Genomic DNA, 57,671 nt, shown 5'->3' on the forward strand with positions numbered 1-57,671 from the left:
TAATTAAAGGTATTTTTCGTATGAAAGGATTGAGTGAGACACTTATGGAGGAAATAATGGAAATGCCCGGATACTATTGTTCAATCAATGGAGACGGCAAGATAGAATCAACTCATAAGACTTTTGACGATTACCTAAACAGGGACAGATGAACTGCTTCCTCTGTAAACTGATAGAACAGGCTCTTGGGTGTGGAATTGTGGAAGTAGGTAAGGGGTATTGAATTGTAAAATGATGCTGGCTCAACCCCATTTTTAACATCAACCCCAATTTTTTCCTCGAACCCTTCTTGGTGAAAATTTACACCTAACTAACTGAAAATTCCTTCAAATTCACCAAATCCCCCATCAAAAAGTTCGAGTTCTCCACCCTTGGGGACACAAGAATAGGCAAACGCCATCAAATCACTGTATTTGATGGCGTTTTCAGGTTTGAAGAACTTCATGGGGAATATTCGATCAAGTCTCCGGCGCACGCATTTTATATATTACAATATCCTGATTCTTAGCATAAATAACACCGTCAAACAATTCTAATTCCGGCTTCAGTAGTAAAAATATCCTAGCGCCCGGCTTTCGAAAAATAACATCAGAAAACCGGGCGCTCTTTTTTGCTATGACACCTGCCCGGTTTCCTTAATTGTTCTGCTTGTTCTTTGATGCAGTCTTGTAATTGCCGCATATTCGCCATAATGCTTCAACTGCTCCAAAATATGCAGTAATTCTGTTCTAATGAGGCGATCGCCTTTGCCGTAATCCCAAATAGGTTCAATATATGTTTCTACCAGTTGGTTAATATCAAGCTCCCTTATTTGCACTCTTGGCTGTCCCATACCGTCATATAAAATATTTACCGGCTCGTGTTGCATCCGGTAAGCTAGTAATTCGGCCAGCGCCTGAAGGCTTATTACCGCTGTGCCGGGATCGTTAATTCCTGGGCTCAATGCCTTTATCGCCACTTCCATCAGCTTTTGAAAGCCATAGTAGTAATTCTTTTCAATAGCGCGGCTTTTATCAATTAAAATAAGAGAACACAATTTTGACCTGAGTTCTTCATCCAGTACCGTCAACCCCTCTATCGACGCAAACTCCGACCCTTTCAGTATAAACGTGCCCATGCAATATTGAAAAGATAACCGGATATTATGTTTTTGACAGGTCTCGATCAATTCCTTAGCCTGGAACGACTGCAATAGCCCGGAAACGGGGGCGGTTAGCGCAATTGTAAATCGTTCATGAGGCCGGGCAGGTGTATTGCCCGTACACTGAAGTTTCAGCTCATCGAGGGTTTGCACAGCAATACGGTTAATGATGGTGCTATACCTTACCGACTGTGTTATATAATGCAAAAAGTAGATAAAAAGAAATATATCGCCAACGGTAAAAAGGATCAACAGGTAAGTGCTCAATGCCGGAACGGAGACTCCCGAGTCTGTGCTGCGTATGGTACTTAATAAAAACAGCGCATACACAATGGTACCAATGTACACCCCGAGCACAAGCTGTTGAAACTTGTTGCCGATAAGTTTGTCCAACACCCTGTTACTCATCTGGCTGGCTGCCTGGTTCAGCACAATCATTACCATGGAGAAACTAAAAACAGACAGGGAGATCACGCCTGCTACTATTGAAGAAATGACACTGCGGGCCGTTGAAGCATCCTTAAGGCTAAACCAGGTTAACCGGCTTTTGAATGCCTTGCCCGCTTCAGAAAAATCCAGTAAGAGCATACCTATGGCCAGCAATATAAAACCAAGGGCAATCAATGCAGGTAAAAAAGCAATACTGTTAACTGTTTTTCGATACGTAATAATAAACCAGTTAAGTATTTTGATATTCACAGTTTACATTTCTATAATATAATGCAATAATTGTGCACTCCCCATTTTTAACTCATTAATCCATTCATTAAGACCGGGTTAATCGTTGTGGAGAAAAAACAAACGGCCCCGGTTCTCTGCCCGAACACAAACAAAAAAGCCTCCGGATACCGGAGGCCCATTTTATTGTACAGGAATTATCATTACTCAAGATATCCTTCTTTCTTCAGTAATGCCAACGCTTCCATTAAAGTACATGCGGCTATTTGGGTACGTAATGCAACCTTTGTTTGGGGTGGGGCTTCCCACCAATGGTAACCGAACAAAACAACCGGGCTTTTCACCGAGCCTTCCGTCCACAGGATCTGCGCACTGTTCCTTAAAAAGTAAACATATCTTTTCCTGTACGATTCAGGCAGGTCTTTATGCATGATCAACAAAGTAAGATAACGTACAAAGATCCCTTTGAACAGGTTAACATCGTGGTCCTGCTGCTCTGCCCAGTCGCTCAACACTTTGTTATTTGAGTTTATCAGCGTGCTGGTTGTCCAGTCGGCGGTTTTAATGGCATCATTCAAATACACCTTGTTACCGGTGATGTTGTAATACTCCAGTGCTGCACCCATGTACGTTCCTGCATTGTACGTCCAGTCGCCTTTGGTATCATCCAGCTTTTCAAATACGCGGCCGCTTTGTTGTACAACGCGGTGCTCTTTCATCCAGTTATAGATCCGCTCGAGCCATTCCAGATTATTGAGGCCGTTCACTACTTCGGTTGCGCCGTACTTCTGCCATCTGCGGGCTGCTATTATAGCCGCCGGGCCATTTGACGGAATACCTTTACTGCGGCCGGCCTCATTATTTTCATGATTCCAGGGAATGCCGCCCCCATCGAAATCATTCCAGCCGGCAACGATCCATTGCCATAACTGTTTTGCCGATGTTTCATAACGCGCATCACCGGTTGCATCAAATGCACGCATGTGGGCCATACCATGCCAGCCCATATCGTCATAATAATTATTATAGAAGCTGCCGCCGTTCTTGGCTTTTACGCCGTCGTGAAATTGACTGATGCGGTCTTTATAGACAGCGCTGCCCGTGCGTTTATAAGCATCGATCAACACATCGAGCCCATGGGCCTCGGGCCAGTAATCGAACTGGCTTATAGCGCCAAAATTGTCGTTATTGAAATGATGTTTGGTTGAGTTAAAATATACATTCACCAGGCTGGTGCTGCTGCTGTCGGCAGCAGCGGCCCAGTCAATATCGTATTTGACACTATTATCGACGTATTCGTCTTTTATCTTACCGCACGCAAGGGTGAGCCCGGCGCCGGCAATTAATACAATTTTCCGCATTGGCAATTTTTTTGTTGAATACCTGACTATTTACACAAGATCCGCTTTAACGGTCAGGTCATTGTCATTAGTAAATTATTTCATGGGTATAGTTGGCATCAGGGCTGAGCGATACTTCAATACTGCATTTCGCTACCGATCTGTTAGGGAACTTGAAAGAGTAATCCCATCGCCCCGCATCTGTATTGAAGTAGGTAAAGAAATAAGACCCTGTGGTTGTACCGGGAGGCTGATTATCTTTGTTAATACTTCCTAATTTTTGTTCGCTGCCGCCAATGGTGATCCAGAAGAAATAACGGTCGTCGGAAAAGCCGCCGTTTACAAAGTCGGGCACTATATTATTTACTCTCCAAACACCTTTACCCTGGTAGGTAAGCGTTTCGCGTTTTTGCGGCGTACACATCCAAAAGTCGAGTTTGGTGACCTCAGAAAAGGTAACTGCTGCGTTGGTAAAATCGACGAAGACCTTGTAAATACCATCTTTTGCTACCGTAGCGCCATCTGCGTTTTCAACGAGTGTAGTGCCATTGCTGCTTACAGAGAACGTACGCATTACGTTGGTTCTTGAATCAACAAAAGAATATTTTTTACCGGCCACCAGCCTGGTATAGATCTCAAATTCATTTCCGTCGGGCAGTGCCTTAACAGTGAGGGCCTGGGCCAGGTTGGCTCCGCCTTCGGTTCCTTCACCGGTGAGGAACAATGCATCGGGCGCATCGATACCGTTTGTTCTGGTGATATGAATAGTGCGTACTTTTTCTGAAACGGTCCTGGTCAACCCCCGTGAAGAGGCTACCGTCCATTTCAGTTTACCATCTTTACCGGAAGCGATGCCGGCCAGTCTGGCGATCTTGTTCAACAGCTTATGGGGAATGCTTGCACCGGTGCTGGTACCGTTGTTATCGGCCACCACGGTAAATATAGGATTTGAAAAATCGCCGTCCGGTTTAGCGAACAACACATCATAATACACCACGCCATTATCCTGGGCCACCGCTTTCTCCCACTCGAAATATAAAGTGGGTGAACCGGTAGGCTGCAAAAACACATTACGTTCGTCATCGGGTGAGTACAGGGTGGTAACTTCCGTTACTTTAACTTCTTTGAAATTGTCGTCATCCTTTTTGCATCCGGTAATGGCTGCAAATAACAGGATCAGGAAAGCTATCGATAATTTATTTGTTTTCATTTTGTGCTGATTGAAGATTAATAACCGGGGTTTTGAGAGAGGTTTGTGTTCAGTAATCGTTCTGCTCTTGGGATCGCCCACAGGTAATCGCGATTAAGGTTGAAGCTGCCTGCAGGGAGTTTTATGTAATCATAACTGCCACTGCTTTTATCGAATCTGGCGCCATGCCGCTCCACTGTCAATACGTTCTCTGCTATCTTCCACCGGCGGATATCGAAGATGCGCAATCCTTCCAGCGCCAGTTCCACACGGCGTTCGTTGCGAATCACATCGCGCAGTACAGCCTGGTCGCTGCCGGGCATGTCCATTGCTTCAGCAGTGTTATCGAAGCCGGCCCGTTGCCTTAACCTCTTTATAGTTTGATCCCACACGGTTGTGCTCATTTCTTTCAGTTCGTTCTTTGCTTCGGCATACATCAGCAATACATCGGCAAACCGGATCAATGGCAGGTTCAGGCTCGACTCCCAGCCACCGCCTGTATACGTTGCCGGATTGGGATCGCAGAGCTTACGGTAATAATAACCTGTTGGGGTTTGCGCGGTACCGGCTCCGGTATATTTATCTGATGTTCTATTGGGATCAACAGGACCATCGGGATGAATAACTACCTGATAGGTATTACCATTTCTGTCTTTCCAGGAAGAGCCATCGTACACAATAGTTGCTCCCATGCGCGGATCGCGGCCGGCATAATCAGGATCGGCAGCCGTCCATTTTTTACCATTCTTCATCAGGTACGTATTCACCAGTTCCTGGGTAGGCCCTGCCAGGGAAAGGCGGGCGCCGGCCGACATCGGTGCATAGTCGACCAGGTTCCCCCATGTTCTGTTTACCGGTACGTACTGAAGGCTTAAGATGATCTCTGAGTTGAACTCATTTTCAGCCCAGAACAACTGCTCGTAGTTGGGAAACAGGCTATAGGTACCATACGTAGTGCTGTTGATGAGCTTATCGCAATACTCCGCCACTTTACCCCAGTTGCTTTCATACAGGTAAGCGCGGGCGTTCAGGGCGATGGCGGCGCCGCTGGTAATTCTTCCGTTATCTGCCGCTTTATAGTCTTCGCGTTTGGGTAAAACCGCCGCCGCTTCATCCAGTTCCTGGTGAATCCATGCCATGATACCGGCCTGTGACTTACGCTCAACCTCTTTCGATTGGTTGAGCGTGATATCCTCCGTAAAATGAGGAACATCGCCATACCAGGTGGTAAGCTCAAGATAAAGCGATGCGCGAATAAAACGGATCTCGGCTTTTCTTTTTGCCTTCAGGTCATCGCTTATGGTAGTTACCCTGTCGATATTCGCCAGGAATGTATGGCAGGTTTTTATCCCTTCATAACAGGCTTTCCATTCATTGGCAAAGCGTGGGTTCGAGGCATCGGCCAGGCCGAGTGCTATCACCTTTTCGTTAGTAGTTCCATATCCATTATAAACGTTATCGCTCAAAATTTCATTCAACATGAAAAAATCGCTCGAGTACATCTGGCGGTAGGCCATGTTCAAAACCGAATTGGCTTTATCTTCCGTTGTCCAGTATGTTTCGTCGGTGAACTTGTTGGTAGGAGCTACATCCAGCTTCACACATCCGGTAAGCATCAACCCCATCAACAGTATGGTCGCAAGACCCTTTTCAACAAACTTCATTTTCATAATTCCTTGTTTGAATTGATGTGCTTTAAAATTCAACATGTACACCTCCTCCTATATATATGAGTCGCGGGTAATTGCGGGCGCTGTTGGCGCCGGCGCTGGTCATGTTGTTTCCAAACTCGGTTGATTCGGGATCAACGAAATCGATCTTACTGATCGTTAACAGGTTTTGACCGGTAACGAAAACATTGAGTTTGTTTACACCATATCTTGTTGTGAGGCCTTTAGGCAGTGTATAGCCAAGCCTGATATTCTTCAACCGGGCATAGGCGCCGTTAAAGAGGTTGAAGTCTGACCCCTTACCATAATTATTGATAGTAGAGGCAGTACCCGGTGCGGTCAGTCTTGGCCAGCGGGCGTCGGAATTGGCAGGCGTCCAGTAATCGAGCTGGTGCTCGAACATCACAAACGAGTAGCCGCCATGGAAAGGCTCTATGGTTTCCCCTCTCAGGGCCATATCGCGTTTTCCAACACCCTGCCAAAGCATGTTGAACTCAAGTCCTTTCCAGTTAAGGGTATAGTTGAAACCGAAGGTCAGGCGTGGGAACGCATGCCCCAATACGTAGCGGTCGTTATCATTGATAATACCGTCGCCATTGCGGTCTTTATATTTTACATCTCCGGGTTTGGCTGAAAAGCCAATGGGAAGTGCCGAATTTTTAACATCGCCATCGTTCTGGAACAGGCCGTCTGTTTTATAGCCGTAGTAGCTATACAAAGGCAGGCCTACCCTGATGATGCGCTCAATTTCGTCGGCCTTGCTGATCTGTTCATTGCCTTCGAATTTGGTAACCTCATTCCATGAATCGGCTACGTTGAGCCCGAACGAATGGCTGAAGTCGTCGTGACGCAATGAATAGTTAAGGGTCAGTTCCCAGCCCTGGTTCTTCATTTCGCCGAGGTTGGCTTTAGGTACCGCACCGCCCAATACCATTGGCGTTTGCGGTGTTAACAGAATACCTTTGGTTAACTTTTGGAAGAAGTCGAAACCTACCCGCAGGTTGCCCTGTAAAAAGGTGGCATCGGTTCCAATATTCCACGAAGTGGTGGTTTCCCATTGCAGCTCGGGGTTACCGAATGTATAACCCGTACCGGGTACACCCACATTGTTAAAGCCATACTGGTTGATATAAATATCGTACGTGGTAAGCGTTTGATAATCGTCGATGTTCTGATTGCCCAGTTTACCATAAGTACCGCGGATCTTCAGATCGCCGAACCTGTTCTTCCAGAAATCAAAGAATGGCTCTTCGGTAATGCGCCATCCCAGTGATACGGAAGGGAAGAAACCCCAGCGGTGGTCTTTGGCAAATTTGGAAGAACCGTCGTACCGGAAGCTTCCCTCTGCATAGTATTTATTGGCAAAAGCGTAACCCACTCTTCCAAAATAGGAATAGATACTTCTTTCGGTGGTGCCGCCAACCGAATTATAACTGGTTGGGTCAATAACGGTACCATCGACAGGAATGCCCAGCACCGGATCAACAAAACGCTTTTTTATTTCCTGGCGTTTCTGGCGGTACGATTCATTGGAGAAACCGGCCAAACCAGATACATTGTGCCTTCCTGCAAAGGTTTTGTTATACTCGAGCATGGCCTGAATATTCAGCAGCGTGGCATTGGCGTTGAAATCTTCAATGTGGTAATCCTTCGAGGCGTTTTGGTTAACGGGCGTTTCGCCGCCTGCCAGGCTGTACACCGGCCAGTAATACCTTCTGATCAACCTGTTCTCGGGCCGAACGTCGAGGCCTACCAGGCCTTTTGCTTTCAAACCATCGAACAGTTTAAGCTCGCCATTCAGACTTCCCTGGAAGTTATCGTTGATGTTCTTTATATAACCGCCATGCTCCAGTGCGGCTAAAGGATTGCCACCGGTTATCACGTCATTATTGTAATAGCGGCCGTTATTGTCTTTCAGGATATACGTATTATATACCGGCACACGCGATGCATCGGCGATAATAAATCCTTCGTCGCCCTGGTACGAATTCCCTTCCGTTCTGTTATACCAAAGTATGGTGCTCAGTTTTAACCGGCCGATGCTTGTGGTAACATTCGAGCGGAGGTTGTACCGTTTTATTCCATAATCGGGTCCTTTGAAATTGCTTTGCTGATCGTAGTAGCCCAGCGATACCATGTAACTGGTTTTCTCTGCCCCACCCTGTACGCTGAGGTTATAATTTTGCTGCAGTGCATTTTGTAAAATGCTTTTCAGGCCGTACTCGCTGTCGCCCTTGGCAAACTGGCGTATTTGTTCCGAGGAATAAATAGGGTCGGATCCTGAGTTGATATACGAATCGTTGCGAAGCAGTGCATTCTGGTAGCCTTTCAGGGGCTTTACCAATACCTGCGGATTTTGTGAACCCACCAAACCGGTGAAGCTCACAACGGGCTTCATACCCGGTTTTCCTTTTTTGGTAGAGATGAGGATAACGCCATTGGCCGAGCGCGAACCATAGATGGCTGCACTACCGGCGTCTTTCAATACAGAGATATCCTCGATATCGCTTGGGTTCAGATTATTCATGTCGCTCACATCATTGCTGATCACCCCGTCAATCACCAGTAACGGCGAATTATTGCCGAAGGTGCTGATCCCACGGAGGTTGATGTTCATGGAGTTGTTGTTGGGGTTCATGTTACGCTGCTGAATTACCAGGCTGGGCGATAAGCCCTGTAATGCCTGCATAACATTACCTACGGGCCGGTCTTCAATTTGTACCCCTTTAACCCTGTCAACGGCGCCAACGAGGTCGGCCTTTCTTTTTGTTCCATAACCAATGATCACTACCTCGTTCAGGTTGTCGGGCATTTTGATCAACGTTATGTTGAAGGTGTTTTGGCCCGACAGCGACACCGTTTTCGACTGGTAGCCGATACTGGTGAACGTAAGGCTGGTTGCATTGTCGGGAACCGACATTCGAAAACTTCCATCGGCGGCCGTAATGGTGCCTGCGTCATTGTTCGATCGTACGTTTACGCCCTGGAGCGGACTGCCAAGTTCATCGGTGACCTTGCCCGAAATATCTTTCTGTACGTTTACGATACCAGGTGTCGTGTTACGTTCAGGGCGGGCAATCGTTTTAATGACAATGCTGTTTTTTTCCAGTTGGTACGTATACTGCGTTTGCTTCAGGCAAAACGTCAATACATCCGTAACCGGTGTTCTGTTGAAATTTACCGTGAGTGGTTTAATGCTTTCCAGCACGTCACTTTCACATAACACCGCCAGACCGGTTTGTTTTCTGATCTCCAGAAAAATGCGTTCGACAGGTATGCTGCGGCCTTTGAGCGAGATGCTCTGGGCATAGCTATTGGCATTTACCTGCAGCATGGCAAACAACAGGATCAACAGCAGCTTCATAGTAATTAGAAGTTTTAGCAGTCCTTTAATTTTGGTTGGTACAGGCGCTTTACCTGAGTTTAAAATCATAGATTTACATAGTTTTTTAATTGAGTTAAGGAAACGCTTGATTGAAAAACACTACATAACAGGGTCGGAGTGTTCGCTGCACACCGGCCCTTTTTAGGCTGAAGGCTGAAGGCTTAAGGCTGAAGGCTGGTTCCCGTACTGGCTGTCGGCCATCTTTTGCGGGGCTGCGCGAAAGCGCGGCAGGCCCTTTTTAGGCTGAAGGCTGGTTCCCGTACCGGCTGTCGGCCATCTTTTGCGGGGCTGCGCGAAAGCGCGGCAGGCCTTTTAGGCTGAAGGCTGATTCCCGTACCGGCTGTCGGCACACAGGGATGTATTCGCGTTCGGCCTTAAGCATTCAGCTTTGAGCATTTTCGTTTATTTTTTTACATAGATCCTTCTTCCTTCGATAGTGAAATGTACCCGCCCCGTGGCTTCCAGCATTTTCAGTACATCGTTTACCTGTGCAAACCGCGACACGGTACCCCAAAACCGGGTATCGGTGACCGGCCCCTGATAAGTTACTTCCACATCGTACCAGCGGGCTATTTTATTCATTACTTCTTTGATCGGTTCCCTGTTGAACATAAAATTTCCTTCTTTCCAGGCCACCGCGTAGCTGGTTTCCGCTTCCTGTATATCCACAATTTTTTCGGCGTTTACGATTGCCTGTTGCCCGGGCTTCAACAGTGCCTGTGACTGACTGCGGGTAACCTGCAAACTGCCCGTCAATAATGTAGTGATCTCCTGCTCATCATCCTGGTAGGCGTTCACATTGAAACTGGTACCCAGCACGCGCAACCTGGCGCCGGTGGCGGTTTCAACAATAAATGGATTTTTGGGATCTGACTTCACTTCAAAATAGGCTTCACCCAAAACCTTTACTTTTCTTTCCCCGGCTTTAAAAGCAGTTGGGAAGAACAGGCGGGTCGATGCATTCAACCATACCCTCGAGCCATCGGGCAATGCTATCTGGTACTGGCCGCCCCTTGGGGTTTCCAGCATATTTAATTCGTTTACTTCGCCGGGCGTTTCGCCATCGCCCCTTGCCACCAGTAAACCGCTTTTTTTCTCAAAACCGGTGGTCTTGTCATTCATGGTAATAGCCCCATCGGCCACCTCTTCGAGCAGCACTTCCCTGCCCCCGCTTAATTTCAACACAGCCTGGTTCCTGCCGGGAACGATGGTTTCAGTTTTATGAACCACAGGTACTTTGTCGATATACTTAGGTCTTTTTTGAAATAGGAAAAATGACACCATCGACAGCACCGCCACGAAAACGGCAGCCACTTTCAGGTAAAAAGCAACAGGAGTGCGCTTTTGGGAAATGGAATGAACAGGATGATCTATCCGGTTCTCTATGCCCTCTTCAATCCGCCTGATCGCTTCACTGTCAACGCTATGGACAACGTTACCGGCGCCGAACGCCTGCTCATACCTGTCTAACGCTGCTGCGGCCTGCTCTTCGGGGAGGGCCTTCAGCCAGTCAAGAAATTGGGCTAATTCTGAAGGAGAATGTGTTTGTTGTGCTACCTTCTTAAGAAAATCGTCAAATGATTGTTGGTCCATATCGCGGTTAAGACACGCGCGGCGAAAAAAAGGACCCCCCGGTTAAAAGATTTTTTAAAAATATCCGGAAGAAAAGATCAAAACCGGGTGAGGAATGTTATGACCGGCAGCAAACACTTTAAGTATTTTATGATCTCCTGGTTTCGTATCGTAGCAAGGCCCGAGTAAAGCAGCTTCTTCACTACATTTTTTGAAGCGCCCACTCTTAATGAAATTTCATCGAGGCTCAGCCCTTCGCGGGTACTCATTTCAACGATGATCCTTCTTTTGGGCGACAGGCGGGCCAGGGCTTCGTCGCCCAACCGCATGCCTTCTTTAAATGTCAGCTGTTGTTCGGGTGTTTCGGTATCTATTGTGTTGAAGAGACGATTTTTAATGACGGTCCGTTCGTTCTTCTGTTTTCTTAACTCGTTGAGGAACCTGTTCTTCGCAGATTTATATAAATATGATCTAACTTGTTTAATATCTGTGGCCTTTGCGCGGTTATCCCAGATCCTGATAAAGATCTCCTGTACGATATCTTCACATAACGCATCGTCATTACATAAGCTTTTCACAAACGGGTACAGTGCAGGAGTATAGCGCTGATACAACTCTCGAAACGCGTTCCGGTCTCCCTCACTTATACGCATAAGCAAATCAATTTCGGAAGTTTCCTTCATACCTGGCAAGATTAAAATTGAACCTTACAAATCGTTATTTGATCACTAGCTGAATCCAAAAGTAGAATAATTTTTATTTTATTCCACTATAACGTTTCAAGTCATTGAGCCTGAATGCCTGAATTCAGCTATACTTTTTTCAGCAAAATATTATAGCCATGATAATGTATCACCTTTTTTAAAGAACGATATTTCCACGGTTTTATGTGCGTGCAAAATCATTTTTAAAATAACAGCGCTAAAGTAAATAAAAAATATATGCATGGCTATTGTGAAAAGCATAGACCTGCCTAAATCAGGTACAGGAAATAAAAAAGAGCCGGCACTTGTTGCAACGGCTCTTTTATGAAATAAATATTTTCAATCCTATTTCAACCTGATAACCCCTTCTGTAATGGCCGGGAATTTCATCAGTGCCGAATCAAAACCGGGTTTCAGGCCGTTTTCATCGGTCACCAGCAATCGCATCTTTTGCATGGCTTTTATATAACCGTTTGCATCGAATGTACTGAAAGTGGGCGCGGGTGTTACAAAGTTGGAATTATAGTAGATCCAGACATTATCTGAACCAAGCGCCATATTACCGAGGCTTGTTTTAACCAATACGTATTGCGGCAGAACAGGTTTGCGCGATCCGGGGAACATCCTGATGCCTTCAATGATCTCTTTGTTGTAACCCTCTACCAGGTTTATGCGGCCTGCGGTATTGAGATCGATCAGTTTTTTTACTTCTTTCCTGTTGAACTCGCTGTTTTCACCGCCCTTCTGCCAGGAAGCAGTAGTGAAATATGCATAATCTTCTTTCTGTACCCAAACTTTTGCATTGGGAAACAGGTCGATGCTGTTGATATGGTCGAGATGCTGATAGCTTAAGATGATGTCGGTTACTTCTTCGGTATGAACAGAAAGTTTTTGTAAAGTTGAATCGGGGCGCAGGTCGTCGATCACATCAAAATCCCTGGCTGCTTCAACGCTATACAAATGCCCGGCATCCATTAAAACAACTTTACCGTTGCCTTTGATCATCCAGATCATGAAATCGATGCTGACACTATCGGTGGTTTTTGTTCTTGCAAGTGAATCATGCGTAAAGGAAGCGTACTTCAAAGCCGACACTTCATAATGTGTGGTTTGGGAAAAAGCAATAAAGGAAATAAATAGTGCGGTCAGAATAAGACACATTTTTTTCATAGTACCGATTAATTGCATAATAGGGGCTGACTTATAGTCAAAGGTATTTTTGGCGTAAAAATATCAATAACCATTAATAACCAAAAAGAATCCCGGGGCTAGCCGGGACAAGATGTTGCAACTTTTATCAATATTATAAGAGCCGGGTATTATTGTTCAGTGAACCCTTAATTTTCATTAATGCACAAACCCAATGACCTCATTTTTAACAGTGGCTTGAACATACCGGGGCGTATTATACAAACGTCTTGCCAATAGTTATATTTGAAGCACCTATTATTAAAATTGTTCACTTTACACCAGATAGTCTGCCATTGGGTCATTAATCAATACAGTAACATTGACAGTTATAATATATTTTATTGATAGCTTATGGTTTGTGGTTCTTCGTGTAAAGGCAACGAGGCAACTAGGCAACGAGGCACAAAGGCATAAAGGGAAATACAGAATACAGGCTAAACTTGAAAATACCCGCGTTTGGCTTTCGGCCTGTATTCTGTTATTCCTCGTTGCCTTGTTGCCTTTGTGCCTCTATGCCTTTATACAAGCAAAGTTAAATTACGATGGTAAGTAGAATGGCCGATGTAGCCGTAGCCATTGGTGGTACGGGCCCATGCCTGAATAATAAAGCTATAGGCGCATTGGATGGGCGGACGCCAGTTGGCAGGCGTAGTAGGAACCGCAAAGTTCATCACACCGGCCCAGTTGTTTCCCGGCGGAACCGCCGATTCGTATGCCTGGCTGTAAATACCTACCGACTGGTTTTCGCCAAAGGTGGCGCTGAAACTCCATGCACGCAGGTTGCCTTCGGGGTCGTTGGCCGTAACATTGAAAGTAAGCCCATCGGTTCCCTCCCCTATTTTTTCAATGGCGCAGGCCGTTACTTCAGTAGCGCCATGTTTTATGCTGTTGATATTAACGACTGGTACATTGTTATCGATGTACAGCGACAGCACCTGTGCTGCTGAAGGCACCGGTGTAATGCCATCGGCTTTGAAGAATTCCACTTTAAACCGATGGATACCGGTATCCATACCATAGGTAGAGAACTGGATCAACAGATCGTCGATGGAATATTCCTCGGCAGGATTGGTAAGCGTATATTGTTTGTTGACATTGGCCGAAAAAGACATGGGTATATAGTTGGAACCGGTCCAACGGTAATTGGTCCACGCAGACACCAGTGGCAGGAAGGCAGCGCTGCCCGGGGTGGCATGCAGGATGCGGTATTTATTGGCGCCGATGCCAATAAGGGCATTCAGGTTCACGCTGTTGGCAATAAAGTTCAGCACCCCGCCGAAAGCTGCATTGTGCGCTTCCACAAAATAACCTGCGGTGGTGGTGGCCCTGCCTGTGGCAGCATTCAGTACAGCGGAAGAAGTAGGAATAAGGCCAACCGTACCAATAATAGCGCCCATCAATGATTGATTTGGCTTCGGTTTGCGGGCAAAGTACAACTTCGTAAGGTTAGCAAAGTTTTGATAGAAGTTGGCCGGAAAATCTGCGGTGAAGGCGGGGTTGGAAGAGCTTACCCGGAAACCGAAATACGTATAAGGCAAACCCAGCAGCGAGAAGAGGCTGGCATTTATTTCAGTCAGTGCAATTTTGAATTTCCAGATGCGGTGCGGCACGGCCGATTTGGGCGAAGGGCCAAACTCAACCCGGCTCTTCGATTCGGGTGGTTCAGAGATGCCGGTCCAGGTACCGGGGCCGAGGTATTTCTGAATACCCATTTTGTTAGGGAAACCGGGGTAAAGGCCATAGTTCACATCTTTATTGGCGGAGATGCCGCGGTTCTCATCCACATCAAAACTCAGCCAGTAATAATCACCGGTACCAAAATCGTTACCGGTATCACCGATAACATCAAGCACGAGGTACAGGAACTTTGCGTCGTTTTTAGCATACACCCAACCTTTGGGAAATTGAAATTCGCCGGCGCCCTGCCAGGCGTCGTCCATAACGGAGGTAGTGGGTTCAATGGGCGATTCGGTCCATTTGCTGATAAGCGCTGTAGCAGCGGTAACGGTGTGCGACAGGGAGATACTTTCTTCTGTAAGCATAATTGGAAGATTTGTTGGTTATTGACAATAGTTAATGAACATGAACTGAGCTGTCATGCAACCGGGTTAAATAAATGGTTGGGAAACCGGGAAGAGGGGTAAACGAATTAGCGGCTACAAATAGTTAGCAATAACCAGGCGGAGATTACAGAAAGTGGTTAAAACAAAGGTGTATGATCTGTTTTGAACATGCACCCGCATTAATACCCGAAAACGAGGCGTAATACTACGGAAAATAATGTAATAACAAGGAGGTTAGAAAGTTTTTGATTTTGGTCATGTTTTGGGAGGGAGTGGTGGAGCTGCATGCTCCTTCAATTTTCCCGTTTCATCTATATGCTGTACAATAATATCGTCAGCAACCAATACCCCGGCAATTAGTTTGCTGCGGTGGCACTGGGCGGGATTTCGTTCGCTGCACATGATCGCCACGTTTATATCTTTTTCGTAAGCCGTTTTTAGCCGGTCGATCCCTTTTATGAAATAATCTTTGGTCTTTACCAATTCATAGTCAATCTTTCCTTCGCTATCATAACAGGTAGCATCCTTTGGCCGGCCGCCCAATTCCCCAGACCGTACAACAAAACAAGTCTGAACTTTAACAAAGCCCCATGCCGCTTTTAACAGGAGCTTTGCGTCATTACCAATGGCCAACGCTATCCGGCGTTTTTGGGTGAAATACTTCTATTGCCCTCATCATCCGACTAGCTGCTGCGTCTTTTTGCCATGCCTAAGCCCTCATTGAAAGATATCGCCGTTCAGTTGGGCAAAAACAGGAAAGCCGGCAACGTAAAAGCAAAAAAACTGCTGAACCGGCAACCACGTAATCATGAAGAGGCTATCTTAGCGGCAGCAGAAAGTTCTTTAGATCAGCAAAAGAACAGGTATTAAATTTCTATACATCAATTTTCAGCTATGAAGATCTACGGTTCACTGGTTATACTATTAGCAATAATAACGTTCGGCTTTACCACAGAAAGAGGTTTGCATCTGGCAGATGCCACGAATGAAATCGGAAATCCAAAGAATGAATATCCCACTCGCCACCTGCCACTTACCACTAGCCCGATACTCACCGGCGCCGAACAAACGGAGAAATACCTTCCCCTGCTGAAAAATAAAAGAGTAGGCATTTTGGCCAACCCTACTTCTGTGATCGGCAAAAAACATCTTGTCGACAGCCTGATGAACCGGGGCATCAAATTCGTAAAAGCCTTCGGTCCCGAACATGGTTTCAGGGGCCGGGCCAGCGCCGGCACCCATGTATCTGACGAGGTAGATTCCGCTACCGGCATTCCCATCATTTCCTTATACGGCAGCAAAAGAAAACCAACGGCCACCGACCTCGCCGATGTGGATATCATGATCTACGATATACAGGATGTAGGCTGCCGCTTTTATACCTATATCAATATCCTGCGCGATGTAATGGAAGCCTGCGCAGAGAACAATAAAGAATTGCTGATCCTCGACCGGCCCAATCCCAATGGTTACCTGGTCGACGGCCCCATTCTCGATATGAAATACAAATCGGGCATTGGCCAGTTCCCGGTTCCCATTGCACACGGCATGACCATCGGCGAATTTGCCAAAATGATCAATGGCGAAGGCTGGCTGCCCGAAAAACGGAAATGTACAATCACCATCATTCCCGTAAAGAATTACCGCCATGATATGGAGTATGTGCTGCCGGTAAAACCTTCGCCCAATTTAAATACGCAACAAAGCATTATGCTGTACCCTTCTACCTGTTTATTTGAGGGGGTGGCACTGAACCATGGCCGCGGAACGCAGTTCCCTTTCACCGTTCTGGGCGCACCGGCATTAAAAGGCAAATACACGTTTTCCTTTACCCCGGTTAGCATTCCCGGCATGGCCGAATCGCCGCTGTTCATGAACGAGGTTTGTTATGGGTTAGACCTGCGCAACTACGACATCGCGAACCTGCGCAAAAGCAAAAGGATCAATATCGAATGGATGATAGAATTGTATAAGGCGCACCCCGAAAAAGAGCGTTTTTTCGACCGCTCTATCAGCAGACAGATCGGGAATATCGATTTTCTGTCGGGAACCCCCGAATTCAAAAAACAGATCATGGCAGGCAAAAGCCCCAAACAGATCAGGGATTCCTGGGAGCCGGGATTGTCGAAATACAAACAGATGAGGAAAAAGTACTTATTGTACCCATAAAATTAATAACACGCACTGGTGAGTATATAAGGCAGACATAGTAGTAAGAATCAGTTGACGGGTTGACGAGTTGACTCGTCAACTGGTTAACAATGGATAATAACGCAGAATTCCCAGATTCGTAATTACATTCCCGTAATATCTCCCCCATCTTATTTTTTTCCCTCCCTTCATTTTTTTCCTTAACTTAATAGAGTAAAGAACGATTGCATTCAGGTAACAGCACTTCCATGTTACCGGGTAACCTTATTATAATTTTCTGCTAACTCCGTTCCCTGCCACTATTAATACTATGCCATATGCAGCTTGCGGGGAAACATCTTATACATGCAGCGCCAGCCAAAGTCTGGGCTATATTAATGAATAAGGAAACCCTCGCGCATATAGTGCCCGGCATTTCCGGGCTTGAACAAACAGGCGATCACTCCTTTAAAAGCACGCTCGATATTAAACTGGGCCCGGTGAGCGGTTCGTTTACCGGCAACCTGCAGCTCCATGATCTGCAGGAACCCAATGCGTTTACCTTAAAAGCACAACAGAACAGTAAAATGGGCAATGCCAACGCCGCTATTGCCATCAGCCTTACGCCGGTGGGTGATAACGATACCGAGGTTATGTTCAACGGCGATGTAAAACTAAGCGGCATGCTGGCATCACTGGGAAACCGGGTAATGGGTGGCGTATCGAATACGCTCACCAAACAATTTTTTTCGAACCTGGAAAAAGAACTGGAAAAAACAACTGCTCCTTAATAATCATATTGTTCAAAATACTAAACCACATTACATGAACACCAGCATACATGTTACGGTCAATGGTGTACAATACAGTCACATGGTTGAACCCCGGCTTTTATTGGTGAACTACCTGCGCGATGTGCTTCGGTTAACAGGCACGCATGTGGGCTGCGATACCAGCAGTTGCGGCGCCTGCACCATACACCTGAATGGCAAGGCTACCAAGTGCTGCACCATTCTGGCCGTTCAGGCCGATGGCTGTGAAATAACCACCATTGAAGGCCTGTCGCACAACGGTGAGCTGCATCCGCTGCAGGAAGCCTTTAACGAATGCCACGGCTTGCAATGCGGGTTTTGCACACCCGGTATGATCATGACCGCCGCCGATCTGCTGCAACACAATTCGCAGCCATCCGAAACCGATATCAGGCATGCACTGGAAGGCAATTTCTGCAGGTGTACGGGGTATCATAATATAGTGAAGTCGGTTCAGTATGCGGCGGAGAAGATCAGTGAAAGTGCGGTGGCGCCCGCGGAGGTGAAAGCCTAAAGGCAAAAGGCAAAAGCAAATACAGCTCCTGACTTTCGGTTTTCGCTTTAGGCCTTCAGCTTTCGGCTTTAAGCTGTATTTCCTTTATGCCTTGTTGCCTCGTTGCCTTTATGCCTTGCCTTCAGCTTTCAGCTTGCCCCATAATATAACTAATCATTCAAATAATCACTAATCACTCTTAATTCAACATATGAGCACCAACGGACTGATCGGCCGCGCCGTTAAACGGGTTGAGGACAAACGGTTCACTACCGGCCACGGTAATTATACCGACGATATAATTCTGCCGCAACAAACCTATGCGGTGTTTGTACGAAGCCAGTACGCCCATGCAAAAATAATAAGTGTCGATACCAGCGCCGCGAAAGAAATGCCCGGTGTTATTGCCATCTTCACCGGGGCCGACCTCGCCGAAGTAAACGGCGTCCCCTGCGGCTGGCAGGTGAACTTCAAAAATGGCGACACCATGAAGGAACCCAAACATCCCCTGCTGGTAGCCGACAAAGCACGGCATGCAGGCGATGCCATCGCCATCGTTATCGCCGAAACAAAAGAACAGGCTACCGATGCCGCCGAAGCCGTTATGGTAGAAATGGAAGAACTGCCCTGCGTTATCGATGCCGCCAAAGCGGTTCAACCCGGCGCACCGCTGGTGCATGACGATGTGCCCGATAATAAAAGTTTCGACTGGGTGCTGGGCAATCCCATCGACGAAGTGAATGAGGCCATGAGCCGGGCTGCGCATGTTACCACACTCGATTTTGTAAACCAGCGCCTGGTGCCCAATGCCATAGAACCGCGCAGCTATAACAGCTCGTACGACCCTGCCAGTGAGAAATATACTTTATATACCAGCTCGCAGAACCCGCACCTGATAAGGCTGCTGATGTGCGCCTTTGTACTGGGCATTCCCGAACATAAAGTACGCGTGGTTAGTCCCGACGTTGGCGGCGGGTTCGGCAGCAAGATCTTTCACTATACCGAAGAAGCATTACTTACCTGGTGCAGCAAAAAAATTGGCCGCCCCGTTAAATGGACCTCAGAAAGAAGCGAAAGCTTTTTGCTCGATGCCCATGGCCGCGACCACGTAACCAAAGCCGAAATGGGTTTCGACGCCGAAGGAAAGATCCTTGCCCTGCGGGTAAAGACATACGCCAATCTCGGCGCCTACCTCTCTACCTTCAGCAGTTGCGTGCCTACTTATTTACATGGCACCCTGCTACAGGGTTTGTACACCACGCCCAAAATAAATGTAGATGTAACCGCCGTATTCACCCATACAACGCCGGTCGACGCGTATCGCGGCGCCGGCCGGCCCGAAGCCACCTACCTCCTGGAACGGCTGCTCGACCTGGCCGCGCATGAAATGAATGTTGACCCGGCCGAACTGCGTTTCAAAAACTTCATTCCGCCATTCGATGGCGTTCAGCAACCCGGTTATCAAACCCAGGTAGCGCTGCAATACGACAGCGGCAACTATGAAGGGGTGCTGAAGAAAGGGCTTGACATGCTGGGCTATGCCGATGTGCGCCGCCAGCAACAGGAAGCCGCCGGCAATGGTAAACTGCTAGGCGTCGGGTTCTCTACGTATATAGAAGCATGTGGTATTGCCCCATCGGCGATCGTTGGCGCGCTGGGGTGCCGGGCGGGTTTGTTTGAATCGGGCCAGGTACGGGTACAGCCAACCGGTAAAGTAAGTGTATATACCGGCGCTCATTCGCACGGTCAGGGTCATGAAACCACCTTCGCGCAGGTAGTGGCCGATAAATTAGGCATCAACCTCGAAGATGTGGAAGTTGTGCATGGCGATAGCGAGGCCGTTGCCTTTGGCATGGGCACCTATGGTTCGCGCAGTCTGGCCGTTGGCGGCAGCGCCATTATAAAAAGCATCGATAAGATAATTGAAAAGGGAAAGAAAATAGCCGCTCATAAACTCGAAGCCAGCGCCGATGATATTGAATTCGCATCGGGCAGGTTCACTGTTAAGGGAACCGACAAATCGGTAGGTTTTGGTGAAATAGCGCTCACCGCCTATGTTCCGCATGTGTATCCCAAAGACCTGGAGCCGGGTCTCGATTTCAGCAGCTTTTATGACCCCACCAATTTCACCTATCCCTTCGGCTGCCATATAGCGGTAGTGGAAGTGGATAAGGAAACCGGCAAGGTAGAATTGAAACGTTTTGTTGCGGTTGATGATGTGGGCAATGTGATCAACCCCATGATCGTGGAAGGACAGATCCATGGCGGACTGGTGCAGGGAATTGGCCAGGCGCTGTTCGAGGGCGCCGAATACGATGAGAACGGACAGCTCACCAATGCTTCGTATATGGATTATTGCCTGCCCCGGGCCGATGACCTGCCCATGTTTGAAACAGGCAGCCAGGTAACACCTTGTCCGCACAACCCACTGGGCGTAAAAGGCGCCGGCGAGGCGGGCACTATTGGCGCGGCCCCGGCCATTGTGAATGCCGTTATAGACGCGCTCTGGAGCGGCGGCCACAAGGTGAAGGATCTCAGGATGCCGCTCACTTCGGAAAGGGTGTGGCATGCTTTGCAGGAAGTTATTTAGTTATTCAGTTCTTAGTTCATAGTTCTTAGTTCTTTATTCGGGACTCGAAAGTATTTGCAAGCCTCGCTTTGAGCTTTCTGTTTTTGGCTTTGGCTTGCAGCTTGCAGCGTGAAGCCTGCATTTCCCATTATCACATTATCAAATTGGTTTTATGATCCCAGCAGCATTTGAATACGAAAAAGTAACAACAGTTGATGAGGCCATTGCCGCCCTGTCAAACGACGATACCAAAATACTGGCCGGTGGCCATAGCCTGATACCCGCCATGAAATTACGGTTAAGCCGCCCGGCCAAACTGGTCGATATCGGCGGCATCGCCGCTTTGAAAGACCTGAAGGAAGAAGATGGCGAGATCGTGATCGGCGCGGCGGCCACCCATGCCGATATCATGTATCATAACCTCATCAGAACGCACCTGCCCTTTTTTACCGAAGGCGCTTCCATGATCGGCGATGTACAGGTGCGCAATCATGGTACTATCGGCGGCAGCCTGGCCCATGCCGACCCGGCAGCCGACTGGCCGGCGCTGGTGCTGGCAGCCGATGCAACCATTGAAGTGCGGGGCAGCGACGGAAGCCGGCGGATAAAGGCTACCGATTTTTTCACCGGGTTGTTCACCACCCGGCTCGGGCCAAATGAGATCATTACCGCGGTGCGCATTCCTAAGCCGGCCGATGGCGCTAAAAGCACCTATCAAAAATTTCCGCAACCGGCTTCACGGTTTGCGCTTGTTGGTTGCGCGGTGATTCGTTTTGCCGATGGCAGCACCAATATCGCATTTACCGGTGTGGCTGAAAATGCGTTTCGCGACAGCGGGGCCGAACAGGCACTGGCCGGAAAACCGGTGAATGAAGAGCACATTACTGCTGCGGTAAACGCCGCCCTGCAAAATGTAGATGTATTGGGCGATCATTATGCATCGATACCGTATCGTACACATTTGGCGAAGGTATTTCTTAGAAAGGCTTTGTGGGCAGTAAAGTAATACTTTAAAGGCAGTTTATTGTTTATAGTTTTTAGTTTATGGTTCTTTCATTCGGGACAACTAACAACTGTAAGACCGCCTGAAATTTAAACAGCAACAATAAACAATAAACCATAAACTATAAACTTGTTCCAGCTTCACGATATTCAACAAATGCTCCACAACCAGGGTTACATTACAGACAAATCCGTTGCCATGTCTGTATTTCTTTCTCTTCAGTTGAACAAACCCCTGCTTATTGAAGGGCCGGCCGGTGTGGGCAAAACGGAGATCGCGAAAGTGATGGCCAATGCCCTGAAAACCGATCTTATCAGGCTGCAATGTTACGAGGGGCTCGATGCCGCCCATGCCCTGTACGAATGGAACTACCAGCGCCAGCTGCTTCACTTAAAAATGACCGAGCACGACACGCATACCATCGATGAAAAGGAACGCACCATCTTCAGCGAACCTTTTCTGATGAAACGCCCGCTGTTACAGGCCATCACGCATTCGCAAAAACCGGTGCTGCTGATTGACGAGATAGACCGGAGCGATGAAGAGTTCGAGAGCTTTCTGCTGGAAGTGCTGAGCGACTGGCAGATCACCATTCCCGAAACAGGCACCATCAGGGCCACCTATATTCCCCAGGTAATTCTCACCGGCAATCGCACCCGCGAATTGAGCGAAGCCCTGCGGCGGCGTTGTTTGTACCTGTATATCGATTACCCCGATTTCGATAAAGAATGGCTGATCGTAAAAAATAAAGTGCCGGGGATCGATGCGATCCTCAGCGAACAGATCACCCGGTTTATGCAGGAACTGCGCAAAATGAAACTGGAGAAAACACCCGGACTGGCCGAAACCATCGACTGGGCCATGGCGTTATCGGCCCTGCATATCGATCACCTCGATAAAACCATCATTGAACAAACACTGGGCGTGGTATTGAAGGATTGGCAGGATACGAGGCAGGTGCAGCTATCTATAGATGAGCTTCTGGCAAAAACAGGAGTGCATACTAAAATAGGCTAATACCCGAGAAACAGTTTGTAAGTTATTCAGTTCATAAGTTATTCAGTTTGTCTTTAACTGAATAACTGAACAACTTATGAACTGAATAACTCAATAACTCATATGACCAACAGACTAACTTCTCTTCCACAAAACATTGTCCAGTTCTGTCGCTACCTCAGGCAACATGGATTTACCGTAGGCATAGAAGAAGAAACGATGATCCTGCAATCGCTGCAGCAATTTGATTATACCAGTGCCGAATCGTTCTTCTTGTTGTTGAAAATGATCATTTGCCGAAGCAAATCGAACCTCGATGATTTTGATGAACATTTTCGCCAGTACTGGAAACGGCTCGATAAACAACTGGATGCAAAAACGAAAGCAACTGCAAAGAAAAAACAACCTGCGCCACAGGCGCAATTTGCGTCACTCAGCGCCTGGCTGAAAGGCAACCAGAAAAAAGAAACCGAGGAAACGGCTTCATACAGCATAAGGGAATCCCTGTCGCAAAAAGACTTTTCTGCCGTTCCCGACAATGAAGTAGCGGAATTGATGAAATGTATTCGCAGCCTGGCGCGCAGACTGGCGGCTAAAGCCAACCGCCGGTACGAAGGAACGAACAGGATAAACCTGCCCGATCTGCGGCAAACGCTGCGTAAAAACCTGCGCCGCGGCGGTGAACTGATAGATATTATGCATCGCCGCCCCAAACGCAACCGCGTGAAACTGCTGATGCTTTGCGATGTAAGCAAATCCATGGAACTGTATTCCGCCTTCCTGCTGCAGTTCATGTACGCTTTTCAACAGGTATACCAGCGCATGGAAACGTTTACCTTCAGCACGGCGCTGCAACGGTTAACGCCCATGCTACAGCAAAAACATTTCGGCGAAGCGCTTGAATGGCTGAGTGCCGGTAATGAAGGCTGGAACAGCGGCACCCGCATCGGAGAATCGCTTCATGCATTTGTAAATGATTATAGCCACAAACTGATCGACTCCAAAACGATCGTGATCATTTGTAGCGATGGCTGGGATACCGGTAATATCGACCTGCTGAAACAAAGCATGCGCCAGATACACACCAAAGCCAAAAAGGTGATCTGGTTAAACCCGCTGGCCGGTTATACCGCCTGGCGGCCCGAAGTGGCCGGCATGAAAGCGGCAATGCCTTTTGTTGATGTGTTTGCGGGTGTATATAACATTGATAGTCTGAGAAAACTATCCAAGTGGATATAACATTGGGCTGAAAGCAGAAAGCTAAAAGCCCAAAGCAAATACAATTAAAATGCTTTTTGGCCTTTAGCTTTAGGCTTTTAGCTCTTTTTATAATGCAAACAAACTACCCCACACGCAAGCTTCTTACTTTCCACCAGCTCCAGTTTCGTCACCTCTGGCACATTCTTAAACAACGGGGTGCCTTTCCCGATCAATATCGGGTTTACAAAGATCCAGAACTCGTCTATCAGGCCCAACTGCGTCAACGAATGGGTTACGCCGGGACTGCCGAAAATAATGATCTCTTTTCCCGCCTGCTGTTTCAACGCTTTTATCCGGTGTTCGACATCGTCGCTGATGATAACCGTATTGGGGAGTTGTTTTCCTTTCATGCTTTTTGAAAGAATCACCTTATCTACCTGCATATACCACGTGGAATGTTCGATATCGTGTTTGGAGGGATTGGGCTTATCGGCAGCGGTTGGCCAGTAGGCATCCATCATTTCCCAGGTTACACGGCCATACAATGCGGTATCGCTTTCGCTGGTGCGATTACCGGCGTAGTCAAAGATCTCCTCATCTACTTTTATCCAGTCCATTTCACCTTTGGGACCGCACACAAAACCATCCAGTGAAACGTGCATAAATGACACCAGTGAACGCATATACTTTAGTTTATTTGTTTTGATCATTTTATTGACGACACAAACCTACTGATGATAAACCAATACATAAGGGGTTTGTTGCGACAATCTGAAGGGGCGATTCCGTCAATACCCCATCTTTAAACGTAAATCCCTAATTTGCCGGAAATTGAGCGAACGTGTATTCATCAGCAGAAGAAAACTATCTGAAGGCGATATTCAAATTGCAGGAGGCCAGCGACGAAATGGTTGCCACCTCGGCCCTTGCACAGGTTTTAGGCATCCACATGGCATCGGTTACCGATATGCTAAAAAAGATGAGCAACAAAAAACTGATCACCTACCAGAAATCAAAAGGTTTTAAGCTCACCGATAAAGGCAGGCTGTCGGCCATCGGCATCATTCGCAAACACCGCCTGTGGGAAGTGTTCCTGGTAGACAAACTGGGTTTTAAATGGCACCAGGTGCATGAAATTGCCGAGCAGCTGGAGCATATTCATAGCCAGGAACTGATCGACAAACTCGATGCCTACCTCGATTTTCCCAAAACCGATCCGCACGGCGATCCTATTCCCGATGCCAAAGGCGTATTTGTCGTCAGCAAATCTGTATTGCTGGCCTCGTTGCCGCCCGGCAGCCAGGGCAGGTTCACCGGCGTTACCGATCACTCTTCGGCCTTTCTCAACTATCTCGACAGGATCGGTCTCTCCCTCGGCGACCCTGTTAAAGTAAAAGAAGTGGAAGCCTACGACAAAAACTATACCCTGCAGTTGAAAGCGAAAAGAACGGTGGTCGTAAGTTTAAAAGTTGCCAATAGTTTATTGATCAGCGAATAGGTGAATGCCGTAAAAAATAATTAATATTGGCCCAGTTAAGAATTACCATGGCCGTTAACAATCCATTACTGGAACTGAGCAAATCGGTGGTGAATGTACCTTTCGAGATACACACCATGGAGTGGATTGCGCAGAACCGGTTCCAGCAAAACTCCGTTCCGCACCGGCATAATTATTTCGTGATCATCTGGGTAGAAAAAGCCGCGGGCACCCACCTGATAGACCTCGAGAAATACGAACTGGAAGACAATACGGTTTATTGCATCACTCCCGGGCAGGTTCACCAACTGACCACCACGGGTGACGTTGAGGGTTATGTGATCTCGTTCATGGCCGAGTTTCTCGGCGTGGCAGAAGAGAATTACGACCTGCTGTTCAATACCGGGCTGTTTTATACCTTTTCAAATTCGCCGGTAATAAAAGTGAGTGAAGAAATGAGTGCCGAAATGGGCGATGCCGTGGCAAAAATGCTGAAGGAGTTCAATAACCACTTTATTTTGCGCGCCGAGATCCTGCGCGGTTTTCTGAAGATCTTTCTTATTTACCTTACCCGCCAGTTCGAGCAGCCAAAAGAAACCGAAGCCCAGTCAAAAAGCATCGAGCTCGTAAAACAATTCTTTGCCCTGGTAGAAAAGAAATATACCACGAAGAAAATGGTGAACGATTATGCCGAAGAGCTGGCCGTAACGCCCAATCATCTCAATGAAGTAGTGAAGAAAATAACCGGTACTCCCGCCAGCCATCATATACAACAACGCATCATTCTCGAAGCAAAACGCCAGGCCGTGTATTCAAGGGTCACCATGAAAGAGATCGCCTACCAGTTAGGCTTTGATGATACTGCCCATTTCAGCAAATTCTTCAAGAATGCCTCGGGCGAAAGCTTTTCAGATTTCAGGGCAAAAAACACGAATAGTTTATAGTTTATTGTTTTTAGTTTATGGTTGCTATCGCAAAAAACAGGCAGCCGCAATTAGTAAACCATTTCGAATAAAAGAACCACAAACCATAAACCACAAACCACAAACAGTTGCTAAATTCCCGCTTTATCCATGAATTGTACATCAACATCCTTCGATCATCAATTGACCGGGGATCCGATTTTCCGTTATTTTGTCAATTGAATTAAGTTATGAGTACAACAGTAAAACAAGCAACCTGGGCCATCGACCCCATTCACTCGACCATCCGGTTCGATGCCAAATACCTGTTGATCACATCGGTATCAGGCTGGTTCAGGGAGTTTGAAGGCACCCTGTTAAGTGGCTGTGATGGTTTTGACAATAGTGAAATACAGCTTGCTATATATGCCAATTCATTGACCACCGGCAACGAAGAGCGCGACAACCATTTACGCTCGCCCGATTTCTTCGATACAAAAAAATACCCGGTCATACAGTTCAGGTCAACGGCTGTTACTACGCAGGACAAACACATAACGGTTACCGGTATTTTAACCGTAAAGGGCATAGAGCATCCCTATAGTTTCAACGCCACCTTCCTCGGTATCTGCCCCGATCCCAATGGCAATACGAAGGCCGCGTTTGAAATGGACACCGTGCTTAACCGTAAGGATTTTAATATTACCTGGAACCAGTTGTTCGATAAGAACGGATTATTGCTGAGCGATGAAGTGAAAGTGCATTGTGACCTGCAATTGTTAAAGCTTTCTTAACGAGGTGAATGGTGAATGGCGAATGCGGGTGGCGAACAGATGATCTGTTCGCCACCCGCATTTTAAAGAACTGAGAACTAAGAACCTGGAACTAAGAACTGCGAAGCCCATAAAATGTACAACAGATTCCATGTTATCACTATTCTCCAGCTCCTGTTTCTGAGCGAAATTTGTGGAGTCAATAAATAATAACAACCAAAAAAATATCAAAACAATGGCACAAGTTAAATGGACCCTCGACCCAATGCACTCTGAGATCACTTTTAAGGTAAAACACCTGATGATCAGTACCGTAACCGGACAATTCAGGACCTTTAACGTAACCGCACAAACCGCAGGTGATGATTTCAGCAAACCCGGTGTGGTTGACGTAACGATCGATGTATCTTCTATCGATACCAACAATGAGCAAAGAGACGGTCACCTGAAAAGCGATGACTTTTTCAGCGCCGAAAAACATAACCAGATCAGCTTCAAAAGCACCAAACTCGAAGTTGATGGCGAAGAAGGTAAATTATATGGCGATCTCACTATCAAAGGCAACACCAAACCCGTGGTATTGAACGTAGAAGCTGGTGGTGTGGTAGTTGATCCTTACGGACAAACAAAAGCCGGTTTTACCGTTACCGGTAAAGTAAGCAGAAAAGAATTCGGATTAACTTGGAGCGCAGTAACTGAAGCAGGTAATGTAGTGGTAGGTGATGATATTAAGTTCACTGCCGAAATACAACTGGTAAAACAGGCGGCCTAAAATGCCGTGGCACGGTTTCGTTCAGCAAGCCGTGCCACGGTACAAACCGTGCCGCGGCTAACCCACCGGCAAATGGAACGGCCCGGCCGGAAGAACTGTGAACTGAGAACTGAGAACTGTGAACTGAGAACTGAGAACTTTAGAATTTACAATTATGGAAGATAAAATTTTGGGCATACATCACATTACGGCGATAGCCGGCGAAGCCCAGCGCAACTACGATTTTTATACAAAAGTGCTCGGATTAAGACTGGTAAAGAAAACGGTGAACTTTGATGACCCGCACACTTATCACTTCTATTACGGTAATGAAAATGGTACACCTGGCACCATTCTTACCTTCTTCCCCTGGACCCATGTAAAACCCGGCCGCGTAGGAACCGGTATGGCTACCGACATCGGCTATGCGGTTCCCAAAGGCAGCCTGGAGTTCTGGAACAACCACTTTGAAAAACACCAGGTACGGTTTGGACAAATTGACGAACAGTTCGGCGAGCAGATCCTTCGTTTTGAAGACCCCGACGGTTTACGCATACAACTGGTTGAACCCAAAAATGCGGACAACCGCACGCCCTGGGAAACCAACAATATTAAAAAAGAGGTTGCTATAAAAGGATTTCACAGCATCGTGCTCACCCTGCGGAACATAAAACCTACTGCCAGCATCCTTACCGACATTTTCGGTTACAAATTATTGCAGCAGGACGGCAACCGTTACCGCTTTGTAACAGATGCAATAGAGAACGCCGCCATCGTTGACCTGGTTGAAGAACCCGAAGTAACGCATGGACTGGTGGCCGGTGGTACCAATCACCACGTAGCCTTCCGCGTGAAGAATGACGAAGTGCTGATGCAGTTCAGGGAGAAAATTGCCGCCAAAGGACATAATATAACCCCTAAGATAGACCGGAATTATTTTTATTCATTGTATTTCCGCGAACCGGGCGGCGTGTTGTTCGAACTGGCAACCGATAATCCGGGTTTTGCAATAGATGAACCCGTGAATGAACTGGGAACCAATCTGAAGTTACCCGTACAGTACGAAACCGACAGGGAAACCATTCAAAGCGTGTTACCCAAAATTGTACAGTAATACTATGCATACAAAACAAATTATAAGAACTGGAAAGCAAACAGGCGAAGCGACAAAAGCATTGGTTATGTTACATGGGCGAGGCGGTAGTGCAGAAGATATTCTGGGGCTTACGCGTTATTTACCGGTAAAGGACTTCGCCCTGTTTGCACCCCAGGCTACCAACAATACCTGGTACCCGTATTCTTTTCTGGCAGCGCCAAAAGAGAACGAGCCCTGGCTGTCGGGTGCACTGGCACTGGTAAAAGAAACGGTAGCTGATATCGTGGCTGAAGGCATTCAACCCGAAAACATTTATTTCCTCGGGTTTTCACAAGGCGCCTGTTTAACGCTTGAATTTGTTGCCCGCAATGCCGTACGCTACGGTGGTGTGGCAGCGTTCACCGGCGGATTGATTGGCGATAAAATATATGATCAGAATTATAGCGGTGATTTTGACGGAACGCCGATCTTTATAGGAACCAGCGATCCCGATCCGCATGTACCGGTTGAAAGAGTGCATGCCTCGGCAGAAATATTGAACGGCATGAACGCACAGGTGACAAAAAAAGTGTATAAGAATATGGGGCATACCATCAGCGAGGACGAGATCAATATGGTAAATAGCATAATCTTTAGTAAATAATACCTTGTGTTTTAACCGGGCTACGGTTACTTCCATCAACCTAACCTAATATTATGTACGCATACGACACCATTACCGAAGCGGTAAGCGATCTTAAAAAACGCGGTTATACAAAAGATTTCAATATTCGCGAAAACCGCCTTGCCTGCGATCAGCTCGACACCCATTTCGGCCATGAGGATTTTGAAATAATTGAAGTGTACAGGTTTGAAGGGCCTTCCGATCCGGCCGATGAAGCTATCGTTTATGCCATTGAAGCGCCATCAGGCGCATTGGGCATTCTGGTAAATGGGTATGGCATGTATGCCGATGAAAATAATTCGGAATTTTTACAGCAGTTACATGAGAGAGTCAGGTTAAAAAGTTGACGTGTTAACAAGTTGATCAGTTAACAAACAACTGAAATAAAAAGGCCTTCCGTTAAACCGGAAGGCTCTTTTTTTGCTTTTTTTCTTTCTACACCAGTCAAAATTGTTACTACTCCTACCTTAAAAACTAAAACCTGTCGTGACACATGTTACATAATAAACGCACCAATGAACAAAAAGTTTACGATCTGTAAATAAATTACTGTTTTACCGTAAGTGTTGAACCTTCCCGTACCTCTTCGCTCCCCTGTTTAACGATCAGGTCGCCGCCCGACAGCTCGCCAAACACTTCCACCCTGCCTTCGTTCTCCCTTCCTTTCTTAACATCAACCCACACCGCTTTGTTGTTAACCACTTTCACTACAAACACTCTTTCCTGTGAACTTACTATGGCGGTTTTCGGTAATATGAACGTGCTGTCCTTTGTCGATAAAGGAATGATCACATTCGATACCATACCCGGTAACAGTTTTTTATTCTCATTCGCTACATCCATTTCAATCCGTTGTGAACGCAGGCGAAGATCAAGCGCGCCCGCCAGCCTTTTTACCTGGGCGGTAAATTTTTCATTAGGGAAAGCGTTCACCGTAAACTTCACTTTATCCTGTTGATCTACATAGCCGGTATATGCTTCGGGCACATAGATCACCAACCGCAATTTCTTTTGCTCCTGCAGGGTGAACAACGGGAATTCCGATCCTTTTCCTGAAGGGCCAACGTAGGCGCCGGGGTTAACGTTCCGGGAGGTGATAACGCCGTTGAAAGGCGCTCTTATTTCGAGGTAAGCCTTTCTGTTGGCCACCTCGCGGTATTGCGCTTTTGCCGCATCCCATTGCGCAAAATCAGAATTCTTTTTAGCCAGCGCCTGATCGAGATCGTTCTGAGAAATGGTACCGGGTGTTTTGCTGGTCTCAAGTAAACGGTCGTAATTCGATTTGCTGGCGATGTACAATGCTTCCTGCGATTTCAATCTCGACTGTGCAGCAGCTTCCAGTGAAGTAAGCTCGGGCGCTTCCATGGTTACCAGTAACTGCCCGGTTTTTACTTCAGAACCTACGTCCACATATAATTTTCTTACAAAGCTGTTCTCCTTAGCATACAGGTCAACCTGTTGAAAAGCGAGCAACTCACCGGGTATTTGCAGGGAAGAAGAAAGCATACCTTTCTCCAGCGTAACCACTTCAGTTGTGGCCACAACCGGTGCGGGTTCTTTTACCGGTATTTCACCGCTTGAAGATTTACAGCTTTGTAACAGACCCAGCAATCCGGCGCCGGCGATAAGCATAATGGCGGTGGTTGAATAAGGTACAGTTACTTTCGACGTGAGCCCACTGGCTATATGTATTAAATTTCTCAGTTGCATATGCGCTGTTTTCTATGATGTTCTTACAAAATTAGAATTACTAATACCGGTGATAAAGGGTGAATGGTGAATGGTCAATCGTGAATGCCTGCCCGTCGGAGCTTTAGCGTAGGCGGGGTCAATGGCCTCGCCAATCGTGAAACGACAAACGTGAAAAGTGGAACGTCAAAGGACTCACGATAATTTAACACAATTCACGAACTTGCACCGCCAGAAATTCGAGCCTTTTTGCCTTTTTGCCTTTTTGCCTCGTTGCCTTTTTGCCTCGTTGCCTTTACCCCTCATAATACTTACTCTCTTTATCAGTAGGATCCAGAGAAACCGACTGCGTTGACGCTTTACCCTGCATCCAGGCAAAGACCATGGGCAAAATAAATAAAGCGGCAATCGTAGAAGCGATCAAACCGCCAATTACGGCGCGGCCCAGCGGTGAAGCCTGGTCGCCGCCTTCACCCAAACCCGAAGCCATCGGTATCATCCCCGCCACCATCGCAATAGTGGTCATCAATATAGGGCGTAACCGCAATGCGGCTGCTTCCCTTGCCGACTCCCATGCATTACCATTGTGCATACGCAAATGTTCGGCATTGGTGATCAGCAGCACCGAGTTGGCAATAGACACACCCACCGACATAATGATACCCATATACGATTGCAGGTTAAGGGTAGAACCGGTGATCTTCAACATGATCAGCGACCCTAAGATCACCGCCGGTATGGTGGCCAGGATCACCGCCGACACTTTGAACGACTGGAAGTTCGCCGCCAGCATCAGGAAGATCACCACTATGGCCACAATCAGTCCACCCTGCAAACTATCTAACGTTTCAGTAAGCACTTCACTCAGGCCCTTTGGTTCTATCGTTAAACCGCGGGGCAATTCTCCAAGCGATTGTATCGCCTTCTGCACATCCCTTGTTGCCGTGCCCAGATCGGTATTATTTAAATTGGCGGTCACGCTCAACATGGGTATGGCCCCTACGTTGTCGTTCTCACCATAGGTAGTATCGGGGGTTATGGTAGCCACATCGCTCAATACCGGCCGGGGCGAATTGCTCAGGATCGGGATCTCGCCAATGGCGCTTACACTCGTCATTTTATTTTCAGGCACCAGCACCTGTACACTATATGCCAGGTTCGACTTTTCATCAACCCAAATATTTTTATCGGTATAACGCGATGATGACGTGGAGGCGATCAGCGATCGCGAAATATCATTGACATCCACGCCCAGCTGCGAAGCCCTGGTTCGGTCGATATTGATATTGATGGCCGGGTACCGGGTGCTCTGACCCAGCTGTACATCGCGCATGTACGGGATCGCTTTCAGTTTTTCGATCACCTTGCCGGCATAGGCCTCATTTAGTTTTTTATTTCTTCCCGAAAGCCTGATCTCAACCGGTGTGGGCGAACCCTGGCTCAGGATCTTATCGGTTAACTGTATCGGTTCGAATGATAATTTTACCTCCGGCATCAGCACATGCAGTTTCTCCCTGATCTTTTCTTTCACTTCTTCTACACTTTCCTCAAACTCCTCCTGTAACTGCACCTGTACTACCGCCTCATGCGGTCCACCCATGAACAAATAAATAGGGCTGGTACTGAACAGGGAGGGGTGCTGGCCCACAAAGGCGGAGGTAACGGAAATATTCTTTTTACCAACGATGGAATCCAGTGCATTGAGCGCTTTCACCATAATGCCCTCCGTACGTTCTATACGCGTACCCTCGGGCGCCCGTAACCGCAGCATGAACTGCCCTGAATCGGTGCGTGGCAATACATCGCGCCCAATGTTCGACAACAACAATACCGCCGCACCACTCACCAGCACCACGTAAGCGATCACTACCGGTTTGCGATAAGGTAATATTCTTTCAAGGAAGCGCAAAAAACGGTTCCTTAGTTTCTCAAACCGCGTAAGGCGCTTTTCATCTTTTTCAAGCAGCAGTTTTTTCTGGTCCCAGGTATCGCCTTCCAGCTCTTTTAAAGCGGCTGCATTGTGTAATGCATTTTGATGCGCGGGATTTATTTTCATGATCCAGTTAGCCAGGATGGGCACAAAGGTCTGCGCCAGGAAATAAGAAGTGATCATAGAGAAGGCGATCGCCAGCGCCAATGGCAGGAACAGCGAACCGGGTATGCCCTGCATGGTGAACGCCGGTGCAAAAACCGCCAGAATACACAACAGGATAAGCAACTTGGGAAATGCGATCTCCTTACACGCATCCCATATAGCCAGCGCTTTGGGCTTACCCATGGCAAAGTGCTGGTGTATGTTCTCGATCGTGACCGTACTTTCATCGACAAGGATCCCAATGGCCAGTGACAAACCGCTCAACGTCATGATATTGATGGTTTGCCCGAACAGCGAAAGGAACAATACACCCGAAATGATAGAGGCCGGAATGGTCAGTATCACGATCAATGCCCCACGGGCATCACCAAGGAACAGCAATACCATCAGTCCGGTTAGTATGGCGCCGATAGCGCCTTCGGTAATAAGGCTCTTTACCGCGTTGATCACATATACCGACTGGTCGAATTCATACGACAGCGTTACATCGTCGGGTAATTGCGCCTGGAATTTCGGGAGCGCTTTTTTCAGGTTCTGCACCACTTCCCAGGTACTGGCATCGGCGCTTTTCGTGATCGGCAGGTAAACTGAACGCTTTCCGTTCACGAGTGCATAACCCGCGGTTATATCTGCGCCATCTTCAACAGTAGCCACATCACGCAGATACAGGTTTTGCACCCCACCTTTGAATAACGGTATATTCTCAAAATCCCTGATTGTTTTTACCAGTGTATTTACAGGTGTTATATAATTTACGTCCCCTACCCGCACGTTGCCCGATGGCGTTGTCTGGTTGTTGATACGCAGCGCCTGCACCAGCTGATCGGGTGTAAGGTTATGCGCCCGCATCAATTCAGGATCGGCCTTTATTACCACCGTACGTATGTTACCGCCAAAAGGGGCGGGAGAAACCAGGCCGGGAATGGAAGTAAAAGATGAACGTACGTACACGTTCGCCAGGTCCATCAGTTCATTATTGCTGCGGGTTTTACTGGCCAGCACCAGCTGCCCTACCGGCAGTGTGGAGGCATCGAATCGCAGGATAAACGGCGGCTGCGACCCGCTCGGAAAGATCGCCTGGGCGCGGTTACTGAATGCGCTCACTTCGGCTGCCGCCTGCGCCATGTTGGTGCCGGGGTAAAATGACAGCTTCATTAACGTTAGCCCCTGTATATTTTTTGTTTCGATGCTTTTTACCCCGGATACATACAATAACAGGTTCACATAGTTCTTCCCGAAGAAAGCTTCCATTTGCGTAGGGGTATAACCGCCAAACGGATGCGAAAGATAAATTACCGGCAGGTCGAGCGAAGGGAAAATATCTATTTTGATATTGCGCACCGCATTGATACCAAAAAAGAACAAACCCGCTACCAGTACCAGGATCGTTATCGGTTTCCGTAATGCTAATCTTATCAGATTCATAGAAAGTTATAAGTAATAAGTTTTAAGTAGTAAGTAGTCGCTTCAGACTATTTACCATTGAGAAGGTGGGCCACACTTTCATGGTAACGTTGACGTAGTTTGGCACTCCTTACCTGCCATTATTTTACCTGTTTTAAAAACAGGTCGAAATCACCACTGGCAGCCGCCTTCAGCAACAACGACTGCCATACATTTATATATGCCACACTCCGGTCGGTTTCTGCGCGGTTCAATGCAAACAGCGCCTGCTGCAGGTCTACAATGTTGGTCAACCCGTTCCTGTACAACACGCTCTTTTGCAAAAAAGCATCGGCAGCAGCTTTGTATTGCTGCGGCACTTCATGCAAACTTTGCAGGCTGTTCTCTATCCGCTGATCGGCCAGGATCAGTTGGTCATGCAATTGGGTGGTCACCTGGTCGTATTCGCTTTTATATGCTTCGGTAAGAAATTGTTGCGCTTTTACCTGCTGTTTCACTTTGGCAATGCTGGTGATGTTCCAGGCAATGGCCAAACCGGCCACATAGTTGCTGCGGGTAGGTTTTATTCCTTCAAAATAATCATGTGTGTATTTGGGATTGGTAGCCGGTGAATAGGTATAGTCAAAACCCGAACCCCTTGTTTGAAAAACGCCGAATAAATTCACGCCCGGCAAAATGCTTCTTTTAAGATAGGCCGTTGCCACATCGCTCTGGTTGATGCGCGACTGGAAAAATTTCACCTGCGGATTTTGCGTAACAGGCGCATTGGTTTTCACCTCGGCAGGGACGCTATTGATAAAGGAAGTATCGAGGCTAAACGCTACCGGCACTACGTTTAACAATTGCGCCAGTTGATTGCGCACCTGCAGTTCATTATTTCGCGCGTCTATTAAAACCAGTCGCGCCCGCGATACTTCAGCATTGGCAATGGAAGAATCAACGCCCGCATTTAAACCCGACCGGGTACGTGCGGTTACCGCCTGTTGCACGAACGCAGTGCGGTCGAGGTTGGCCTGTGCGTTCTGCACCAGCCGTTGCGTGGTTAGCAAATTTAAATAAGCACTGGCGATCTTAACGCTATGAATGAATTGTTCCTGCATGAGATCGGCTGAATCTTTCTGCACCTGGGCATTGGCCAGACTGATCTTTGATCTCAACCGGCCGAACGTAAAGAACTCCCAGTTGGTATTTACAAAATACAATGCACCGAACGATGCATTCCAGTTTTGCGCGCTGCCTACCGGGCCGCTCGATGCAACACCCGGAATACCAACCGCACCCAACGGCCCATACTGTCCATTGATGGTGCCATAATCCTGTTGCACCGAGGCAATGACGTTTGGCAGGTATTCATTGCGGGTATTTTGCACAAGCGCGGTTGACGCTTCGAGATAATTTCGCTTCGCCTTTATGCTTTGAAAGTTTTTTAATCCGGAATTAATTGCATCGGATAATAACAGCGGCTGCGATGATTGCGCATTGACGGAATTGTAAAATAAAAACAATAGCATCGCCATTGTGATCACGGGAACTGAAATGACACGCATAGTACTTTTTTGGGTTCCTGCTGTAATTAGAAATGGCAGCCCGTAATTTCTTTCGCGTAAGGCCATGGTTGGTTGTTAATTGATCGTTAACGGTGAAACAGTTTGTCTCAAATGAAGACGTTGTGTTTCTCCTTTTTAATCTATTTTTAATGGCAGCATCGTAGCAGAAGACATTATGTTTGCCCGGTGTTCATGAGGCAGGCAATCAACCGGATCGAAGTCACTAACATGCATAAGTTTATTACAGGATTGTAAAATTGCAAATACGCAGTCGATTTTCCCTTGTACAATTTTGGGTTATTTCTGTACTTTTACAGGCATGAACACGGAGAACCTGCACCAGCCGTTTGAGATCGTTTATAAAGAAACAGACGAATGTCTTAAACCGGCACACAAGCATAACTTCTTTGAACTGGTTTACATTATCGATGGCAGCGGCACACACTGCATAAACAAGAACAGGTTCGAATATCGTAACGGACATTTGTTTTTACTTACGCCGCAAGATTCACATAAACTGACAGTTAAAACAACCACGAAATTTTTCCTGATCCGCTTCAATGATATTTATTTCAAATCACAGAACGAACAGGCCAATACGCAGGAAAGTGAATGGATAAAAAAACTGGAGTTTATTTTTCATAATACCACGCACTCACCCGGATGTATTTTAAAAGGCATGAACGACCGGGTATTGGTGAAGGCGTTGATTGACGGCCTTATAAAAGAGCATATCAATAAAGAGCCTTATCACCAGGAGATCATTCACCAGATGGTAAATACGGTGATCTCCATTGTAGCGCGCAACCTGTATATAAAAGTGCCCAACAAAATGAAGTATGATTCAAATAACGATGCCACTACATTAAAGATCATTCATTATGTACAGGCCAATATTTATAAACCCGAATTACTGAAGGCAGAACAAATTGCCAACAACTTTCAGATCTCGGTCAATTACCTCAGCGAGTATTTTAAAAAACATACCGGCGAAACCTTACAGAACTATATTACCAACTACAAATTAAAACTGGTAGAAACAAGATTGCTGCACAGCGATATGCGTATTAACGAGATTGCCTTTGAATTACATTTTACCGATGAAAGCCATTTGAACCGCATCTTTAAAAAGTACAAAGGCATTAGCCCAACCGGCTTCCGCAAACAGGTACTGTTTGACAGGAAAACGATGGTAGCGGCTACTGCTTAAAACCGTTACAGGTTTCAGGGCCGTTTTCAATGTATTCCCTGCAGCATGCAACAGGACCTTAAACAATTGATTGAACAACAAATCTCGTTATTCCATTATGTCGAGCGATTCTCCGCGTAAGCACCGTATAGCTACGGCCGTTTTCTTTTTCGTTTCCGGCTTTGGATTCTCTTCCTGGGCCTCGCGCATCCCTACCATTCAACAGAAATTACATTTAAGTGAAGGCGAACTGGGCGGCGTTTTGTTCGCCCTGCCGGCCGGGCTGATGTGTACCCTGCCCATTACCGGTAATTTGTTACGCCGGTTCAGCAGCCGGTATATCATGATGACGGGCGCCATTCTTTTCAACCTTATGTTGTGCCTGGTAGGTTTTGCATCGGCCACCTGGCAGCTGGTACTGCTGTTATTCTTTTTTGGCTGCTCGCGTAACCTCTTCAATATTTCGGCCAATGCGCAATCGATAGGCGTACAAAAATTGTATGACCGCTCTATTATTGCCACGTTTCATGGCATCTGGAGTGTGGCCGGTTTTGCTGCGGCTTCCATAGGGTCCGTGGTCGTTTCCTTAAGCATTGCGCCTTCCTGGCATTTTCTTGCCGTATGTATTGTTTTATCGGGTTTGTGTATTTTCTTTTTCAAAGACACCGTGCACCAACAACCACAGCCGCACGAGCGGCTTCAAAGATCAAAATTCAGGATCCCGGAAAAAGCATTGCTGAAACTGGGTTTCATTTGTTTTGCCGCCATGGCCATTGAAGGAACGATGTACGACTGGAGCGCTATCTATTTGAAAAAGGCAGTACATGCCTCGAAGGGAATGGCTGCGGCCGGTTATGCGATATATATGGTGGCCATGATGCTCGGCCGTTTTACCGGCGACAGGCTGGCCAACAGCATCGGCGTAAAACCCATGTTGAAATACAGCGGCCTTTTTATTTTGTCTGGTTTACTGTTGGCCGCGGTTTTACCTTACACCGTTGCCACCGCGCTTGGTTTTATGATGACGGGGTTTGGCGTGTCGTGTGTGGTGCCGATGGTGTTCAGCATGGCAGGTAAAATAAAACATATGAGCGGCGGACCGGCCATTGCCGGCGTTTCTACCATTGGCTATTTTGGCTTTCTGATCGTACCGCCTACCGTTGGTTTTATTGCAGAAGCTTTCAACCTGCGCTGGTCTATTGCGCTGATCGCTTTATTTGGTGCGCTGATCACCTGGCTGGTAAGTGAAATGGAGGAATAACAGTTCACAGTTCATAGTTCTTAGTTCATAGTTCTTAGTTTATAGTTCTTAGTTTGATGTTCAGGGGTCAGGAAAAATGCATGCCCCCGGGAAAAAGACACTACCCGGTATACAAAAAAACAGGGCACAGGTATTACGCCTGTGCCCTGTTTTGTGATCCCGGGCTCTTCTGCCTGTGTGTAGCTATGAGCCGGGTCTGCTTTGGATATTGGATCCTGAACTTATATGCTAAAGTCCGGCTCTTGTACCTTAACCCAGGTCAATTGAGCCTTCGTTTTATAATTTCACCAAACGGGTAATGCTTACAGTACCGGTTTTCTTATTGGTGATGCGAACGATCCAGATCCCTTTTGTAAGGTTTCCTGTTACGATAGAGATGCTGTTTACACCAGTAACAGAAGCTGTGAAGGAACGGCTGCTTACCGCATAACCACGCGCACTTTGTACTTCTACAACCAGCTGATCACCGGCTTCTGCATACTTCAACACCTGTGCTGTGCTACCCGTGATGGGGTTAGGCACAACTGAAGCACCGCCAACGGTAGTTGCCATATCGGTTGCTACAGTCCGCTGCGAAGAAGCACTGCAGGCGCCTAATGGCTTCCACCACCAGTCAGCCGTTCCGGGTGTTACGTTGTATAAGGAATTCGACAAACTTTCATACAGGTTACCATTGTAAGTTACCTTGTCGCCCGCATTGTAAATTTTGGGGTAAGGCTGGTATTCAGAAACACCTGCGCAATTACCGGTATTACCGCCTGTTCCAACAGTGATGGTTACACCAGCTGAAGTGGTAGCAGCGCCGCTGTTATCTGTCGCTTTGGCTGTGATGGTATATGTGCCGCCAGCTACGTTGGTCCAGGTATAGCTGTAAGGCGATGCGGTAACTTCACCCAGTTTGGTACCGCCATTAAAGAACTCTACTTTGCTTACGCTGCCATCGGCATCGCTTGCAGTAGCTGAAATGGTAACTGTTGCAGGGGCTGAGAAAGTAGCGCCTGAAGCAGGTGAAGTAAGCGTTACAACAGGAGCATTGCCGTTACCGCTGCCGCTACAATCACTGATGTATTTCCATACTTTACCATCGCCAACATTTACATCAGGCTGTTCGTTTTGTGTCCACCATTTAGCTTCATAGATCTTATTGGCATATACTACCTGTTTGCCACTGAGGTAAACACCTGAAGCGGTCCAGGCTTCGATACCATTACAACCCGTGCCGGTACCGGTTCCTACTGTGATCGTTACCGCTGAAGAAGTGGCAACAGCTCCGCCGTTGTCAGTTGCTTTTGCAGTAAGTGTATAAGTTCCGTTCGACACATTGCCCCAGGTATAGCTGTATGGAGCCGAAGTAGCTTCACCCAGTTTGGTACCGCCATTGAAGAACTCAACTTTGGTTACGCTGCCATTGACATCACTTGCATTTGCGGTGATAGTTACCGTAGCAGGACTGGTGAAGGTTGCATTATTGGCAGGTGAAGTAATGTTCACCGTTGGCGGATTGTTTCCACCTGTGTTGCCAAAGAAATAATCATAGTAATTATTGGCGAACTCATCGCCATTGGCTTTGTCCCAGTTAACACTCCAGGTCATAATGCCTCTCAGTCCGGGATAACCGCCGCTTGATTTTCTCATTATATAACCACCACCAAATGAGGTTCCTTTGGTGAGGTAATCCAGGGCTTTCTTCACATTGGCCGGCGTTGTGTAACCTGAGCCGGCAGCTGAAGGTTGTGCCGGTAAACCAAAGGCTACCTGGTCTTCACGTAATGCGGGGAAGGTCTGGCTGGTGCCGGCTACCGGGAAACCATGCAGCAACATTTCAGTCATTGCTACAATGAAATCGGCAGTGCTTGAAGTGTAGTTCTTATTGTCCATACCCGTCATTGGACCGGTATTATACAACTGCGGATGTATGAACGTAAGTTCATTACGCAAACCATAGATCAATGGCAGGTAAGCGCCCACCAGTGGTGAATAGGTAGAAGCATAGGCAGCCTGCACATAATAGGTTTCAGGAGCCATGGTAAGCCAGCAGTCTTTACCCTGTCCTTTGCGGTAATTGATGATCTCTTTACAACCGGCGATCAGGTTCACTACTTTGGCGGTAGTTGGCGCCATGAAGTTATTATCGCCATTGTCAAGCACGAGGTTAGAACCGCCTTCGAGGTCGATATCGAATCCATCGAAATTGTACGCGTCGATTATCGACTTCATTGAATTTACGAAAGCGGTTTTTGCCGCTGCTGTGCTCAACACCAGGTGTCCGTTCTCACCACCCAGCGACAACAATACTTTTCTTCCCTGTGACTGCAGGGTTAAGATATCAGCTTTGAAATCGGCTACTGATGTGCCTTCCGGAGTAAAACTGATGGTTGCATTATCCGATGCACTCACCCCGAAAGCTATTTGTATTACATTGAATTTAGGATTCACATCGCGCAAACGGATGTAAGGCGGCGTACCGGAAACAGTACCCCAGTTATGCCAGTAACCTACGATCACCTTTCCGCTGTTGTTTCCCGGGTTATTACCATTAACGGTCACTGCTACTGCAGATGAAGTGGTAGTAGCGCCTGCATTATCGGTAGCTACTGCAGTTACTGAATAGCTGCCTGCGGCTACATTGTTCCAGGTAACCGAGTAAGGCGCCGATGCGTCACTGCCCAGGCTGATGCCGCCACTAAAGAATTCCACTTTTGAAACGGTTCCATCGGCATCTGCTGCATTGGCCGTAAAAGTAATGCCGGCAGGTGCGGTGTACGTGCTGTTGTTGGCAGGTGCGGTGATAGATACCGTTGGCGGAATATTGCCAGGCGTGCTGCCATTGGCAAACACCTGGTTGATCTTGTTCACCAGTTTCGATTTGGTGTTTGGACAAAAGATCAGTTTTCCTTTAGCTACGGTACTGCTGGTCATATCGGTCATGTCGGCATATACCTGCCAAACGATAACACCGGCAAGCCCCTGGTCTTTTATGTACTGGGCCTTCGCTTCAATAGATCTTTCGTTATCATAGCTCAGGAAATAATTGCCTTTCGTTTTGTAAGGCACTTTCGCATTATCATCCCAATGTTCGGTCCAGCCCGAACCGCTGCCTGTAGCCTGCAAAATATAACCGTAAGAAGGCGTACCATCCCACAGGTCTTTTTGCCAGTTGGCGTAATCGGCGCAGGTTTGAATGGGCCCGTCGGGCTGAACAGTTTCGGCACGTTTTGTTGTAGGAGCGTTCACTGCAGCAGTACCGCTACACACAACGCCTCTGCCATAAAAAGGAGCGCCAAGTGTTACCTTGCTCATATTGATGCCAAGGTTTTTGATGCCCTGTACGGTTCCGTTCAATGAAAAGCCCTGGTATTCCATACCGGGGTAATCGTACAACGGCGCGTTATGCCCGGCCTTGTTGCTCCAGCCGCCATTATAATCATACGTCATCATGTTCATGTAGTTGAGCACGGCGTTCATACGGGTCCATGGGAAACCCTGTAATTTCGACGGCGTAGCGGAAAAACATGAAGTGATCAGTTTACTGCTTCCGATAGCTGCACGTACTTCCTCGAGCAGGGTAGCGAAGTTGTTGTAGTCGGCCGTGCTGTAACGCTCGATATTCATACCGGGGTCGTTGGGATATTCCCAGTCGAAATCGATGCCATCGAAGCCCAATGCGATCAGGTCTTTACAGTTGGCAACGAACTTTGCTCTTTTTGCTGCATCGACTGCCACTTCGGGATAGTGTTTACACATGCTCCAGCCACCGATAGAAGCCATTACTTTCACTCCTTTCGAATGTGCCAGCTCGAGCAAACCGGGCGCACCACCCTGTTTATGCACTGCCAGTGGGAAATTACCGGTTTTGCCGGTATTCACATTCTTCCAGCCGGCGCCTTCATTCCGATAGCCCTGGCTGTAAGCATAACTGCCATCGGAGATATAGTACAGTGTTTCCAGCTCACCGTACAACAGGTACAGGTCCCAGCTGCTGTAAATATCATCATTCAATAAGGCAGCCGGCGCCTGCACCGCACCTACCTGATAAATGTTCTTATTACGAAAATCACCACTATGCAGTGAACCGTCCTGGGCAACGCCAAAGAACGAAAAGTTCAGGATAGTGTACTGGGAATAATCCACATTCAAATGGTTAAACCCGCCTTTGGGAACGAGGTTCGCCACCTCTTTCCAGGCATCCCATTGGGTAATATAACCAATAACCTGTTTGTTGTGCTGGGCCGTTGTGGCCGGCACCGAAGGACTCACCTGCGCATAGCCGGTGGAGAACAAACAAAATAAAACAGCCAGATGAACATACTGCAAAAAACGCCAGGGGCGGCTTTTGCGATGGGTAGACAACGCTTTCATACTGTAACGCAATTTTTGATTAACAATACATACATGATTATGAACGATAAAAGACATTAATTGATCCTCCCTGATACAATGGATCCTTAACGGTTCTTACAGAAAGCTGCAAGCTGCAAACAAATACAGCTACATACTACAATACAGCTAAACGCTGATCGCTTAAGGCCGAACGCTCCACTCCGTATTTTCAAAGCTCAAAACTGATAGTAACAGCGTTGCATGTTAACTGTAAGTACATAGCTCCGCCTGCTTCACCAGTTTAACTGATGAATTGCATCACAAAGCATTGGCTCAATGAACCAATCGTTAAGGACTCAAAGAAATATGGAATGCTGAACTAACGGATGATGCTGCATGCTCCGGTTTCCAGGCCAAAATCAGTGAAGAATACCGTAATTGTTCAGGCCCGGGCGTTAAGCCTTTAGCCTTAAGCGTTCAGCGTTTTGAAGAAGGTAATTAGTAAATTCAGTAATAAAGTTGCAGAAGCCGGATGCAAAGTAAAAGCTGTTTAAAACAATTTGCTTACGAAAGCGGTTTTATTTTTTTCCACAATGTCGGTTGCCGTTATACTTCTATTGATAATCATAATAGAATATATTTTTAGATTTACTGATTTCGGAATTTTGAGATTTGTTTATTATGCTAAACTCAATGAAATCTCAAAATCCCTCAATCTCAAAATCAGAGATCTAAAGAATTAGTACTACTAACAATGTGAATATCATTTTACCACCGTTATAATTATCGAGTAATTTTACTCTTTTTCATCATGATAATCATTTATAGCTTTGAAATTCCAAAACGATTTAGCCATATGAGTAGTTTGGAGTGATTTTTGTCATCACCTTCTTCGCAGAAATCATTGATTGTAAGTAGTAATATAAGTTGAAGCAGCATCCCTTGGCACTAAGTGGGTTCAACCCACATCCCTGGCATCGTTTAGGAATACATTTTTTCCCCTTTCTTTTTTATTGCCGGCCCTAACCGGGTGGCATGGTCGTGTTTTCGGTTGCAGGTTACAGGTTGCAATGTAACCCGTTACCAAATAACAGGTTTATGGGTTGTGCATGCATGTTATGCGCATATCTGATGGGTATGAACACATGTGTTCTGCATTCACTATTCATCATAGACCATTCACCATTCATGACCCTCGCCCCGGGTAATACATTTCGCCAAATGCGTTATGCCGGCCCGTCTATTGTGCAAACCGTGCTAAGTGAAGCCGGGATCAGTAGTTCATTCCGCAAAGGGATTTATTACCGGTTCACGATTCATGATTCACGACATTTTAAAACACCAAATACTTCCATTATGAAGAAGCTTTTACCCGCATGTTTATTGTTGGGTGCGCTAACCACGCTACAAAAAAATGCCCAGGCTCAGAACTGGCAACTTGTATGGCAGGATGAATTTACCAACGGTATCAGTTCCGATTGGGTTTTTGAAACCGGTAACGGCAGCAGCGGCTGGGGTAATAACGAACTCGAGTATTACCGCCGCGAAAACGCAACTATCGAAAACGGCCAGTTGGTGATCACCGCCAAACGCGAATCCTTCGGCGGCTTCAACTACACTTCAGCAAGAATGAAAACGCAGGGCAACAAGTCGTGGAAATACGGCAAGTTTGAAGCCCGCATCAAAATGCCTGCATTTTCAGGTATCTGGCCTGCATTCTGGATGCTCGGCAACACTATTTCAGACCCGAACGTAGGCTGGCCCGCCTGCGGCGAGATCGACATTATGGAACACATCAATGCCGAGAACCGCACCTATGGTACACCGCACTGGAGAGACCATAATAACAATTATGCCTCTTTCGGTGGTAATACCTTCTGCACCGTTACCGATTACCACATCTACAGCGTTGAATGGGATGCGAATTACATCCGCTGGTTCCTCGACGGCGCCAAGTTCCATGAAATGTATATTGGCGGCGGCATTAACGGTACCAGTGAATTCCACGCCAATCACTTCCTGTTGCTGAATATGGCCGTTGGCGGTAACTGGCCCGGCTTCAACATCGACCTGAATGGTTTTCCTGCAAAAATGTATGTCGACTACGTACGTGTTTACCAGGACGGCGGCGGCAACCCGAATCCTGTGGGTCAAACCATACAGGCTGAAAGCTTCACCGCTCAGTCGGGCGTGCAAACCGAAACAACTACCGATGCAGGCGGCGGCAGCAATGTGGGCTGGATAGATGCCAACGACTGGATGGCTTATGGCGCTGTCACCTTCCCTACCACCGGAACCTACAAAGTTGAATACCGTGTAGCCAGCCTGAATGGCGGTGGCCGTTTATCGTTAGACCTGAATGCAGGCGCTACGGTATTGGGTCAGCTCGATGTGCCTTCTACAGGCGGCTGGCAAAACTGGACCACTATATCACACAACGTACATATCAATGCAGGCACTTACAATCCCGGCATATTTGCAATCGCCGGCGGCTGGAACCTGAACTGGATCCGCTTTACACCAGTGGGCACAGCACGCGTTGCTTCCAATACAGATATGGTGAATAACCTCATCGATAACTCAGTGCAATCAGGGAAAGGTTTTACTATTTATCCTAACCCGGTTCAGCAAAAACTGAACATCCTCAGCAGCGAATCTTTGATCGGTGGCCTTATCCGCATCTTCGATATCAGCGGAAGACAGGTTATTACCGCACGCCCGGCCAGCAATAACATAGATGTATCATCACTGGCGCCTGGTGTATATACACTGGTATTCATCAAAGGCAAAACAAAGATCACCTCAGCGTTCATTAAATAGATCTGCTAACCGTGTAAAAACCAAGTATCATGATTAGAAATTTAGGAAAAATTGGTCTCTTTTCTCTCTTGTTTGCCGCAGCGGCCCCACGCGCCGAAGCGCAGTTCCGGGTTGTGGGGTACATGCCCTCATGGGCCGGCGATGTAAACGTGATTCAGTACAACAAGCTTACGCACATCAACTATGCGTTCGCTTTACCTACGTGGAACGGCGGTTTACAACCACTTGAAAATGCATGGAAACTGCAAAGCCTTGTTTCGCAGGCGCACGCCCGCAATGTAAAGGTTTGTATTGCAGTAGGCGGCTGGAACAACGGTGATGACGGCGCTTTTGAATCACTGGCAGCCAACGCCACTTATCGTACCAACTTTGTAAATGCCCTTATCGGCATGGTAAATCAGTACGGCCTGGATGGCGTTGATATGGATTGGGAATACCCCGACAATGGCGCTTCCGCCAACAACTACGTTGCGCTGATGAGCCAGCTGAGTACCGAACTGCACAATCGTGGTAAGATCCTTACCGCGGCTGTTGTAGGCATCAACGGTAGCAGCATCCTGAGCAGTGTGTTCAACGTCGTCGACTTCCTGAACCTGATGGCTTACGACTATAACAGTTTCGATCACTCCACCTTCAGCTATGCCCAACAGTCGTTGAACTACTGGAAAGGCCGCGGCCTACCTGCTTCGAAAGCGGTGCTGGGCGTTCCTTTCTATGGCAGACCAAGCTGGGAAACATTTACGCAACTGGTTAACCGTGGCGCCAACCCGAATGCCGATGTATTCAACGGCGTTGGTTACAATGGCATCACTACCATTAAAAACAAAACCAACCTGGCATGGGATCAGGGCGGTGGCATCATGATCTGGGAACTGTCGGGCGATTTCGGCGCAGGCAATTCCAATTCACTGTTATCAGCTATCAACGAAGTAGTGATCAACCGGGGCGGCAGCAATCCTCCCAACCCGGGCAATCCGTTCACTATCCAGGCTGAGAACTACAACAGCATGGCCGGCGTACAAACCGAAGCGACTACCGATGCAGGCGGCGGTTCAAATGTTGGCTGGATCGATGCTACCGACTGGATGGCATTCTACAACATCAACTTCCCTGTTACCGGAACGTACAAAGTAGAATACCGGGTAGCAAGCCTGAATGGCGGCGGCCGTGTGTCATGCGATTTGAATGCCGGTTCCATTCAACTGGGCGCTGTGGATATTCCATCAACCGGCGGCTGGCAGAACTGGACCACTGTTTCGCATAACGTTCACATCAATGCAGGTACTTATAACTTCGGCGTATATGCTCAATCGGGCGGATGGAACCTGAACTGGATTCGCATAACACCGCCAGCAACCGGCGCAAAAATTTCCACAAACGGCGAAATGGTTTCAAATTTGATCAATAACTCCGTTCAATCCGGTAAAGCATTCACCATTTACCCGAATCCTGTGCAGCAGACACTGAACATTTCGAATGGTGGCGAATCTTTAGCTGGTGGAACCATCAGAATTTATGATATTCAGGGCAAACAGGTTGTAACTGCCCGCGCAGCCAGCAACCAGATCAACGTATCAGCTTTGAGGTCCGGCGTTTATACCCTGGAGTTCATCAAAGGCGATAAGAAGATCACCCGCCAGTTTATCAAGTAGGATTTTGATTTTGAGATTTTGAGATTTAGGATTTCATTCTGTTCAGCAGGTTTATAAATCGCAAAATTCCCAAATCCTCCAATCCCAAATCTCTAAATCAGAAATCACATTAGAGATAATAACCCTGTCAGGTCCTAAGCCGTGTATGCATATCTAATTCATATGTATACAACCGGAATGGTGACCTGACAGGTTTTTTATTTATATACATTCCTCATTTTAATCAAGCAACATGCACAAATTAAATCTGTACCTGCTGGTAGGCCTGTGCGCAATCACATCCGTAACCTACGGTCAGGACAAACGTTATCCCATCGGAAGCAGTTCCAACATGCTAAGCAATGTTCGAAAACAGATAACGGCAACACAAAGGCCAGGCGGCCTTAGCCGTTTGCAGTTAAAGCTCTCCTCTTCTGTTACCTTACCTGCTTCGGTAAAATTCCGCCGGTCGGCGGGTTCCGGCGCCGAACAACTGGCAGGTAGTATTGAAAATGATCCCAACTCTTCTTTCTACCTGGTGATCGACGGCCAGTCAGTGTACGGACACATTTTGTTGCAGAACAGCAAGAAAGCATACAAATACGTTTCCGATAACAGCGGAGCTGTATTTGTGGAGGAAACAAATATCGATAATATAGTATGTGTCGACTATACTAAAGCGAATATCGCCGAAGCCGAAGCAAGCGCTTCCGATGCCCCTGTAGCCAATGCACCTGCAGCGGTCAACGACCTGCAAAGCTATCCGGGCGGCAACGGTTGTGTGTTGCTCGATTTCGACGGGCAATATGTTTCAGGCACTGGCTGGAACAACGGTAATCCAATCAATGCAGCCCCGGCTAATTTATCCGATGCAGACAAGGAAAACGTATGGAAACTGATCAGTGAAGATTACCGCCCATTCCATTTGAATGTGACTACCAGTGAGGCCGTTTTTAACACGTACCCGAAAACGAAAAGAATGCGTTGCATTTTTACACCTACGAATACGGCTGCCCCGGGAGCCGGCGGGGTAGCTTATTTAGGTTCTTTCAGATGGAACGACGATACGCCCTGCTGGGTGTTCAACGGTGGTGCGAAAGCAGCCGGTGAAGCCGGTTCGCATGAAGTAGGCCACACGTTCGGTTTATCGCACGACGGAAGAACATCGCCCAAAGAAGAATATTATCAGGGCCAGGGTACCTGGGCGCCTATCATGGGCGTTGGGTATTACAAATCGCTTGTACAATGGAGCAAGGGCGAATACGCCAATGCCAGTACCACACAGGACGACCTCGCAATTATCGCAGGCACTACCTATGGCGTAGGTTACCGGGCCGATGATTATGGCAATGCTATTTCAGGCGCGGCATCACTAACCATCGATGCATCGGGCAATGTGAACAATGCAGGGGTTATTGAACGCACCGGCGATGTCGACATGTTTACCTTCACCACCAACGGCGGAAATCTCAACCTAACATTTAATCCGAATGCCTATACGCCAAATCTTGACATTATTGCAACCTTATACAACAACAATGGCACAGCCATCACTTCTTCGAACCCTGCCGCACTGAATGCTGCCATCAGCAGCACGCTTGCAGCCGGCACATACTATGTTTCGGTTACAGGTACGGGTTCAGGAACGCCCAGTACAACCGGTTACAGCAATTACGCGTCATTGGGTAATTATACCATTACCGGAACGATCGCCGGCGGTTCTACCCCAACCGGTATCGCTATTTTCTATAAAGATTGTAATTACTCCGGTTCATTTGCAGTTGGCCTCAACGCAGGCAGCTATACCATAGCGCAACTGACCGCCAAAGGCATTACCAATAAAGACATTTCATCTATTAAAATAACACCGGGTTACGAGGTGGTGCTATACAAGAACGACAATTTAGGCGGCGCCTTTGCCGGGTTCACTGCCGATGTGGCCTGCCTGGTGAACAACGGCTGGAACGACAGCACCGCTTCATTACGCATTCGTGCTGTAACAAACACCTTACCAGCCATAAGCATTACATCGCCCGCCAACGGAAGTTCCTTTGCTTCCCCGGCCAGCATTACCATCAATGTAAATGCAACCGATGGCGATGGTTCCATCAGTAAAGTAGCGTTCTACAACGGCTCAACCAAACTGGGTGAAGATGCAAGCAGTCCGTACTCCTATACCTGGGCCAATGTAGGCGGCGGTACCTATAACATCAGGGCGGTTGCCACCGATGACCGTGGCGCAACGGCTACCGCTCAGATCAATGTGGCTGTAAGCAACCCTTCGGGCGCTACGGTATACAAACATTGCAACTACGGCGGTTATGCCATCAATCTGCCGGTGGGCACTTATACGGTTAACCAGTTGATCGCTCTGGGCGCCGTTAACGACGACATCTCTTCTCTACGGGTGAACAGCGGTTACGAAGCCATCCTGTACCGCGATAATAATTTTACCGGCCCCGCTTACCTGTTCAAAGGCAATTTCGCCTGCCTGGTTAGCGTAGGTTTATCGGGTGGTACAACAGTGAATTTGAACGACTGGGCCAGTTCGGTGGTGATCCGCCAGACCACGGCACAGATCACTTCTGCAGATGAAGAAAGTAACGTTTACCCGTTCATCGATCATTCAGCCACGCTCAAAATATCGCCCAACCCGGTTAACAGCGAAATGGTGGTTCAGTACGGCAATATGGGCGATGTGTTCGATCTGAAAATCTTCGACGTAAATGGCGGTATTGTCTTTACAGCGCCCCGCGTATTGAGTGGCCAGCATATAAATATTGCCAGCCTGCGCACCGGGGTATATTTTGTAAGGATCAACAATGGAAAGGAAACAATTACGAAGAAATTGATAAAACGGTAGAAAAAGGCAACGAGGCAACGGGGAATACAGATTTCCGCCACTTAATGCATTTTGCCTTAATGCTATATATAATAAAACATTAAAACCAATTGCTGGCATGAAAGAATAGTCCATTAGTCACAGTCATAGTCCGTCAAAACGGAGCGGGAAGCATGCCACCCGCTCCGTTTTTTATGTTATGGCAGATGCGCCACACCTTCGAGGGGTGGCACATCTTTTAAAAAGTTGCCGCCACTTTACAATATGGCCACCGCTTACCCGTCTACCTCTGAAAACACGGCTCTATGCATTCAATAGCTTTTCCCATTGTTACCGGCATTCTTCTGATCGGCCTTGTATTATCATTCTACCTGAATAACAGGGGTAACAGGAACGACAGTGATCTCAACATTTACTCATGAGGCCAACCATTTAGCCGGCCTGCCGCATTGCCGGGAATTCGCCCGTTGTAAACCTGTGCACCCGTCAATCCCACTCTTAACAATTCCGGGGAGTCATTTCTCAATTATTTTTCTTAACTTAGAAATGGCCCGTTGAAGGTAAACCCACTTCTGTTTAAAGACCACTATAGAAAGAATTATACTTTTTTAATCTTACAGGTTGCCAATTGTATTGAATCAGCTGCCGAAGCAGCTGGTGAGGAAAAACCACGGCTATTTCCAAAGCTAACTACCATTTCTTCATACACTAAACCATGTACGTATGAATTTATCAATAACACACAAGCAGCGCTGGCTTTTATTAACGATAGTGGTTATTGGCATTACAGGAGCCGCATTTGGAATAGCATCTACTGGTAATGGCGTTTGGATCTCGCTGATCGCCCCATTGGCGCTGATCGCATTTGCCCTGTTGTTTAAAAACCCGGTACGGTCGCAGCAAAATATGGTAAACGACCAAAGTGTAGCCACCCCGCCGGTAAATAAGCTGGAAGAAATGATAAAGCTGCTCGACCTGAAAGATCATGGCAGTATCTCCGACGCAGAATTCCAGGAAAGAAGAGCCGACCTGATATATAATCATTAAAAAAAGGCATATAGGCAAAAAGGCAACGAGGCAACGAGGAATACAATTCCGGACACTTAATGCCTTCTTGCCTTGGTTTATTAAGTAGAAGTATAAGAGACCTGTATGCCTTTATGCCTTATTGCCTTCGCTTATTAAGTATAAAGTATAGGAAACCTGTATTCCTTTATGCCTTTATGCCTTTATGCCTCGCTGCCTTAGTACCTCGTTGCCTTGTTATTTCCCATCCGGCACCAGTAGTACCGCATCTGCCACCACTGCCCCATCGGCATTGGCCGCATGTATTGTTATGTGCGCATTTGAACCTGCACGTAATTTAAACTTACCTATCGACACCCATTCGCCGGAGGTTTGTCCCTGCACCTGAATGTCGCTTTTCTTCAACGTAACCTTTGCTTCTTTACTGCCATCAAAAACAGTGACCATTGTTTGGGAAGCCAGCTTGTTATAGTTGGGCAGCATATACGTATAAAGCTGGTAAGAACCATCTTTTTCAACAACCGGTTTGTATTGTACCGACCGTTCTTCGGCTGAAGGTTCATCGGCCGTAAGCACAGAAGGACCGTAACCTATACGCTCTTTGGTGGCCCAGTTTCCTTTTATGGTTACCTGGTTTGTATTGGCATTATCAACAAGTATCTCGGGAATACTGCCATCGGCCAGCGGATTTGTTTTAAGCGCCTGTTGCAACTGCTGCACATTCACCTCCTGCACATCGAGTTTACCCTCAAGGGCCATGGAAGCGGCGGTAGCGGCAGCCTGGCCAAGCACCATGAACACCGGTTCCATCCTGATAGAACCATAGGCAATATGACTGGCCGATAAACAAACCGGCACCAGCAGGTTCTTAATTTCTTTTGACCGCGGAACAATTGAACGGTAAGAAATTGGATACGGTCCAAAACCGCCCACCTGCACATCGCCTTCGTTCTTCACCATTTTATTGACCACAACGCGTTGGGCATTGTGCGAATCCATGGTATAGGCAGCCATACCGATGCCATCGCTCACAACTTCCTTACCCAGGCAATTGGCTTCCGTCATAACGTAGGCGCTGATCATGCGCCGTGCTTCGCGCACATACATTTGCGGCGTGAAATTATTATTATCGGTGAACTCGTCTTTTGGATAACCCCATGCAAGCATTTCCTTCCGCAGGTGCTCAGGCATGCGGGGATCGTGACCAATGAAATACAACAGCCCCTTTACATAGGTTTCATGCTGCTTTTTAATGATCTCCCGTTTTTCATAATTGCTTTCGGGATACTTATAGTTCATGCCGATCATATCGGTTGAGAACGGCCCGTTGTTATTGATATCCGTTTTATGATTGGGCATGCGGTCGATCTTGAGGATTGCGCCAAGGCTGGCGGCCGGCTTTTTGGCAAGCAAACGCAACAACAATTCATACATGGTTGAATCGTACCCTTCGGGCCGGGTAATATCGATGCGGTTGGCCGGATCATCGGTTAAACAGATGCGGTAATTATAGGCCTGCACTTTGGTATCGGCCGAACCGTTAGGCAGCAGCAGCGCTTCCGAGATCCCCCATAATAAACCGCTTTCGGGTTTACCGGGGATCCTGTAAGGATCAACGCCATCGGGGAACTGGTGTTTATCGCGCAATTGCACCCCGTTGATGGTTTCGTTATACATGATGTTCGATTCACGGCCCACTGTAAACGAAACGTTCGCCTTTGCCATCAGATCGCCTTCATAAGAGCAGTCGATGAACATTTTCGCCTCTACCTTTTTGGTAGTGATCTGCCCTTCTTCATTGAGATAATTGAGCTCCAGCTCTTTGATATACCCGAACTCACTTCTAACGGCCATCAGGGTATGGCCCAGCGCCACATCTACCTTTGCCGATTTAATGTATTGCATGAATACTTCTTTGGCCACATGCGGCTCGAAGATCCAGCTCTCGAACTTGCCATATTTCTTTCCTACTTTCCGGTAAAAATCAAGCCCGAGCCCCGATACCGCATATTTATTACCGATATCGGTAAAACCCAGTCCGCCCGAAGTAAGGCCGCCGATATGTTTGCCCGGCTCTATCACCAGCACCGAATGATGCATCTTTTTGGCCGTATATGCAGCAATGATGCCGGCCGAAGTGGCGCCGTAGATACATACATCGACCTGTACGGGTCTGGGACTTTGACTATGAGCAGGAACGATAAAAACAAGGATGCCGATCACCAGCATTCGTAATTGTAGCATAAGCAATCTTTCAGATGAATATTAGGATTAAACTGCAAAGAAAGGGCTAAAACGCAGTTCGCGGCGTATTATTTTTTGCTCAATGTAGAATCGGGAATATCAATAACTGAGACAATGTCTTTGGGTGGTGCAGGTGGCAGCGGCGGCGGCGCCTGAGGTTTTTGCATCAGATCGAGGTGATTGAACAAATGCTCGTACCTGCCTTTGGCATTGATGGTTTGAACCGAAAGCACGATCTGTGTCAGCCGCAGGAATGCCTGCTCCCAGGTTTTGCGCATCAGCTCATTCCAGGCCGGGTGGAGCTGCAGCAGCGCATTCATATTCTTTCTGGATATATATAACAGGTGACAGTTCTCAATGGCTTGTATATTGAACTTTGCCGCGCACTGGTAAGTATAACTCTCGAGGTCGGTAAAGAAATTCCCTTCAAAGGCAAACCAGTTGGTGACAACCAGGTTATCGACCATCGTATAAATACGCAGCGTGCCCTTCTCCACAAAATAATAGTTATCGCAGTACTGACCGGCTTTTATGAGATGGCTTTCCTTCTCCAGCTCGAGGTATTGAAACGACTGCACCATATACTCCAGTTCACTTTCCGTAACGGAAACAGAGCGTTTTATATGGTCTATCAGCGTTTTCATTTCAATTGATATAAGGACGGGATGGCGCAACAGGCGGGATGTGCACATTTCAACAGGACCATAACCGATAAACAAAGGTATGATTTATAATAGCTGTTGCATATACGTGAATATACTATTTAGGAATAAACCTGAACAAGGGATTACATAATAAATAACTACAATATGGGAGGAAATAAAATAATTAAAAAAAGCTGATGCCCTGTAACGGTAAACAATTAAAACCAAACTTTCAGCCGTATCTCCTTACGAAAACGGTTTCGTAATTTCTTAAAAGATAATATTCCGTTGATATTTCCTTAATGTATTCATAACCAGCACTTATTAAGGTTGCCCCATTTATTCTAACAACTTTGCGGCACAAAAAAATCAGCGCTAAATGAAATTATTCAACTCACGGGTTGCCGTGTTGGGTGTACTGCTACTGGCACATCTGCTGGTGTATGCATCTGCCTTTTCCCAAACGACCCAGACCACTGCAAGAGGAACAGTAGTCAATGAAAGCGCCACACCATTGCAAGGTGTTACGGTAGTGGCGGTTAACGAAAAAAACCAAAACAAAAGATCGGTTCAAACGAATTCAAAAGGAGCATTCGAAATTAAGGACCTCAATACAACAGGTACTTACCGCTTCACATTCTCCTACGTAGGTTATGAAGATAAAACAATCAGCGGCAGTGTGCCCGACGCTTCAGGCAACATTGTGCTGAATGTAACCATGGAGCCATCTACCACCAATACGCAGGCACAAGTAGTAGTGGTGGGTTACGGTAAATCAACCAAACGCGACGTTACCGGCTCAATGAAATCGGTAAAGGCAGCCGACTTCAACCGCGGCATCATCAACACGCCTGAAGAACTGTTACAGGGTAAAGTATCAGGCGTAAACGTTACTTCTGCAAGCGGTGAGCCGGGCGCCATTCAAAATATTACCATTCGCGGCCCGGGCGGTGTACGTACCGGAAGCACTCCATTATTTGTAGTAGATGGTATGGCCCTCGACAACTCTTCGGTTGGCGGCACCATCAACCCCATCAGCTTCCTCAATCCGCAGGATATTGAATCGATGGACGTATTGAAAGATGCATCCGCAACTGCCATCTATGGAGCGAGAGGCGCCAACGGCGTTGTGATCATCACTACTAAAAAAGGCCGTGCAGGATTTAGCTCGGTAAACTATAACTTCAGCGGCGGCTTCAGCAGAATGGCCAACCCCTTACCTGTTTATAAAGCCGATGAATACAGAACACAGGTAAAAGCACTGGGCAATGCGCTCGAAGATTTCGGCGGCGCTACCGACTGGCAAAAAGAGGTGAGCCGTACTGCCTGGACGCAAAACCACAACGTTACACTTTCCGGCGGAACCGAAAAGTTCACCTATTATGGTTCCTTTGGTATGCAGCTGCAACAGGGCATCCTGAAAGGCAACGATGTTAAACGTTACAACGGCCGCTTCAACATGAGCCAGAAACTGCTCGACGACAAACTCGTGATAGAAGCTAACCTGAGCGCCAACAATACCGTTAACCTGCGCCCCAATGTCGGCAGCCTTATCGGTGGCGCCATCTCAACCAATCCTACCATCCCTGCATATGGTGAAGATGGCAAACCTTACCAGTTCCAGAACGGAATCAATCCACTTACCGTGCTGGCGCTTGAAAAAGACCTCACTACCATCAACCGGGTGCTGGGAAATATCAGCGGTTCTTTGACCCTTACAAAAGGACTGGTATACAAACTGAACTTTGGCGTTGATAACTCATCCGCTACAAGAGATAGTCTGGCACTGCCCAATACCGTACCATTACGTTTGGGCCGTTTGGCAACCTATACCAACGTTAACCGTAACTACCTGATCGAAAACTACCTCACTTATTCAACAACGATCAACGCCCACAAACTCACGGCACTGGCAGGGCACTCTTACCAGAAGATCTTTGTACAGCGCCGGGGTACCAGTATCAACAACTTCCCCATCTCAAATATAGATCCTGTCTACAATCCGGGCCTGGGACAGGAGCTCACGCTTGCCAACAACCGCCCAACGGGACATGCGCTCATCAATGAGCTGCAGTCATTCTTCGGTCGCGTAAACTACCAGTACAACGACAAATACTTATTTACAGCGACCTTACGCGCCGATGGTTCATCCAAATTCGGTTCCAATAACAAGTATGGTATCTTTCCCTCCTTCTCAGGAGCATGGATTATGTCGAAAGAGAAATTCCTGGAGAACGGCCCCTTTTACAACCTGAAACTGCGTGCAGGATGGGGACAAACCGGTAACCAGGAAATTCCGTCCAAGATCACACAGGCGTTGTTCACCGCCACACCAGGCGCAGGCGCCAGCTACCCGCTGTACCCCGGCACCACTTACCCGGTAGGGACCGCTTATCAGCGGTTAGCCAATCCTGATATCCAATGGGAAGTTTCTTCACAAACCGACATCGGCGTTGACTTTGAACTATTGGGCGGCGCATTGTCAGGTACCGTCGACTACTTCCGTAAGGTTACCGGCAAGATCCTGCTTGAAGTAATACCCGCCGACCCCATACAGCCGGCATCTACCCAGTGGACCAATGTACCGGATATGACCATCACCAACCAGGGTGTGGAAGTTGACCTTGCCTACCGCCACACAACCCGCGGCGGGTTTTCTTATACAGTAGGCGGTAACGTTACCTTCATCAATAATAAAGTAGAAGAATCGCCCTACTCCGTGATCCCTTCAGGTTCAGCTTCCGGCGCCGGCCTTACCTCAGCTACCATCAATGGATATGTGAATGGTGAGCCCATCGGTACCTTCTTTTTACAGGAGTTCATTGGTTTCGATGCCAATGGCATTAGCATGTACCGCGACGTTACAGGAGACGGCATCGCCAATGATAAAGACCGCCAGGCGCTTGGTTCAGCATTACCTAAAACCATGTACAACTTCTATTTCAACCTCGGTTATAAAAAATTCGACCTCACGGCCAACTTCAATGGCATATCGGGCAACAAGATCTATGACAACACCGCCAACTCCAGCTTCTACAAAAACCTGCTGGCAAAAGGTGTGAACACGACGCCCGAAGCCATTGCCAGTGCCGAAGAAGCGATCACCAACGCAGCGCCGGTTTCATCGCGCTACCTGAAAGATGGTAAGTTCCTTCGCCTG

Annotated in this window: 40 protein-coding genes (1 of these 40 running past the window's edge); 22 read left to right on the plus strand and 18 right to left on the minus strand. The window is 47.3% G+C overall.

All coding sequences use genetic code 11. The annotated features are described in order from the left end of the window. Positions 1–310: 310 nt before the first annotated feature. The 11 genes from A4R26_RS35800 to A4R26_RS06785 all read right to left on the minus strand — a co-directional run bounded on the left by A4R26_RS35800 (position 311) and on the right by A4R26_RS06785 (position 15,566). Positions 311–445, minus strand: a complete 135-nt coding sequence (locus A4R26_RS35800; RefSeq protein WP_278248409.1) for a hypothetical protein — start codon at positions 443–445, stop codon at positions 311–313. A 168-nt stretch (positions 446–613) separates the two neighbouring features. Continuing rightward, positions 614–1,840, minus strand: a complete 1,227-nt coding sequence (locus A4R26_RS06740) for a DUF2254 domain-containing protein (protein ID WP_081162573.1) — start codon at positions 1,838–1,840, stop codon at positions 614–616. A gap of 182 nt (positions 1,841–2,022) precedes the next feature. Then, positions 2,023–3,180 carry a glycoside hydrolase family 76 protein gene (locus A4R26_RS06745; RefSeq protein WP_081162577.1) on the minus strand — a complete coding sequence of 386 codons (1,158 nt, stop codon included), beginning with the start codon at positions 3,178–3,180 and terminating at the stop codon, positions 2,023–2,025. Positions 3,181–3,247: 67 nt separating this feature from the next. After that, positions 3,248–4,369, minus strand: coding sequence for a SusE domain-containing protein (locus A4R26_RS06750; RefSeq protein ID WP_081162578.1), 1,122 nt, complete (start codon positions 4,367–4,369; stop codon positions 3,248–3,250). Between the two features lie 17 nt (positions 4,370–4,386). Further along, a complete protein-coding gene (locus A4R26_RS06755; protein ID WP_081163030.1) occupies positions 4,387–6,018 on the minus strand; it encodes a RagB/SusD family nutrient uptake outer membrane protein in 1,632 nt (543 codons plus the stop codon). A 25-nt stretch (positions 6,019–6,043) separates the two neighbouring features. Next, the gene (locus tag A4R26_RS06760; protein ID WP_107685806.1) at positions 6,044–9,382 is read right to left on the minus strand and encodes a SusC/RagA family TonB-linked outer membrane protein; all 3,339 of its coding nucleotides are present in this window, start codon (positions 9,380–9,382) and stop codon (positions 6,044–6,046) included. 423 nt (positions 9,383–9,805) lie between these two features. Beyond that, positions 9,806–10,996 (minus strand): FecR family protein, encoded by a 1,191-nt coding sequence (locus A4R26_RS06765; protein WP_081162583.1) that lies wholly within the window; start codon positions 10,994–10,996, stop codon positions 9,806–9,808. A gap of 77 nt (positions 10,997–11,073) precedes the next feature. Continuing rightward, positions 11,074–11,658: an RNA polymerase sigma factor gene (locus A4R26_RS06770; protein WP_081162585.1), complete on the minus strand. Its 585-nt coding sequence runs from the start codon at positions 11,656–11,658 to the stop codon at positions 11,074–11,076. Positions 11,659–12,024: 366 nt separating this feature from the next. Continuing rightward, a complete protein-coding gene (locus tag A4R26_RS06775) occupies positions 12,025–12,849 on the minus strand; it encodes an MBL fold metallo-hydrolase (RefSeq protein ID WP_133054575.1) in 825 nt (274 codons plus the stop codon). A 539-nt stretch (positions 12,850–13,388) separates the two neighbouring features. Continuing rightward, a complete protein-coding gene (locus tag A4R26_RS06780) occupies positions 13,389–14,912 on the minus strand; it encodes a hypothetical protein (protein ID WP_081162590.1) in 1,524 nt (507 codons plus the stop codon). A gap of 276 nt (positions 14,913–15,188) precedes the next feature. Next, on the minus strand, positions 15,189–15,566 hold the full coding sequence (locus tag A4R26_RS06785) for a DUF488 domain-containing protein (protein ID WP_242674840.1): 378 nt from the start codon (positions 15,564–15,566) through the stop codon (positions 15,189–15,191). 72 nt (positions 15,567–15,638) lie between these two features. On the opposite strand from A4R26_RS06785, the gene A4R26_RS34810 reads away from it, so the two are divergent. From A4R26_RS34810 to A4R26_RS06820, 8 genes are all read left to right on the plus strand, one after another. Then, entirely contained in the window at positions 15,639–15,803 is a 165-nt protein-coding gene (locus A4R26_RS34810) for a hypothetical protein (RefSeq protein WP_165760174.1), read from the plus strand. Between the two features lie 24 nt (positions 15,804–15,827). Beyond that, positions 15,828–17,102, plus strand: a complete 1,275-nt coding sequence (locus A4R26_RS06790) for an exo-beta-N-acetylmuramidase NamZ family protein (RefSeq protein ID WP_081162595.1) — start codon at positions 15,828–15,830, stop codon at positions 17,100–17,102. A 299-nt stretch (positions 17,103–17,401) separates the two neighbouring features. Continuing rightward, positions 17,402–17,854, plus strand: a complete 453-nt coding sequence (locus A4R26_RS06795; RefSeq protein WP_081162598.1) for an SRPBCC family protein — start codon at positions 17,402–17,404, stop codon at positions 17,852–17,854. 34 nt (positions 17,855–17,888) lie between these two features. Continuing rightward, entirely contained in the window at positions 17,889–18,389 is a 501-nt protein-coding gene (locus A4R26_RS06800) for a (2Fe-2S)-binding protein (RefSeq protein WP_081162601.1), read from the plus strand. 190 nt (positions 18,390–18,579) lie between these two features. Next, positions 18,580–20,958: a xanthine dehydrogenase family protein molybdopterin-binding subunit gene (locus A4R26_RS06805; protein WP_081162604.1), complete on the plus strand. Its 2,379-nt coding sequence runs from the start codon at positions 18,580–18,582 to the stop codon at positions 20,956–20,958. A 151-nt stretch (positions 20,959–21,109) separates the two neighbouring features. Next, the gene (locus A4R26_RS06810) at positions 21,110–21,943 is read left to right on the plus strand and encodes an FAD binding domain-containing protein (protein ID WP_081162607.1); all 834 of its coding nucleotides are present in this window, start codon (positions 21,110–21,112) and stop codon (positions 21,941–21,943) included. Between the two features lie 195 nt (positions 21,944–22,138). Beyond that, a complete protein-coding gene (locus tag A4R26_RS06815) occupies positions 22,139–22,957 on the plus strand; it encodes an AAA family ATPase (RefSeq protein ID WP_242674842.1) in 819 nt (272 codons plus the stop codon). Positions 22,958–23,059: 102 nt separating this feature from the next. After that, a complete protein-coding gene (locus A4R26_RS06820) occupies positions 23,060–24,175 on the plus strand; it encodes a vWA domain-containing protein (RefSeq protein ID WP_081162613.1) in 1,116 nt (371 codons plus the stop codon). A 77-nt stretch (positions 24,176–24,252) separates the two neighbouring features. Here the strand turns inward: A4R26_RS06820 and A4R26_RS06825 are convergent, their stop codons facing one another. Continuing rightward, complete coding sequence (locus A4R26_RS06825) at positions 24,253–24,819, minus strand: dihydrofolate reductase family protein (protein ID WP_081162616.1); 567 nt, start codon at positions 24,817–24,819, stop codon at positions 24,253–24,255. A gap of 158 nt (positions 24,820–24,977) precedes the next feature. Here A4R26_RS06825 and A4R26_RS06830 point away from each other — a divergent pair, with 158 nt between their 5' ends. From A4R26_RS06830 to A4R26_RS06860, 7 genes are all read left to right on the plus strand, one after another. Continuing rightward, positions 24,978–25,634 (plus strand): metal-dependent transcriptional regulator, encoded by a 657-nt coding sequence (locus A4R26_RS06830; RefSeq protein ID WP_081162619.1) that lies wholly within the window; start codon positions 24,978–24,980, stop codon positions 25,632–25,634. A gap of 26 nt (positions 25,635–25,660) precedes the next feature. Then, complete coding sequence (locus A4R26_RS06835) at positions 25,661–26,557, plus strand: AraC family transcriptional regulator (RefSeq protein WP_242674843.1); 897 nt, start codon at positions 25,661–25,663, stop codon at positions 26,555–26,557. Between the two features lie 209 nt (positions 26,558–26,766). Then, complete coding sequence (locus tag A4R26_RS06840) at positions 26,767–27,309, plus strand: YceI family protein (RefSeq protein ID WP_081162625.1); 543 nt, start codon at positions 26,767–26,769, stop codon at positions 27,307–27,309. A gap of 214 nt (positions 27,310–27,523) precedes the next feature. Then, on the plus strand, positions 27,524–28,060 hold the full coding sequence (locus A4R26_RS06845; protein ID WP_081162628.1) for a YceI family protein: 537 nt from the start codon (positions 27,524–27,526) through the stop codon (positions 28,058–28,060). 154 nt (positions 28,061–28,214) lie between these two features. Next, complete coding sequence (locus A4R26_RS06850; RefSeq protein WP_081162631.1) at positions 28,215–29,153, plus strand: ring-cleaving dioxygenase; 939 nt, start codon at positions 28,215–28,217, stop codon at positions 29,151–29,153. Positions 29,154–29,157: 4 nt separating this feature from the next. Further along, entirely contained in the window at positions 29,158–29,778 is a 621-nt protein-coding gene (locus tag A4R26_RS06855; protein WP_081162634.1) for an alpha/beta hydrolase, read from the plus strand. Between the two features lie 53 nt (positions 29,779–29,831). Continuing rightward, positions 29,832–30,146 carry a phosphoribosylpyrophosphate synthetase gene (locus A4R26_RS06860; protein ID WP_081162637.1) on the plus strand — a complete coding sequence of 105 codons (315 nt, stop codon included), beginning with the start codon at positions 29,832–29,834 and terminating at the stop codon, positions 30,144–30,146. A gap of 199 nt (positions 30,147–30,345) precedes the next feature. Here the strand turns inward: A4R26_RS06860 and A4R26_RS06865 are convergent, their stop codons facing one another. The 3 genes from A4R26_RS06865 to A4R26_RS06875 all read right to left on the minus strand — a co-directional run bounded on the left by A4R26_RS06865 (position 30,346) and on the right by A4R26_RS06875 (position 36,534). Continuing rightward, positions 30,346–31,509, minus strand: coding sequence for an efflux RND transporter periplasmic adaptor subunit (locus tag A4R26_RS06865; RefSeq protein WP_081162640.1), 1,164 nt, complete (start codon positions 31,507–31,509; stop codon positions 30,346–30,348). 274 nt (positions 31,510–31,783) lie between these two features. Continuing rightward, a complete protein-coding gene (locus A4R26_RS06870; protein ID WP_081162643.1) occupies positions 31,784–35,008 on the minus strand; it encodes an efflux RND transporter permease subunit in 3,225 nt (1,074 codons plus the stop codon). A gap of 119 nt (positions 35,009–35,127) precedes the next feature. Further along, positions 35,128–36,534, minus strand: a complete 1,407-nt coding sequence (locus A4R26_RS06875) for a TolC family protein (protein WP_165760175.1) — start codon at positions 36,532–36,534, stop codon at positions 35,128–35,130. 319 nt (positions 36,535–36,853) lie between these two features. Here A4R26_RS06875 and A4R26_RS06880 point away from each other — a divergent pair, with 319 nt between their 5' ends. Both A4R26_RS06880 and A4R26_RS06885 read left to right on the plus strand, forming a co-directional pair. After that, the gene (locus tag A4R26_RS06880) at positions 36,854–37,744 is read left to right on the plus strand and encodes an AraC family transcriptional regulator (RefSeq protein WP_081163033.1); all 891 of its coding nucleotides are present in this window, start codon (positions 36,854–36,856) and stop codon (positions 37,742–37,744) included. Between the two features lie 70 nt (positions 37,745–37,814). Beyond that, positions 37,815–38,984 (plus strand): MFS transporter, encoded by a 1,170-nt coding sequence (locus A4R26_RS06885; protein WP_242674845.1) that lies wholly within the window; start codon positions 37,815–37,817, stop codon positions 38,982–38,984. A gap of 276 nt (positions 38,985–39,260) precedes the next feature. Here A4R26_RS06885 and A4R26_RS35585 read toward each other — a convergent pair whose 3' ends face one another. After that, positions 39,261–43,343 carry a glycosyl hydrolase family 18 protein gene (locus tag A4R26_RS35585; RefSeq protein ID WP_165760176.1) on the minus strand — a complete coding sequence of 1,361 codons (4,083 nt, stop codon included), beginning with the start codon at positions 43,341–43,343 and terminating at the stop codon, positions 39,261–39,263. A 1,317-nt stretch (positions 43,344–44,660) separates the two neighbouring features. Between A4R26_RS35585 and A4R26_RS06900 the strand changes: the two genes are divergently transcribed. The 4 genes from A4R26_RS06900 (at position 44,661) to A4R26_RS06915 (ending at position 51,644) form a co-directional block, all read left to right on the plus strand. Next, positions 44,661–46,124, plus strand: coding sequence for a carbohydrate-binding protein (locus tag A4R26_RS06900; RefSeq protein ID WP_081163038.1), 1,464 nt, complete (start codon positions 44,661–44,663; stop codon positions 46,122–46,124). Between the two features lie 29 nt (positions 46,125–46,153). Further along, positions 46,154–47,776 carry a glycosyl hydrolase family 18 protein gene (locus A4R26_RS06905; protein ID WP_081162658.1) on the plus strand — a complete coding sequence of 541 codons (1,623 nt, stop codon included), beginning with the start codon at positions 46,154–46,156 and terminating at the stop codon, positions 47,774–47,776. A gap of 232 nt (positions 47,777–48,008) precedes the next feature. After that, entirely contained in the window at positions 48,009–50,618 is a 2,610-nt protein-coding gene (locus A4R26_RS06910) for an Ig-like domain-containing protein (RefSeq protein WP_081162661.1), read from the plus strand. A gap of 702 nt (positions 50,619–51,320) precedes the next feature. Beyond that, a complete protein-coding gene (locus tag A4R26_RS06915) occupies positions 51,321–51,644 on the plus strand; it encodes an SHOCT domain-containing protein (protein WP_081162664.1) in 324 nt (107 codons plus the stop codon). A 216-nt stretch (positions 51,645–51,860) separates the two neighbouring features. Here the strand turns inward: A4R26_RS06915 and A4R26_RS06920 are convergent, their stop codons facing one another. Together A4R26_RS06920 and A4R26_RS06925 are read right to left on the minus strand one after the other, a co-directional pair. Next, positions 51,861–53,867: an FAD-dependent oxidoreductase gene (locus A4R26_RS06920; protein WP_081162671.1), complete on the minus strand. Its 2,007-nt coding sequence runs from the start codon at positions 53,865–53,867 to the stop codon at positions 51,861–51,863. A 68-nt stretch (positions 53,868–53,935) separates the two neighbouring features. Next, entirely contained in the window at positions 53,936–54,511 is a 576-nt protein-coding gene (locus A4R26_RS06925) for a Crp/Fnr family transcriptional regulator (protein ID WP_165760177.1), read from the minus strand. Between the two features lie 379 nt (positions 54,512–54,890). Between A4R26_RS06925 and A4R26_RS06930 the strand changes: the two genes are divergently transcribed. Beyond that, positions 54,891–57,671 carry the 5' portion of a SusC/RagA family TonB-linked outer membrane protein gene (locus A4R26_RS06930; protein WP_081162678.1) on the plus strand. The gene runs 237 nt beyond the window's last position, so the window shows 2,781 of its 3,018 coding nt (coding positions 1–2,781); it begins with the start codon at positions 54,891–54,893; its stop codon lies beyond the right edge, outside the window.

This window comes from Niastella populi (assembly GCF_002078015.1).
Taxonomy (GTDB): domain Bacteria; phylum Bacteroidota; class Bacteroidia; order Chitinophagales; family Chitinophagaceae; genus Niastella; species Niastella populi.

Excerpts from the sequence above, each read along its gene's own strand:
- A4R26_RS35800 (WP_278248409.1), bottom strand. The coding sequence starts at position 445 with ATGAAGTTCTTCAAACCTGAAAACGCCATCAAATACAGTGATTTGATG.
- A4R26_RS06745 (WP_081162577.1), bottom strand. The coding sequence starts at position 3,180 with ATGCGGAAAATTGTATTAATTGCCGGCGCCGGGCTCACCCTTGCGTGC.
- A4R26_RS06750 (WP_081162578.1), bottom strand. The coding sequence starts at position 4,369 with ATGAAAACAAATAAATTATCGATAGCTTTCCTGATCCTGTTATTTGCA.
- A4R26_RS06755 (WP_081163030.1), bottom strand. The coding sequence starts at position 6,018 with ATGAAAATGAAGTTTGTTGAAAAGGGTCTTGCGACCATACTGTTGATG.
- A4R26_RS06760 (WP_107685806.1), bottom strand. The coding sequence starts at position 9,382 with ATGAAGCTGCTGTTGATCCTGTTGTTTGCCATGCTGCAGGTAAATGCC.
- A4R26_RS06765 (WP_081162583.1), bottom strand. The coding sequence starts at position 10,996 with ATGGACCAACAATCATTTGACGATTTTCTTAAGAAGGTAGCACAACAA.
- A4R26_RS06770 (WP_081162585.1), bottom strand. The coding sequence starts at position 11,658 with ATGAAGGAAACTTCCGAAATTGATTTGCTTATGCGTATAAGTGAGGGA.
- A4R26_RS06775 (WP_133054575.1), bottom strand. The coding sequence starts at position 12,849 with ATGAAAAAAATGTGTCTTATTCTGACCGCACTATTTATTTCCTTTATT.
- A4R26_RS06780 (WP_081162590.1), bottom strand. The coding sequence starts at position 14,912 with ATGCTTACAGAAGAAAGTATCTCCCTGTCGCACACCGTTACCGCTGCT.
- A4R26_RS34810 (WP_165760174.1), top strand. The coding sequence starts at position 15,639 with ATGCCTAAGCCCTCATTGAAAGATATCGCCGTTCAGTTGGGCAAAAAC.
- A4R26_RS06790 (WP_081162595.1), top strand. The coding sequence starts at position 15,828 with ATGAAGATCTACGGTTCACTGGTTATACTATTAGCAATAATAACGTTC.
- A4R26_RS06795 (WP_081162598.1), top strand. The coding sequence starts at position 17,402 with ATGCAGCTTGCGGGGAAACATCTTATACATGCAGCGCCAGCCAAAGTC.
- A4R26_RS06800 (WP_081162601.1), top strand. The coding sequence starts at position 17,889 with ATGAACACCAGCATACATGTTACGGTCAATGGTGTACAATACAGTCAC.
- A4R26_RS06805 (WP_081162604.1), top strand. The coding sequence starts at position 18,580 with ATGAGCACCAACGGACTGATCGGCCGCGCCGTTAAACGGGTTGAGGAC.
- A4R26_RS06810 (WP_081162607.1), top strand. The coding sequence starts at position 21,110 with ATGATCCCAGCAGCATTTGAATACGAAAAAGTAACAACAGTTGATGAG.
- A4R26_RS06815 (WP_242674842.1), top strand. The coding sequence starts at position 22,139 with ATGTCTGTATTTCTTTCTCTTCAGTTGAACAAACCCCTGCTTATTGAA.
- A4R26_RS06820 (WP_081162613.1), top strand. The coding sequence starts at position 23,060 with ATGACCAACAGACTAACTTCTCTTCCACAAAACATTGTCCAGTTCTGT.
- A4R26_RS06825 (WP_081162616.1), bottom strand. The coding sequence starts at position 24,819 with ATGCGTTCACTGGTGTCATTTATGCACGTTTCACTGGATGGTTTTGTG.
- A4R26_RS06840 (WP_081162625.1), top strand. The coding sequence starts at position 26,767 with ATGAGTACAACAGTAAAACAAGCAACCTGGGCCATCGACCCCATTCAC.
- A4R26_RS06845 (WP_081162628.1), top strand. The coding sequence starts at position 27,524 with ATGGCACAAGTTAAATGGACCCTCGACCCAATGCACTCTGAGATCACT.
- A4R26_RS06850 (WP_081162631.1), top strand. The coding sequence starts at position 28,215 with ATGGAAGATAAAATTTTGGGCATACATCACATTACGGCGATAGCCGGC.
- A4R26_RS06855 (WP_081162634.1), top strand. The coding sequence starts at position 29,158 with ATGCATACAAAACAAATTATAAGAACTGGAAAGCAAACAGGCGAAGCG.
- A4R26_RS06860 (WP_081162637.1), top strand. The coding sequence starts at position 29,832 with ATGTACGCATACGACACCATTACCGAAGCGGTAAGCGATCTTAAAAAA.
- A4R26_RS06865 (WP_081162640.1), bottom strand. The coding sequence starts at position 31,509 with ATGCAACTGAGAAATTTAATACATATAGCCAGTGGGCTCACGTCGAAA.
- A4R26_RS06870 (WP_081162643.1), bottom strand. The coding sequence starts at position 35,008 with ATGAATCTGATAAGATTAGCATTACGGAAACCGATAACGATCCTGGTA.
- A4R26_RS06875 (WP_165760175.1), bottom strand. The coding sequence starts at position 36,534 with ATGCGTGTCATTTCAGTTCCCGTGATCACAATGGCGATGCTATTGTTT.
- A4R26_RS06880 (WP_081163033.1), top strand. The coding sequence starts at position 36,854 with ATGAACACGGAGAACCTGCACCAGCCGTTTGAGATCGTTTATAAAGAA.
- A4R26_RS35585 (WP_165760176.1), bottom strand. The coding sequence starts at position 43,343 with ATGAAAGCGTTGTCTACCCATCGCAAAAGCCGCCCCTGGCGTTTTTTG.
- A4R26_RS06900 (WP_081163038.1), top strand. The coding sequence starts at position 44,661 with ATGAAGAAGCTTTTACCCGCATGTTTATTGTTGGGTGCGCTAACCACG.
- A4R26_RS06905 (WP_081162658.1), top strand. The coding sequence starts at position 46,154 with ATGATTAGAAATTTAGGAAAAATTGGTCTCTTTTCTCTCTTGTTTGCC.
- A4R26_RS06910 (WP_081162661.1), top strand. The coding sequence starts at position 48,009 with ATGCACAAATTAAATCTGTACCTGCTGGTAGGCCTGTGCGCAATCACA.
- A4R26_RS06915 (WP_081162664.1), top strand. The coding sequence starts at position 51,321 with ATGAATTTATCAATAACACACAAGCAGCGCTGGCTTTTATTAACGATA.
- A4R26_RS06920 (WP_081162671.1), bottom strand. The coding sequence starts at position 53,867 with ATGCTACAATTACGAATGCTGGTGATCGGCATCCTTGTTTTTATCGTT.
- A4R26_RS06925 (WP_165760177.1), bottom strand. The coding sequence starts at position 54,511 with ATGAAAACGCTGATAGACCATATAAAACGCTCTGTTTCCGTTACGGAA.